This is a genomic window from Halorubrum sp. SD626R, from assembly GCF_001261915.1.
GTDB lineage: Archaea > Halobacteriota > Halobacteria > Halobacteriales > Haloferacaceae > Halorubrum.
This window is the reverse complement of the sequence record NZ_CVRT01000068.1, coordinates 1-52,379: the sequence shown is the minus strand read 5'-3', so window position 1 is coordinate 52,379 and position 52,379 is coordinate 1. Positions and strand designations below refer to the sequence as shown.

Below are 52,379 nucleotides of genomic sequence, written 5' to 3'. Positions count from 1 at the left end.
GTCGAGCCGATCCGGATCGTCGGCGCCAGGGAGCCGCTCCGTCGCGGTCTCGCAGGCGGCCTCGACGCCGAGGCGCTCGCAGACGCGATCGCTCGTCACCTCGGCCATCTCCCGGTAGGTCGTCAGCTTCCCGCCGACCACGGTGTGGAGGTTCGAGACGCCCTCGTCGGCGTGGTCGATCACGGTGAATCCCCGGGAGATACCTCGTCGGTTCGAACCGGTCTCGTCTGGCGCGTACAGGGGGCGGACGCCCCACCACGTCCGGACCGTCGGCGCGTCGGCGACGTCGGGGAGCATCGCCGCGCACTCCTCGACCGAACGCTCCACCTCCCAGTCGGCCTGCTCGTACTCGTCCGGGTCGTCGACCGGGACGCTCGTCGTCCCGAGCACCGCCTCCCCCTCGTGAGGGACGACGATGTCGCCGTCGTCGGGGTCGCGGCACCGGTTCAACACCGGGTCGAGCCCGTCGTACTCGACGGAGATCATCACGCCCCGGCTCGGCGCCATCCCCACTTCGACGCCGGCGAGGTCGGCGATCCGGTCGGCCCACGCGCCGGTCGCGTTGACGACGTGGTCCGGTTCGAGGGTGACGTCGACGTCGCCGCCGACACGCACGGCCGAGACCGCGCCGTCGGCCGTTTCGATGGCCTCCACGGGCGCGTCAGTGTGGACGGTGGCGCCGTGTCGCTCGGCGTCGGCGGCGTTGGCGGCGACCAGCCACGAGGGGTAGATCACTCCGTCGGGGACGCGGAACGCCTCGACGACGTCGTCCGAGAGCCCGGGGACGACCGCCTGCGCCTCGTCGGCGTCGAGCCGCTCGGTCTCGATGCCGATCTCCTCGCAGGCGGCGACCTTCTCCGCGAAGTAGTCCGGGTCGTCGCCGGAGAGGCGGACGAACAGCCCGCCGGTCTCGCGGACGCACGCGCCGGCGATCTCCCGAAGCGTGCGGTTCTCGCGGAGGCACTCCTCGGCGCCGGGCGCGTCGGCCTCGGCGTAGCGGGCGCCGCTGTGGAGCAGGCCGTGCGAGCGACCGGAGGTCCCGCCGGCGAGCCCGCCGCGGTCGACGAGCGTCACGTCGACGCCGCGGAGCGCCAGGTCGCGGGCGACGCCGGCCCCGGTCGCGCCGCCGCCGATCACGAGGACGGTCGGGTCGTCGCTCACGGTCGGTCACCTCGGTCGTCCGGGGTTCGGTCGGCGCGGCGTTCGTCGCGGACGCCCGTCGCGACTGGCGGTCTGTCTTGGGGTCTCATGTGAGACGTTACGACCAGCCACACTTGAGGCTGCCGTCGGCGGCGGTCTCAAGACCCGTCGAAAGGCCCAGTCGGTCCTTCTCGCGGCGAGATCCGAACCGGGAAGCGGACCTACCGGGACCCGCCCGCCGACGCGGGACACGTGTCGACGCCGAGCAGGGAGTAGAGCGCGCACGTTCCGGCCGCGGCGGTCCCGAGCATGAGCAGCGACGCGACGCCGAGGACGGGCGCGGCGAGCGCCGGCAGCGGAACCGCCCCGGCGAGGGTCGCGAGCGAGGCGACACCGAGCACCGCACCGAGGGCCGTTCTAACGCGCTTATCCGTCGCACCGACGTTCTGGTTCATACGTCACAATACGGCACACAAGCGTAAATACGTTCGCACGCGTCGTCGGGTCAGTCGTCCACGTCGAACGCGGACAGGTCGGTCTGACGGCCGCGGTGGTCACCAGAGGCCGTCGCTCCGTCGCCGGTCGCTCCGTCCCCTCGCTCCGAGGCCTCACTCCCGTGTTCCTCGGCGATGGCTCTGGCGGCGTCGAGGTCGCCCGATAGCGAGGCGCGCCGCGCGATCGATTCGTCGGCCAGTCGCCCCGCGGCCGCGGGATGCGCGTCGTAGTACCGCCGTTCGAACTCCTCGCGGGCCGCCTCGTAGTCGACGACCGGATAGGGATACTCCTCGCCGATCTCGACGCCGCACTCCGCTTGGACCGAAAGCGGGGCGTGGTCCGGCCGATCGAGGTGCTCGGCCGGGAGCCGCTCCAGCTCCGGGACCCACCGCGTGACGAACTCGCCGTCGGGGTCCTGGTCGCGGACCTGCTTTCGCGGGTTGTAGAGGCGGAGTCCGGGGCGCCCCACGAGCCCGCACTGCGACTGCCACTGCGTGTAGTTGATCGCGGCGTCGGCGTCGATCAGGTGCTCGTAGAAGTGGTCCGCGCCGATCCGCCACGGCTGCTGGAGGACGTGGAAGTAGACGCTCGCGCACAGCGCCCGCATCCGGAAGTTGAGCCATCCGGTCTCGCGGAGACAGCGCATGCTCGCGTCCACCATCGGGAACCCCGTCTCGCCCGCCTTCCACGCCGCGACGAGCTCCGGATCGTGGCGGTCGCGGTTGAAATTCTTATAAATGGGGTTGACGGCCTCGTCGAGCCACCCCGGCCAGTCGACCAGCTTCTGCCGGTAGTGGCGGTTCCAGAACAGGCGGGAGACGAACATCGACTTGCCGCGGCCGTCCGGCGCGCGCTCGTCGACGTACCGGTGGACCTCCCGGAGCGAGAGGCAGCCGAATCGGAGGTACGGCGAGAGGCCGCTCGTCCCTCCGCGAGCGTCGACCGGCGAGGAGATGCTTCCCGGGTACTCGCCGATCCGCGCGACGAACGACTCCAGCCGATCGCGGCCGGCCGCCCGGCCCCCCTCCGGCACCATCGACTTCTCCGGGGTCACGTCGTAGGCTGCCGCGACCGACTCGGGCGTCGGGGAGAACGGGTTGCCGTGATCCCGGTCGGCGCTCGCGGCCGACTCCGGATCGGCCGCGACCCGCTCGACGGCGACGCGTCGCGGATCCCAGTCGCACGGGTCCGCGGCCAGCCACGACTCGATCGCCGCCTTCCACTCTCGGCGCGGACGGTCGGCGCCTCGGACCAGTCCGTCGTCGTCGACGAACTCGACGCCGAGTTGGTCGCGAGCGCGCTCGTCGCGCCGGAGCCCGTACCGGCCGGTCACGCTCCGCGTCGCGACGACGTCCCACCCGGCGTCGACGAAGCGGCCGAGGACCTCGATCGGGTCGCCGTGGGCGTATGTCAGGCCGGGCGCGCCGACGTCGCGGTACTGTCGGTCGAGGTCGCGCAGGGAGTCGTGGAGGAACGCGATCCGGGCGTCGCAGGCCGTCCCGCGGTCGCCGTAGAAGGCCGGGTCGAAGACGAACAGGGGGAGGACGGTCGTGTCGGTTCCCTCCTTCGCGGCCGCCGAGTCGGCCGCCGCCGCGAGCGCGGGGTTGTCCGCGATCCGCAGGTCCTCCCGGTGCCAGACGACGGTCCCGGCCTCGGCCGGCGATCCGGCGAGCGACCGGATCGCGTCCCGGTCCGGGACCGTCGGAAGCGCCGTCGAGTCGTCGTCCGCGCCCGCGTGCATGCGTACACCGTCGCTTCGGTCTCTCGGGACATGGGCCTGTCGGCGACGGTTCCCCGGCGCGGCGGCAGTCCGACGGGTCGCCGTCGATCGGAGCAGTTCGAAAATAGCGATGAGGCGGTCAGCGGGCGAGCGTCGCCTACTCGCCGGTCTCGATCGGCGCGCCGACGAGGTTCCCCCACTCGGTCCAGGAGCCGTCGTAGTTGCGGACGTCGTCGTAGCCGAGCAGCTCGTGCAGGAGGAACCACTCGATCGACGAGCGCTCGCCGACGCGGCAGTAGGTGATCGTCGACTCGTCGCCGTCGACGCCGGCGTCCGAGTACAGCTCGCGGAGTTCGTCCGCGCTCTTGAACGTGCCATCCTCGTTCAGGGTCGTCCCGATCGGGACGTTGCTCGCGCCGGGGATGTGGCCGCCGCGCTGGGCGGTCTCGTTGAGTCCCTCGGGGGCGATGACCTCTCCCGAGAACTCCTCGGGGGAGCGGACGTCGACCATCGGGATCCCCTCCTCGATCGCCTTGTCGATGTCGTCCTTGTAGGCGCGGACGCTCTCGAAGGGACCGCGGGCCTCGTACTCGCGGGGCGTGAAGTCGGGCTCTTCGGTCGAGAGCGGGTAGTCGTTCTCGACCCAGTACCCCTTCCCGCCGTCGATCACGCGGACGTCGTCGTGACCGTAGTACTTGTAGATCCAGTAGCCGAACAGCGCGAACCAGTTCGGGACGCGCCCGCCGCCGTACACGACGACCGTCGTGTCGGCGTCGATGCCGCCCTCGCCGTTTCGCTTCGCGAAGTTCTCCTTCGAGACGATGTCGCGTTCGGTCTCGTCGGTGAAGACCTCGTCCCACTCGAAGTTCAGGGCGCCCGGAATGTGGCCCTCCTCGTAGGGCGTGTACTCCGACTCGTCGGTGACGGTCGGGTTGTTGACCTCGACGAGCCGGTGATCGGAGTCGTCGCCTTGGAACGTGTCGAGTCGCTCTTCGACCCAGTCCGCCGTGACGAGTACGTCTTCAGACATCGCCCGTACTACGGCCTAACGCCGTTTTGAACGTCCGATAATGGCGGTTCTTTCCGGCGCCTGTGACGGGCGGCAAACGAACGATACCGTCGAAAACGACCGCGTCGGAGGCTAAAAGTCGTTTATTTACGCTGACACCTACCGGATCACCGTCACCGGCACGTCGGCCTTGTCGACGACGCTCTTCGCGACGCTGCCGACGACCTGCTCGCGCTCCTCGCTCAGCCCGCGGTGGCCCACGTAGATCGCGTCGACATCGTTCCCGGCCGCGTAGTCGGCGATCGCGTCGGCCGGGCGTCCGGTGAGTAGCTGCGTCTCCAGGTCGATCGACTCGTCGCCGACGGCCTCTTCCGCGATCGTTCGGGCGTTGGCGAGGACGCTCTGGCCGGCGTCGACCGCGGCCTCCTCGCCCGGCAGGACGATCGTGCCGTCGACGAGCTCCGAGTCCGGCGTCAGCACGTGGGCGACCTCGAGCGTCTCGTAGAACGCGACCGCCTGTCGCGCCGCGTATCGAACGGCCTCGTCGCTCTCCGCCGATCCGTCGGTGGCCACGAGATAGCTCATACGCGGAGGTCGCGCCGGCTCGCATATAATTCCTGTCCGCCGTTCTCACGTCTTGCGGTTCCGGTTCGGTCTCAGTCGCGGTCGACCGGTCGCGCGACCAGCTCGCCCCACGACTCGAAGCCGTGACGGTCGTAGAAGGCCCGAGCGCGCTCGTTCGCGGGGTCGACGTCGAGCACGATCCGGTCGAGCGGAAGCGACTGGTCGCTCGCGAGGTCGACGGCGGCGGCCACGAGGTCGTCCGCGACGCCCGTGCCGCGGTGCGCCGGGGCGACGTAGAGCTCGTTGATCACGGCGGCGTCCCAGACCATCGCGAGCCGCTCGGGGAGGACGAAGACGTAGCCGACGACCTCGCCGCTCTCGTCCCCGGCGTTCTCGTCGTCCCCGCCACCGCCCTCGCTCTCGCCGCCCTCGTCGACCGCGACCGTCACGCACCGCTCGTCGTCCGCGACGCATCGGTCGACCCACGCGAGCCACCGTTCGCGGTAGCCGTCGGTGAGCTTCCCCTCGTAGGCGACGGCCTTCTCGTCGCCGCCGGTGTTCTCTCCGAGTCCGCGCTCGAAGGCGAGCTTGCGTGCGTAGAGCCCCTCGGCGTCGGTCGCGGGGTCGTACGGGCGAACGCGGACCGTCATCGCCCTCCTCCGCGCTCCGGGCGAGCCGCGTCGGCCATCCCGGCGGTCGGCGGACGACTCATACAGCTCAGATCAGCCCGAGCGCCGTGAGGATCTGGTTGCCGAATATCATCGCGATCAGCCCGGCGAGCATCACGAGCCCGGACGAGACGGTGATCGTCCGGACGGCAGCGTGCCGGTCCGAGAGCGGGACCCGGCTGATCACCGCCTCCGCGACCATCCGGAGGATCCGCCCGCCGTCGAGCGGGAACGCCGGCAGGCAGTTGAACAGCGCGAGCTGGATGTTGATCCAGCCGGTCCAGAAGAGGAGGTTCGCGAGCAGGAACACCCCGCCGCCGAGCGCGCCGAGCGCCCCGTCGACGACGAAGAAGTTGGTCACGTCGCCGGTGAACCCCGCGAAGTTGAACGGGAGCCCGAACAGGCTGCCGAGCGGGAGGACGAGCGAGACGAACACGAGCCCGAGCGGGGAGTCCGTCAGCCCGCCGATCGGGACCCCGTCGGCCCCGGTCTCGCCGCCGTCGCCGCCGAGCAGTTCGAGGTAGGCGCCGGCGGGGTACTCGGAGACGCCGAAGTCGTCGAGCGCGAGCCCGCTGGATCCGGGGAACACCGTGACCCCGACGAACCCGCCGTCGCGGTTCGGGTGCGGTGCCAGCTCGACGTCGTAGGCCCGGCGCTCGTCGCCGCCGTCGTACGCGATCACCTCGACGGTCTCGTCGGGGTCGCGCTCGCCGAGCACCGCCGAGAGGTCCTCGGCGTCACGGACCCGTTCCCCGTCGATGGAGACGATCGTCAGCGGCTCGCCCGGCTCCGCCCCCGCCTCGTCGAGCGGGCCGTCCGTCTGCACGCCGAGCGCGTACGCGCCGATCGGGATCTCCGCGGTCGTCGCGTTCGCCTCCCCGTCGCTCGCGCCGGCGGCGCTCCGCACCGACACCGTGGCGCGCTCCGCGTCGCCGACGGCGTCGTAGAAGCCGCGCTCGGTCGCCACCGCCTCGCCGTTCACCGACTCGACCGTCAGCGGCGCCTCCGCGACCGTCACGCCGAGCGGGTTGCCGCCGGCGGAGCCGACCGCCTGGAGCCGTCGGTCGACCTCCACGTCGCGCTCCCCGTCGCCGTCGTCGGCCGTGACGGTCACGGTGTCGCCCGCGTCCGCGATCGCGGCCTCGAACTCGCCGGCCGTGCCGACCGGCTGGCCGCCGACCTCGACGATCCGGTCGCCCGCCGCGAGGCCGGCCGCGTCGGCCGGCGAGTCCGGGTTCACCTCGCCGACGGCGTAGCCGGGCGCCGGCGAGATCGCGCCGACAACTGGGCCGAACAGCAGCGCGAACACGAGCACCGTGAGCAGCGCGTTGGCGGTGACGCCGGCCGCGAACATCCTCGCGCGGGCCCCCCGAGACGCCGCCTGCGTCGCCTCCTCGTCCGGCTCGACGAAGGCGCCGACGGGCAGAATCGCGAAGAAGACGAGTCCCATCGACTCGATGTCGATATCCTCGACGCGGCAGAGCAGGCCGTGTGCCCCCTCGTGGACGACCATCGCGACCGCGAGCCCGGCGACGATCTCGGGCGCGACCGACAGCGGGAGGAAGTCGTTGACGCCGGGGATGATGAGGAAGTTCTGCGGCTGCTGGATCGCGGAGGGCTGCGCGGTGTTCAGCGCCGAGGCCGCGGAGGAGAGGATCAGGAAGAACGACCCGACCATCGCGACGAGGGCCCCGCCGAGCCCGAGGTTCGCGAGCCCGCGCCAGAACCGCCGCGGGGCCGCGAGCCGGTTGAGGAACTCCCGACCGCGGAGCGTGCGGAGGGTGAGTATCGGGCCGGAGACGCGGACCGACTCCGGGAGTACCCCGCGGTTCCGGAGCCACAGCGCGGCCGCGGAGTAGGCGAGGACACCGGTGAGGACCCACAGGAGCGTGTTCTCGGCGAACAGGTCCATCAGCGCGTTCATCACGAACATATCCGTGTCCGCTCGGTGTAAGGCGTTCGGTTACCGGAACCGCCTCGCGGCGAGAGCGCGTCCGCCACCGCGTCGGGAGCGGTCCGACACGGCCGTTCCCGGAGGCGGGGAGCGACCGGGAACTCAACACACAAGTACCCCGCGAGACAAGCCGTGGCCATGTTCGCGCTCATCGACTTCGTCTCGCGGGTCGTCGGCGATATCGGCCGCTTCGTCGACATCTTCCTGAACGACCTCATCCTCGGCGCCGGCGACCCGCTCTCGGCGCTACTGATCGTCGTCGGACAGGTCCTGATCATCGCCTCCGTGTCCGTGCTCGGCTACGCCGCGGTCGGCGCGCTCCTGCAGGAGATCGGCGTGACGCTGCCCTCGCTGGGCGGTCGCGGTCGCTCCGAGTAGCTCGGTTTCGCTCTCCGTTCCGATTCGACCGTCTCGCCCGGAAGCGACGCGGCCGGATCAAGACGGGCGGGCGCGGCCGGATTAGAACAGACCGTCGGCGGCCTCGGCCGCGAGGTCGACGGCGTCCTCCAGGTCCGGACCGAGCGGCGACCCGACCACGAGCCCGTCGGCGTGCTCGGCGACGGCGGCCGCGCGCTCGCGGACGGTCTCCGGGGAGCCGGCCATGCAGAACGCGTCTATCATCGCCGGGGTCACGAGGTCGAAGGCCGCGGAGAACTCGCCGGCAGAGACGCGCTCGCCGATCTCGCTCGCCGCGTCCGGGTCGATCCCGTGGCGTTTCAGGACGGGGGGCGCCGCGCCCGCGGCGATGAACGCGACCGGGGGCCGAGCCGCCTCGCGCGCCGCGTCCTCGTCCTCGTCGACCGAGACCGCGGCGTACGCGATGAGGTCGAAGTCGCCCCGGTGCTCGGGGCGGTCGCCGAGGCCGTCGTCGACCTGCTCGCGAGCCCACGCGAGGTCCTTGGGATGCGAGCCGTTGTACAGCAGCCCGTCGGCGTGTTTCGCGGCCATCCGGCACATGTGCGGCCCCTCGCCGCCGACGTGGACCGGGATCGACGCGCCCTGGGGCGGCTCGTAGTTGAGCCCCGCCTCGCTGGCGTCGAAGGTCCCGTCGTGGTCGACGCGCTCGCCGGCCCACAGCTGCTGTGCGGTCTTGAACGCCTCCAAGACCGGGCGGAGCCCGCGCTCGTCGGCGAGCCCGAGGTTCGCGAGCGTGGAGGGGTCACCGGGGCCGAGCCCGAAGACGGCCCGGCCCTCCGAGAGCTCGTCGAGGGTGGCCACCCGCGAGGCGAGCGTCACCGGGTGGGTCTCGTAGGGGTTCGCGACGCCCGGACCGAGCCGGACGGACTCCGTGGCGGTCGCGAGCTGCGAGAGGAACGCCCACGGGTCGCGGTTGTTGTAGTGACACGTCGAGTAGACGGCGTCGTAGCCGGCGTCCTCGGCGCGGACGCCGAGGTCGACGAGGCGGTGCAGGTCGTGTTCGGGGGTGAGTTCGATTCCGAGCATGGTTATTCGTCGAATGTCCACTGGCGGAGGGCCTGACGAACGAAGTCGCCCTCGACCTCGCGGAAGTGGCTGTCCGATCCCTCGTGGTCGCCGAACGCCCAGTCGCGGACGACGACGACCGGGGTGCCGCCCGCGCCCTCGCCGGCGACGAGGTTCGCCGCCGACGCGAGCTCGTCAATCACGTTCTGGACGGTGACGCCCATCTCGCGGCCGTCGCGGTCGGGCTCGCCGCGCCAGTCGCGGGCCGCCGGCAGGCCGGCCCAGCCGATCGCGACCCCGCGCTGGCCGTGGCGGAACGGGCGCCCGCAGGTGTCGCTGACGACCACGCGATCGGCCGCGAGCCCGTCGCGGATCCGCGCCGCGCTGTCGGAGGGGCGCTCCGGGAGCAGCAGCAGGTCACCGTCGGGGACGTTCGACCGGTCGATCCCGGCGTTGACACCGATGTGACCGAACCGCGTCGCCGTCAGGAGGAACGGGGCCTCCATGATCAGCTCCGTCGACTCCTCGATGACGGCCTGCGCGAAGCGCGGGTCCCGCTCTTCGCCCGAGATCTCCGCGAGCCGATCGGCGACCTCGTTCGCGCGCGGACCGGCCGGGAAGTCGGAGAGGTCGAACGTCCGCCCCTCGGCCTTGGAGACGACCGTGCTGGCGACGACGACGACATCGTCCCCGCGGAGGTCGACGCGCTCGTCGATCATGGCCGCGAGGTCGTCTCCCTCCCGGATCTCCGGGAGGTCCGGGACGGCGAACAGCTCCATACATCCCCGTGGGTAGCGACGAGGAAAAACTCCGCCGGTACCGGGCCGGTTTGACGGTATCAGACGCGGAAAGCGGGCGGCGAACGCATCGGCGGCGGCAGCGACGCCCACTTATAAATGAATGCGGTGGCGCGTGCCTGCGAGGCCGCCTCGCGGCCGAGCAGCACGCGCGAGGGAGTCAGTCGCCTTTGGCGACTGACGAGGCTGGGGAGGCGTGAGGATGCCGTGCGGTGCGGGTGGGACTCAAAGGGGCAGCCGCGAGGCGGACGCAGGCGATGCAAGGACCACAGGGAACGAGCGTAGCGAGTGACTGAGGATCGGAGCGAGCGTGCGTCCGCCTCGCGGCTGGGGCTTTGGCGGTGGTCACCGCGGAGTAGTCGATCGCAGAGTACCGAGCGGCTGGGGCTTTGGCGGTGGTCACCGCCGATCTGCTGTCAGCTGCTTATAAATGAGCGGCGTGATAGTCTTGCGTGTCCCCTCCCGCTCCGCACATCTTATAAACGACTCAGACGACTTCGTACACGTGGACCTGCACGTCCGGTACGAGGGCGACGACGACCCAGACAAGTGCACGGCCCGGAAGCTCGCGCGGTTCGACCTCACAGAACTCCACCGCTCCGACCGCGCGACGCCCTACGGCGTCGTGCTCAACCCCCACGCCGAGCGCGCGCTCTCGCCCGCGGACGCGGACCTCGCGCGCGAGAACGCGCTCGTCGCGCTCGACTGCTCGTGGGAGTCTGCCGGCGAGAAGCAGTTTACCCTCCCGGGCGAGCACCGCGCGCTCCCGTACCTCGTCGCCGCCAACCCCGTGAACTTCGGGCGTCCGATGCGGCTCACCACCGTCGAGGCGTTCGCGGCCGCCCTTCACATCCTGGGCGAGCACGACCACGCGGAACGGATCATGGCGAAGTTCACGTGGGGCGAGACGTTCCTCGATCTCAACGAGGAGCCGCTCCGCCGGTACGCCGACTGCGAGGACTCCGCCGGGATCGTCGCGATCCAACAGGAGTACCTCGACCGGGAGTAGCCGCGGCGCGGACGCCCCTCCCGAGCGCGCCTCGCGGTCGAGGCGGATACCGGATCCGAACGGGGGTGCGGCAAGCCTTTTGCACGAATCCCTCCTACTGTGAGGCGATGGTTTCCACTGGTGACACCGCACCCGGCATCTCCGCGACGATTGGCACGAGCGACCACGAACCGTTCGAGCTCGGCGACCACCTCGGCGACGGTCCGGTAGTGCTCGCCTTCTTCCCCGGCGCGTTCACCCCGCCGTGCACGAACGAGATGATCGCGTTCCAGGAGCACGCCGACGCCTTCGAGGCGGCCGGCGCGACGATCTTCGGAATCAGCGCCGACTCCCCGTTCTCGCAGGGCGCGTTCCGCGAGGAGCACGGGATCGAGTTCGACCTCGTCAGCGACATGGCCGGCGACGCGATCCGGGCGTACGGCCTGGAGATGGACATCGCCGAGCTGGGGCTCCACGGGATCGCCAACCGCGCCGTCTTCGTGCTCGACGAGGAGGGCGAGGTCGTCTACGACTGGGTCGCCGACGACCCGACCAACGAGCCCGACTACGACGCCGTCCTCGACGCGGCTGAGAGCGCATAGGACGAAGCCGATCGGGGAGTAGGGATTGTGACTACTTCCTCGGCCGTTCGTTCATAAGCGGTTATCAGTCGATCGACGACGAACGCGTCCGAACCCCAAGTCGCTCGGTTATGCGTCGTTGCAGTCGCTGTAACGGAGAACACCTCCAAAGCCCCAGCCGCGAGGGCGACGTACGCTCGCTGCGTTCCTCAGTCGGTCGCTCACTTTGTTCGCTCCCTCCCTGCGGTACTTGCGTCGCCTACGTCGCCCTCGCGGCTGCCCCTTTGAGTCCCACCCGCCCGCAATCACCGCAGCCTCACGCCTCCCCAGCCTCGGCAGACGGCCCGGCGCGGGCGAGCCACGCCGGACCGCTGCCTCCCTCGCGCGCGCTCCTCGTGGGCCGATGGCCCACTCGAAGGCGCGCGCCGACGGCAAGACGCACTCATCGAGCACTCAATCTGTGGCTTCAGAGAGCGACCTCAGTCCCCGAGCACGCCGCCGATCGCACCCGCGAGCGCCGAGTCGATCGCGAACAGCAGTGTCACGAACAGCCCGACGACCAGCACCCCCGCACCGCCGAGCAGGCTCCCGACTGGACCGCCGGCGAGGCCGAGGAGCCCGCCGAACGCGGCCAGCAGGAGCGTGACGACGACCCCGCTCACCGACCCCGCGAGCAGGCCGTGCCACGTCCCGGAGAGGAGACCGCCGCCGGCGACGTAGCCGGCGACGAACCCCCCGATCAGCCCCGCGCCGACGTGTCCGACGACCGGAGCGAACGTCGCGAGCAGTCCGGCGATCAGCATCACGACGAACCCGTAGCCGACGGCGCGCCAGTCTGTCATACTCCCGGTAGTCGGTCGTGAGGGAAGTAGTCGCCGCCGCTTCTGTCGCATCGCCGACACCCGAACGCGAGCGGATCGGTTCCGCCGACGCCGCGTCGACGATCGGTGCGACGACCGGAATTTAAGCCTTCACCGGGCCAACGAGTGCCCGTGCCCTCCACGTCCGACACCTCGATCGACGGGATCCGGCCGTCAGCGGACGGAGACCGCGAGACGGATCCCGACGCCGACTCCGCCACCCGCCCCGGTACCGTCACCAACCCCGACACCGATATGAACCCTATCGAGTGGGGACCGGTCCGCTTCGAGCGCCTGCGGTCGCTGGCGCTCGGGGCGACACTCGTCGCGGTCGGCGCCGCCCTCCTCCTCGCGCTCGCCGTCGCCGTCGCGTTCGCACTCTCGCTCTCGGCGGGCGGGGAGATACCGACCGAAGCGTCGGCGCTCGCCGTGCTCCTGTTCGTCGGCGGCCCGGCGTCGCTGTTCTACCTGCTGATCGCGTACGATCGCATGTCCCCTGAACGCCGGCGGGAGCTCCTGTCACCGCTCGGCGGAGGCTCGTTCGATCCCTCTCACTTCCGGCTCGGATGGACGCTCCTCGGAGCGGGCGCCGCGCTCGCGGTCGGGGCGGCGGCGCTCGGACCGGGGGCGTGGGCCGCCCCGGGGCTGGCCCCGCTCGTCGTCTCCCTGTTCGTAGTGCTCCCCGCGCTCGCTCGGACGGAGGGGACCGACGCGCGACTCGACCCGACGGCCGAAACGATCGAGCGGACCTACCGGAGCCACGACCGGACGCGATCGGACGACCTCGGGTGCGTGATCCGGACGCGCCGGATCGACCTCCCGTGGACGACCGTCTTCCTGCTCGCGTACCGCGGGAACGCGTGGTACCGCTCGACGCCGTGGCTGTTCGTTCCGACCGAACTCGCGGACGAGGTGGAACGGGGGCTCGCCGCGGTGCTCGCGCGGAGCGACGGACCGGACCGGGCCAGCGTCCCGGAGCGCGTCATCCTCGCGATCGTGGGTTCCGCCTCGCTCGTCGTCGGCCTCGCGATGGCCGTCGCGGCCGGCGAGACGACGGCCGGAATACTGTTGGCGCTCCTGACGGCGCCGTTCAGCCTCCTCTTCCTCGCGCTCGCGGCACGGCTGTGAATCCCGACCGGCCTCACGGCCCGGCCGCGAGGCGGTCGCGAAGGGGACTTCGACCGTCGTCGACACCGGACGTGCCACCCCCTACCACGCGACTCATATACCCGGCGACCGTACGGCTCTCTATGGACAGAACTCGTCTGGAGAGCGCGCTGGCGGAGGCGTTCGGCGGCACCGAGGCCGAGCGGCGAGCGGTCGCCCGGGCGGCCTGCGACCTCGCGGACTCCGGCCGGCCCTCGGAGGACCGGGGGCACGCGCTCACCGTCTCCGGCGTGGTCGACCACCTGGACGACGCGCCGGACGGCTCCTCGCTCGTCGAGCGCTGGAACTGGTGGCTCGGTGCGCTCGAAGCCGCCTACGGCGGGTACGACTACTTCACGGTCCGGTTCGTCGAAGACGACGAGGAGGCGGGGCTCCGCCGGTAGGTTCGGAGCGCGGGACGAGGGTCGGGATCGAAGTCGAGAGCGAAATCAACGGTGTTCGCCGCCGACGCTTCCACTTTCAGTTTCACTCCGGGGATGGCTCGCTTATAGGTGCGTTCCGCCCGAACTTCGGTCCATGAGCGCGACTACCCACGACCGGCCGCAGTACGCGGCGCCGACCCGGAAGGACGTCACCGACTGTCGAACCGACCGGATCGCCGACCGCGTTCGCATGAATCGGGTACGCGGGAGCGAGGTCGCACTGGAGCGTCGCGGCGGGCGGACGTTCCTGGTGACGCTGCCGTCGGAGTAAGGGCGGGTACCGGATCTGCGGGGCCGTCAGTCGTCCGCGGCGAGCGGGCTCCGCGCGGCGCCGCCGTCGGAGAGCAGGCTGTCGAGACCGATCCCCAGCGACTCGTCGGTCCGCGCGACCGACTCCGCGCGGGACGCGTCGGTCGCCAGCGCCCGGACCGCGTCGACGTTCTCCGGGACGACGTCGGCCTCCTGATGGACGTTCTGGAACAGGTAGAGGTCCCGCCCCTGGACGCTTATCGACTCCTCCCAGACGCAGTTCTCCCAGAGGTCGCCGCGCGGGCGCCCGATGTCGGCGGCGTAGTCCTTCAGCGCGCCGGCGCCGTCGATGCCGGCGCTCTCGGGGATCAGGAACACCCGCCCCTCGCCGGCGAGGAGGTCCCTGACCGCCTCTGTACTCGGCTCCTCGTCGAGCGTGACGTTGACGCTGTGGGTGTGCATCGCCGTGACGGGGGCCTTCAGCGCGGTCGTGTCGACGTCGACGTCCGGGAGGATCGTGTTCACGTCTGGGCCGTGGTGTGAGGGGACCGTCGTCGGATCGGGCACGATGTCGTTGATGGGTCCCCGGTCGGTCTCGCTCGGGTCGCCGCCGCGGCGGACGAGGGTCACGCGCGCCTTCTCGACGCCGTAGGTCTCGTCGAGGGGCGCGAGGATCCGAGAGAGCCCGGTCGTGTTACAGGAGACGACGCGGAGCGAGTCGGCGCCGCGGGCGGCCTCGTAGCTCCCGCGAGCGTTGAACGAGGCGTCGGCGATGTCGGCGTCCTCGCCGCCCTGGTAGATCGCCGGTACGCCGTGAGCCTCGTACGTCGGCCGGTTGCGCTCGCCGACGCCGGAGGGACAGCAGTCGACGACGACGTCGACGGCGTCGAGCAGGTCGGTGAGCGTTCCCGTCACGCCGAGCCCGGCGGCCTCGAACTCGTCGACGCGGTCGTCGATCGCGGCGTAGAGGTCGTACCCCCGCCGGATCGCGGCCTCGGCGCCGTAGTTCGGGCTCGTCTTCGTCACGCCGACGAGTTCCATGTCGGACTGGGCCGCGACCGCGTCCGCGACCCGCTTGCCGATCGTCCCGTACCCGTTGACGCCCACGCGTATCATGGAATTCACTCGATTCCGTACCGGGATAATCTTTTCGAGGAGTTTAAAAAGAAATTAACTACGCCGTGAGTAATCGGTCCGTTAATTCGCTCGACGTGAGCATGTAACTGAGTTTCGAAAGGGAGTAAATATAAACAAATGGGAAGGACTTACGCCCGCGAGGCCCGAAAATCAGGTATGAGCGCAGACCTCTCCGAGGCGGCCGCGACCGCCGTAAATCAGTGTCTGAACGTCGGGCCCGACGAGTCGGTCGTCGTCGTCACGGACGACGAGCGCGAACCGATCGGCGAGGCGCTGTACGAGGCCGCGAGCGCCGTCACCGACGACGCGACGGTCCTCAGGTACCCGCCGGCCGAGCAGCACGGCACCGAGCCGCCCGCGCCCGTGGCGGCCGCGATGGCCGAGAGCGACGCCTTCCTCGCGCCGACGACGAAGAGCCTCAGCCACACCCGCGCTCGCGGGGCCGCATGCGACGCCAGCGCCCGCGGCGCGACGCTCCCTGGGATCACCGAGGACGTGTTCGCCACGGGGCTCGACGCCGACTACACCGCCATCGAGGCCGCGTGCGACGACGTGCTCGCGCAGGTCGCCGGCGCCGACGAGGTCCGGGTCACCTCGCCCGCGGGCACCGATATCGCGTTCGGGATCGGCGACCGCGAGTGGCTCTCGGACACCGGGATGGTGCGCGACCCCGGCGACTTCTCGAACCTCCCCGCCGGCGAGGTGTTCGTCGCTCCGGAGACCGCGACCGGGACGTTCGTCGTGGACGGGACGATGATGCCCCACGGGCTGCTCGGCGAGAACCGAGAGCTCACGTTCGAGGTCGAGGGCGGGCAGGTCACGAGCATCGACGATGACGCGATCCGCGCCGACGTCGAGGCGGCCGCGGAATCGGTCGGCGACGCCGCGTACAACCTCGCGGAGCTCGGCATCGGCACGAACGTCGGCGTCGACGAGCTGGTCGGCTCCGTCCTCCTCGACGAGAAAGCCGGCGGCACCGTCCACATCGCGATCGGCGACAACGCGGGCATCGGCGGGGAGACGGACGCCCCGATCCACCTCGACGGTATCCTCCGAGACCCGACCGTCTACGCCGACGGCGACGAGATCGAGCTGCCGACCGCGTAGGACCGGTCAGACCGAATCGAGTCGTTCATTTATAAATGAACGATGCGGTGGCGCGTACCTCTGAGCGCCCGAAGGGCGCGAAGAGCGCGCGCGAGGGACGCCGCGAGTGCAGCGAGCGGCGAGGCTGGGGAGGCGTGAGGACGCGGTTGCGGTGCGGTCGGGTGGGGCTTTGGAGGTGTTCACCGCGAGGTCAACCGTTTATCATCGATCGCCGATTCAGTCAATGACTGCGAGCGCGACGCCCGCCACGTCTCGCACGCCGACCACCTGGTGTCGCCAGCCGTCGCCGGCGTCGACGCAGAGCGTGCCGACCGCGGTGACGGCCACGGAGATCCCAGGCCTGTAGCCGAGCGCGACTGCAGCTTCGTCGACAGGGAGATCGGCGACCCGCCAGGTCTCGGCGTCCCACTCCGCGACCTCGGTTCCCGCCGCGTCGCCGGCGTGGACTCGGAGTTCGCCGTCGACGACCGCCATCGCGTGGCCGTCGCCGTCGGCCGCGACCGCCTCCGCCGCTCCCTCAAACGCCGTCATCCAGCCGTTGCCGAGCCAGTAGAGCCCCGATTCGGTCGCCGCGAGGGGCATCCCGGCCCCCGCCACGTCGCGGGCGTCGTCGAGGCCAACGGCGGTGAGGGCGAGCTCTTCACCCCCGATCCCGCCCGGGCTCCCGTTGACCCGATGGACCCCGTCTCCGGCGGCGACGAGGGGGCCGTCGATCGCGCGCGGATCCGACACGGTCCCGATCGAGGTCGCGGTCGGGTCGGAATCCGCGCCGTCGACTTCGACGCGGTCGATCCCGCCGTCTTCACCCGCGACGAGGAACGCGCCGTCGTGGACGCCGACCGCGACCGTCGGGTTCGGCTCGCCTGCGGTCCGGTCGAACTCCGGGTCGTCGCCGACGGGCGCGACGCGCAGCCCGTCCGCGGTCGCGACCCCGACGAGGTCCGGGGCGGTGTCGCGCGGGAGGACGGCGACGTCGCGGGCCGGCTCGCGGGCGACCATGTCGAACGCGCCGACCTTGTCGGCCGACAGCGCCACCCGGACGACGCCGCTCCCGGTGGCGACGTACGCGTCGGTGCGGCCCGCCGTCCCGGCGAACACGCGCTTCTCCTCGATCGAGATGTCGTCCTCGGCGGGTGCCATCGGCGAGGGGTTCGGGCGGGGGTCTCATAAGCCCCGCGAGCGGCGAACCGAGGTCGACCGGCGCCCACATGTTTCGACGCGCATTAGGTCGGCGGCCGCGTATCGCCGGTCGTGCAATCGGTCGCCGCCGAGGTCGTCGCGCTGCTCGCCGAGGTCGCCCCGCGGCTCGCGCGGATCGCGGCGTTCATCGCCGTCGGCGTCTTCGCCGCCAACGTCGCGGTCGCGTTCGGGCTGATCCGGTACGTCGCCGGGCTGGCCGGGTGGCTCACCCGACCGGCGAACCTCCCCGACGAAGTGGGGACCGCGATCCTCACGACCGCGGCGTCGACGACCGCGGGCTACGCCACGCTCGCCGAGTACCGGGAGTCCGGGCTGCTCGACGACCGGGCGACGCTCGTCGCCGTGACCATCAACACGTTCTTCGGCTTCGTTCAGCACGTGTTCACATTCTACATCCCCGTGTTGATCCCGATTTTGGGCGTCGAGACAGGGGTCACCTACGTCTCCGCGCGCGCCGGGATCGCCCTCGCGATCACGGTCACGGGGGTCCTCGCCGGCGGCGTCCTGCTCTCCGAGCGCAACGTGGACCGCGCCGCGCTCGCCGACGTCGACGCCAGCGGGCCCGACGCCGACGACCGCACGAGCCGCGAGCGCGTCCGCGAGGCCGCCGAGAAGTCGTGGTCCACGCTCCGCCGGATCGTTCCCCGGCTCGCGGTCGTCTACACGCTCGTGATCGCGTTCGTCACCTACTACGACGTCGAGGCGCTGACGAGCGTCGCCGAGCCGATCACCGGGGTCCTCGGACTGCCCGGCGCCGCCGTCCCCGTCATCGCCGTCTACACCCTCGACACGGCGGCCGGGGCGGTCACGCTCGCCGGGACCGAGGCCGGCGTGTTCACCACTCGGACCGCCGTCGCGAGCCTGCTCATCGGCGGGATCCTCTCCTTTGCAGTCTCCACTTTCCGACGCTCGATCCCCTTCCAGTACGGGATCTGGGGCGCCGAGTTCGGCACGAAGGTGATCGCCGTCAACACCGCCCTGAAACTCGTCTTCATCTCGGCGACGGTCGCGCTGCTGCTCGCGCCGGTGTGGTGAGGGGAGTCGAGTGGGATAATACGGATATCATTACACGGTTCGCTGCGGCTCTGGAACACATGGTATAAGATGAAATGCGGTCGGCGCGCGCCTCCGAGCGCCCACCGGGCGCGAGGAGCGCGTGCGAGGGAGTCGCTGGCGGCTTCTGCCGCCAGCGACGAGGTTGGGGAGGTGTGAGGTGCGGTTGCGGTGCGGGTGGGACTTAAACGGGCAGCCGCGAGGGCGAGTTAGGCGACGAAAGCGACCGACCGAGGAGCGCAGCAAGCGTAACTCGCCCTCGCGGCTGGGGCTTTGGAGGTGTCGCTGCAGAGCCGATGTCAACGACGTACAGCCGAGCGGCTGGGTATTTACCGGACTCTCCCGTACTACTGCCGAAAACGACGAATAACGGGGGGGCTGAGGCTTTGGAGGTGATCACCGCGGAAAGACGACCGATACCGGATTTAAAAACGTCATCCGCGACGAACGGAACGCTGCCGACCTATTCCAGGTCGAAGCGGTCGAGCCGCATCACCTTCGTCCACGCGTCGACGAAGTCGTCCACGAGCTTCTCCTCGGCGTCCTCGCTCCCGTAGACTTCCGCGATCGCGCGGAGCCGGGAGTTCGAGCCGAAGATCAGGTCGAGACGGGTGGCCTCCCACTCGACCGCGCCGGTCTCGCGGTCGATCCCCTCGTACAGGTCGGCGTCCGCCGCGCCCTCCGCGGCGGGCCGCCACTCGGTGCTCATGTCGAGCAGGTTCACGAAGAAGTCGTTCGTCAGCGCGCCTGGGCTGTCGGTGAGGACGCCGCGGTCCGTGTCCTCGTAGGTGGCGCCGAGCGCGCGCATGCCGCCGACGAGCGCCGTCATCTCGGTGGCGCTCAGGTCGAGGAGGTCCGCCTTGTCGACGAGCAGCTCCTCGGGCGGGTGGTCGACGCCGTCGCCGAGGTAGTTCCGGAACCCGTCGACGCGCGGCTTGAGCGCCTCGAACGAGTCGGCGTCGGTCTGCGCCTGCGTGGCGTCGGTCCGTCCCGGATCGAACGGGACCGTCACGTCGTAGCCGGCGTCCGCGGCCGCCGCCTCGACCGCGGCGTTGCCGCCGAGGACGATCAGGTCGGCGAGCGAGACGCGCACGTCGTCGTCGCGCGAGGCGTTGAACTCCTCTTGAATCCCTTCGAGCGTCTCCAGCGCCGCGTCGAGCCGCTCCGGCTCGTTGACCTCCCAGTTACGCTGGGGGTCGAGCCGGACGCGCGCGCCGTTCGCGCCGCCGCGCTTGTCGCTGTCGCGGTAGGTGGACGCGGAGGCCCACGCGGTCTTGACGAGCCGCCGGCGCGTCAGGTCGCTGTCGAGGAGCGCCGCTTTGAGCTCCTCGACCGCCTCGTCGCCGATCAGGTCGTGGTCGACCTCGGGGATCGGGTCCTGCCAGATCATCTCCTCGTCCGGGACCTCCGGGCCGAGGAACCGCGACGGCGGGCCCATGTCGCGGTGGGTCAGCTTGTACCAGGCCTTCGCGAAGTTCATGCCGAACGCCATCGGGTTCTCCTGGAACTCCTCGACGATCTCGCGGTAGGCGGGGTCGCGCTTCAGCGCGACGTCCGTCGTGAGCATCATCGGCGTGACGCTCTCGTCGGGGTCGTGCGCGTCCGGGGCGCTCCCGTGGAGGGACTCGTCGGTGGGCGTCCACTGCCACGCGCCGCCGGGGCCCTTCTCGGGCTCCCACTCGTACTCCAGGAGGTTGTCGATGTACCCCATGTCCCACTCGGTCGGGGAGCCGGTCCAAGGGCCCTCGATCCCGCTCGTGATCGTGTCGCCGCCCTTTCCGGTGCCGTGGTCGTTCTCCCAGCCGAGCCCCTGCGCCTCGATCGGCGCCGCCTCGGGCTCCGGACCGAGATTCTCGTCGGGGTCGTCCGCGCCGTGGACCTTCCCGAACGTGTGGCCGCCGGCGATGAGCGCGGCCGTCTCCTCGTCGTTCATCGCCATGCGGTCGAACGTCTGGCGGATGTTCTTCGCGGACGCCATCGGGTCGGGCTGTCCGTCCGGACCCTCCGGGTTCACGTAGATGAGTCCCATCACGGACGCGCCGAGTCCCGGCTCGATCTCGCCGGGCTCCTCGAAGCGCTCCTGCGTGTCCATCTCGGACTCCGGGCCCCAGTAGACGGAGTCGTCCGGCTCGAAGGCGTCCTCGCGGCCGCCGGCGAAGCCGAACGTCTTGAACCCCATCGACTCGATGGCGACGTTCCCGGCGAGGACCATCAGGTCGGCCCAGGAGAGCTTGCGGCCGTACTTCTGTTTGATCGGGAGCAGGAGTCGGCGCGCCTTGTCGAGGTTCGCGTTGTCCGGCCAGCTGTTGAGCGGGGCGAGGCGCTGTCGGCCGCCGTCGGCGCCGCCGCGGCCGTCCGCCGTCCGGTACGTCCCGGCGCTGTGCCACGCCATCCGGATGAACAGCGGCCCGTAGTGACCGTAGTCCGCCGGCCACCAGTCCTGCGACGTCGTCATGAGCTCTTCGAGGTCCGCCTTCACCTCGTCGAGGTCGAGCGACCGGAACGCCTCGGCGTAGTCGAAGTCGTCGTCGTAGGGTCCGACATCGCCGGCGTTCTGGTCGAGGATGTCCAGGTTCAACTGGTTGGGCCACCACTCCTGATTGGTCTTCTGAGACATTAGGTTCGTTCGAGGCTTCCGTCACCTCAGATAAAAAGGTGTTCAAGTTACAGAGATAATCCCGGCAAAGGTAACCTGTATTTCTTCATTATGAAGATATGTTTCAGCAATCCAAAATCCGTATGACTTCGTTACACATGGTCGGCGTATCCGGACGCGTGACGTCCGTCAGCCCGCGACGGTCACGCCGATCCGTCCCGCGGATCGAACTCACCGCGTCGGATCCCCTCGCGGACCGGACCGTGCTCCGCGTCGGTCGGCGGCGGCGCGGTGACGAGCACGGCTTCGAGACGCGCGTCGTCGTCGGCCCGCACGCCGCGCTCGCCCCCGGCCTCGACGACGACCACGTCGCCCGGAGCGACGGCGTGGTCGACCTCGCCCTCGCGGACCGTGCCCGTGCCGGACTGGACCGTGACGACCACGTCGCTGTCGGGGGCGTGGACGGGGATGAACTGCCCCGGCTCGAAGTACCCGCAGACGAATTTCGCCCGACCGCTCCGGAACACGCCGCTCGTCGAAAACCGCTCCTCGTCGTCCGTTCGCTCCGCGTCGAAGATCGTCGCCGGCACGTCACTCACCCCGGCGGATCGGGGCACGTCGCCCGGTCTGACTGGGGTACCCGTTCTCGCTCCGTTCCAGGGACGGCGTCGGTGGTGTTCTCACGTCCGGACCCTCGGGCCCGCGCGGTGAGTGGCTGTGCCCGAACGTATTCGTCTCAAGGGGGATGCGGGCGCGTCGCGAACGCTCGGACGCCATGCCGAAACTCGACGTTCGCGGCGTCCCGCCGGTGAACAGACACGACCGGATCCACGAGGCGTTCGACGGGATAGACCCCGGCGAGACGCTCACCATCGTCAACGACCACGAGCCGAAACCGCTGTACTACGAGATGGCCGCGGAGGTGCCCGCGTTCGACGAGGAGGGGTACGAGGTCCGGCGAGCGGCGCCGGACGAATTCGTCGCCGAGTTCCCGAAGGCCGAGGCGTAGACGGCTACTCGCTCCCCGGCGACCGCTCGTCCGACGCGGTCGTCGCCTCTCCCTCTGCGTCGAACAGTCGAGCGAGGGCGCGGACGGTCGCGCCGCCGCGACTCGCCCGCTCCAGCGCCGCGTCGGGACGCGACGTGATCCGACGACGGAGAGCGGCGCCGAGGCGACGGACCGTCCCCCGCTGCTCGTCGGTCAGGTCGCCGCGTGACTCGAGCTTCGAGACCGCCTCCTCGACCTCCCGGCGTTCGATCCGCTCGGCCCGGCGCCGGAGCCGTCGTCGGACGCGGTCCGGATCGGCCCGTGCGTCGGTCCGCGGCTCCGACCGCGCGTCTGAGCGTTCGAGTGCCACGTCGATCGACTCGGCTCCGACGCGGGTGAGGGTGCCCGCGAACGGGTTCGGCCCGCCGCCCGCGACGGCCACAGACTCAAGTCCTCGCCGAGAGAGGTCCGAGGTATGGATCCCGCCCGCTTCCTGTTCGTTTCGGCCGACGCCGCGCTGATCACCGACCTCGCCTGGCAGGTCGGCCGGGAGGGCCACGAGGTGAAGTACTACATCGAGTCCGAGAGCGACCGGGAGATCGGCGACGGGTTCGTCCCGAAGACCGACGACTGGGAGGCCGAGGTCGACTGGGCCGACGTCATCGTCTTCGACGACATCTGGGTCGGCTCGGAGGTCGGGACGGGGGCCCTCGCCGCGGAGCTCCGCGAGCGAGGCCACGCCGTCGTCGGCGGGACGCCGAACACGGACCGCCTGGAAGAAGACCGCGGCTACGCGATGGAGGTCCTCGAAGACCACGGCGTCGACACGATCGAACACCACGTCTTCGACAGTTTCGACGCGGGGATACGGCACGTTCGGGAGAACCCCGCACCCTACGTTATCAAGCCGCTCGGCGAGGTGCAGAACGTCAAGCGGCTGCTGTACGTCGGCAACGAGGACGACGGGAGCGACGTGGTCGACGTGCTGAAGGCGTACGAGAAGGCGTGGGGGAACCGAATGAAGGGCTTCCAGCTGCAGCGGAAGGTCGAGGGCGTCGAGATCGCCGTCTGCGGGTTCTTCAACGGGAGCGAGTTCATCGACGAGGTGAACTTCAACTTCGAGCACAAGAAGCTCTTCCCGGGGAACATCGGCCCCTCGACCGGCGAGATGGGGACGTCGATGTTCTGGGCGGGGCAGAACGAGCTGTTCGAACGGACCTTCGGGAAGCTCGAGGGGTGGCTCGCCGACGAGGGGTACGTCGGAAGCATCGATATCAACTGCATCGTCAACGAGCACGGGATCTACCCGCTGGAGTTCACGCCGCGGTTCGGCTACCCGACGATCGCGCTGCAGGAGGAGTCGATCGAGTCCTCGACCGGCGAGTTCTTCCACGATCTGGCGCACGGCAACGAGCCCGAGGTCGAGGTGCACAACGGGTACCAAATCGCCGTACGCGTCGTCCTCCCGCCGTTCCCGTTCGACGACGGGAGGACGTACGACGAGAACTCCCGGAACGCCGCGGTCGTCTTCGAGACGGAGAGCCGCGACGGAATCCACCTCGAAGACGCGAAGCGGATCGACGGCCAGTGGCGGGCCGCGGGCGACAACGGGATGCCGATCGTCGTCACCGGCAAGGGCGAGACGATGGGAGCCGCGCGCGAACAGGCGTACGACCGCATCGACGACATCGTGATGCCGAACATGTACTACCGCGACGACATCGGCGAGCGGTGGGTCGACGGCGACGGCGACCGGCTGCAGGCGTGGGGGTATCTGGGACCGGCGGGCGGGTGACCCCGTCGTCGCCTCGTCGCCCGGCGGAGCGGTCGCCCCTCCACGAGTTTTTAACCGTCCGGGTCCACCGTTCGCGGTATGGCGAAGTACTCGACGGGCGGTGGCGGCGGCGGCGACGACGGCGACGCCTGCGAGCTCTGCGGGCGCGAGACCACGAAGCTCCAGCGGGCGACGGTCGCCGGCGCGAAGCTACTCGTGTGCTCCGACTGCCGGCCGCACGACGACGCGGGCAACGCGCCCGAGAGCGGGGGCGGCTCGGGGTCGGGAGGGAGCCGTGGCGGAAGCTCCGGCGGCAGTCCCGGCGGCGCCAGCGCCGAGTCGAGCGGCCCGGAGAGCCGGAAGAAGGAGCTCGCCCGCAAGCAGGCGAAGATGTACGACTCCGCCACCGGCGACTCCAAGCACTGGGAGGAGGGCGGCACCAGCTACGAGTCCGACCGGCTCCCGTACCTCGTCTCGGGCTACGGCGACGACGTCGCAGCGGCCCGTCAGGAGGCCGGTCTCACCGTCGAGGAGCTGGCCGAGGAGCTCGATGTCGACGAGGACGACCTGTTCGCGGTGGAGGACGCCCGGGCCGCGACCGCGGGCGTCGGCGGGTCGGTCGTCCGCGCCCTCGAAGAGCGGCTCGGCGTCGACATCGTCGACGAGTGACGCGCGTTCGACGATGAAGGCGATCAAGGACAGCGTCCACGGCCACGTCCGGCTCGGCGACCTCGCGACCGAGCTGATCGACACGCCCGCCTTCCAGCGGCTGCGCCACATCAAACAGCTCTCGACCGTCCGGCTGGTGTACCCTTCCGCGAACCACACCCGCTTCGAGCACAGCCTCGGCGTCTACCACCTCGCGCGCGGCGCCGTCGAGGGGTTCGACCTCGACGCCGACACCGCCGCCCACGTCCGCGCGGCGGCGCTCCTCCACGATGCCGGCCACGGCCCCTACGGTCACCAGACCGAGGGGATCATCCGGCGCGCGACGGGGCGGGACCACGACGACGTCGCGTGGCTCCTGACCGACGCCGACCGGGAGGTGTGTCAGGTCCTCGTACGCAACGGGCTCGACCCCGAGCGCGTCGCCTCGCTGATCGCGGGCGAGGGCGGGCTCGGGGCCCTGATATCTGGCGAACTCGACGTCGACCGCATGGACTACCTCGTGCGCGACGCCCACCACACCGGCGTCCCGTACGGCACGGTCGACACCGGCCGCCTCGTCAACGAGCTCCGGCTCGCGGGCGACGGGGGATCGGCCGGGAGCGGCGGGGCGAGCGACGCCGGCTCGGTCGACGCCGACCCGATCGACCCCGAGAACGCGCGGCTCGTGCTCGCCGAGGGGAACGTCCCCACCGCCGAGAGCCTGCTGGTCGCGCGCTCGCTGATGAACGCGGTCGTCTACCGCCACCACGTCTCGCGCGTCGCCGGCGCGATGCTGGAGCGCGCCTGCGAGCGCTACCTCGACCGGACCGACACCGACGCGGAGACGTTCCGGCGGATGGCCGACCACGACCTGCTCGTGGCTCTCCGCGAGACCGTCCCCGAGCTCGGCCGGCGCATCGAGCGCCGCGACCTCTACAAGCGGGCCGTGTGGGTCGGGCTGGCCGACGTACCGGCGGGGACGGTCGACGCCGGCCACGGCGAGGAGCTCGCCGCCGAGCGCGAGATCGCCGACAGGGTCGGGCTGGACCGCGAGGCGGTCGTCGTCGACGTCCCGTCGCGGCCCGGGCTGAAGGAGTCCGGGTCCGCCGTCGTCGTCGACGGCGTCCCGCAGCGCTTAGAGGACGCCTCCGAGCTCGTCGGGGGGCTACGGAGCGCGGAGCGCCGCCGCTGGACGCTCGGCGTCTACTGTCCGGCCGAGCACGTCGACGCGGTCGGCGACGCCGCGCGCGACGTGCTCGGGCTCCGCGGCGTCGGCGCGCGGGCCTGACGGGTCAGTCGTCCCGCGGCGCCGGCACCGCGAGCACCGGGCGGTCGCTCCCGAGGACGACGTCCTGCGTCACGCTCCCGAAGACGGCCTTCCCGGTCGGGCTGCGCTTGCGGCCGGAGACGCAGATCGCGTTCGCGTCCACGTCGGCGGCGGCCGCGAGCAGCTCGTCGGCCGGGTCGCCGCTCGCCTCGTGGTGGACGCAGGTGATCCCGGCCGCTTCGAGCGTCTCTCGGGCGCGCCGCACGGCCGACAGCTGGTGGACAGAGGCGCCCTCCGGGTTCTCCTGAAACACGTGACACAGGTGCGCCGTCAGCTCGTCGGCCGCGTGCGGGAGGTCGGCCACGGCCTCCGCCTGCGCGACCGCGCGTCGGTCCGCCTCGTTGTCGATCCCCATGAGCACCTCGTACATGTGCGGACGTTCGCGGACGACGCATATAAACGGTGGCCGGCGTTCCCGCTCGCCGCCACCGGTCCTCCCACCGCTTTTATCCGACGCCGCCGAACCGGGTCGCATGATCACGGTCAAGGACACCGTCCACGACCACATCGAGATCGACGGTGTCGCCGCCGCGCTCATCGACACCCCCGCGGTCCAGCGCCTCCGCCACGTCAAACAGCTCGGCACGGTCCAGCTCGTCTACCCCTCCGCGAACCACACCCGCTTCGAGCACAGCCTCGGCGTCTACCACCTCGCCAGCCGCGCGCTCGATCACCTCGGCATCGGCGGGAAACGCGCCGAGCGGATCGAGGCGGCGGCGATGCTCCACGACGTCGGCCACGGGCCGTTCAGCCACAACCTGGAGTCGCTCACGCACCGCCGCACCGGGAAGTACCACGACGACGTCGGCGAGCTGCTCGCGACCGACGCGGTCGGCGAGGTCCTCCGCGACCGCGACCTCGACCCGGACCGGATCGCCGGGATCGTCGCCGGCGAGGGGCGATACGCGGGACTCGTCTCGGGCGAACTCGACGTCGACCGCATGGACTACCTCGTGCGCGACGCCTACCACACCGGCGTCCCGTACGGCACCGTCGACACCGAGCGGTTCGTCCGCGAGCTGACGTTCGTCGAGCGGGAGAGTGGGGCTGGAGAAAGCGGTTCGGACCCCGAGCTCGTCCTCGACGAGGGGAACGTCCAGACCGCCGAGAGCCTCCTGCTCGCCCGCGCGCTGATGAACCCAGTCGTCTACACCCACCACGTCGCGCGCATCTCGAAGGCGATGTTGCGGCGGGCCGCGAGCGAGCTGCTCGACGCGACGGCGACGACGGCCGCCGAGCTCCGGCGCATGGACGACCACGACCTCCTCGCCGCGATCCGCGACTGCCGCGAGACGGCCGAGCTCTCCCGCCGCTACGACGAGCGCGACCTCTACAAGCTCGCGGTGTGGGCCGAGTACGACGACGTGCCGGAGCGCGTCCACGAGGCGGACCACGCGACCGAGACCGCCTTCGAGCGCGAGATCGCCGAGGAGGCCGGCGTCGCTCGCGAGCACGTGATCCTGGACGTGCCGCCGGAGCCGTCGATGCGCGAGTCGACCGCCCGGGTGACGGTCAGCGGCGAGGTGCGTCGGCTGGAGCGACAGTCGCCGCTCGTCTCCGCGCTGCGAACCGCCCAGCGCAACCAGTGGCGCCTCGGCGTGTACGCTCCCGAGCCGGCCACCGACCGCGTCGGGCGCGCGGCGGCGGACGTGCTCGGACTCGACCCTGACGGCCTCGTGACCGAGGTGCGCGGGGCGATGCCGACGACGCTCGACGAGTTCGAGTGAGGGCGGAGCGACCGCCCGATCGACCCGTTCCCGTGACGTTTTAACCCCGGGCTGGCGACCGTGGGGTATGCATCTGGAGGGGACGATACTCGTCGGCGAGGCGTTCGAGCCCGTCGAGGGACGGGTCGTGGTCGCCGACGGCGAGGTCGTCCGGGTCGAGGAGGCGCCGGTCGAGAGCGACGACGTGATCCTCCCCGCGTTCGTCAACGCGCACACCCACATCGGGGACTCCATCGCGAAGGAGGCCGGCGAGGGGCTCTCGCTCGACGAGCTCGTCGCCCCGCCGGACGGGCTCAAACACCGGCTGCTCCGGTCGACGAGCCGCGAGGAGAAGGTGGCGGCCATGGCGCGGACGCTCCGGTACATGGAGTCGACCGGCACCGGAAGCTTCCTCGAGTTCCGCGAGGGCGGCGTCGAGGGCGTGGCCGCGCTGCGCGACGCGGTCGCCGGCGAGGGCGTCGACTTCGGCGAGCGCGCGATCGAGCCCGTCGTCCTCGGCCGCGACGATCCCGACGTGCTCTCGGTCGCCGACGGCTACGGCGCCTCGGGAGCCCGCGACGGCGACTTCGACGCCGTGCGCTCGGAGACCCGCAAGGCCGGGAAGCTGTTCGGGATCCACGCCGGCGAGCGCGACGCCGACGACGTCAACCCCGCAATGGATCTGGAGCCGGACTTCCTCGTCCACATGGTCCACGCCGAGGATATCCACCTCGAACGCCTCGACGACCGGGGGACGCCGGTCGTCGTCTGCCCGCGCTCGAACCTCGTGACGAAGGTCGGGGTGCCGCCGATCCGCGAGCTCGCGGAGCGGACGACCGTCGCGCTCGGCACCGACAACGTCATGCTCGACTCCCCATCGATGTTCCGCGAGATGGAGTTCGCCGCGAAGCTCGCGGACCTCCCCGCCCGCGACGTCCTCCGGATGGCGACCGTCAACGGCGCCGCGATCGCGGGGCTGGACAAGGGCGTCGTCGAACCCGGCGCCGACGCCGACCTGCTCGTCCTCGACGGCGACTCCGACAACCTCGCCGGGGCGCACGACCTCGTCCGCGCGATCGTCCGGCGGGCGGGCGCCGCCGACGTCTCGCGCGTCGTGATTGGCGGCGACGAGGTCGGCGGCGACGAGGTCGACGGCGGCGGGAGCGGTCCGGCGGGAGACTGAAGCCGGTCGCGGTCGTACCGATCCGCGATGGCCACGTTCTCGCTCCTCGCCGGCCTCGCGCTGGGGCCGGTCGTCGGACTGCTCGCGACGCTCGCGATGGACCGCGTGATGCCCCGGCTCCCGGAGGGGACGACCGCCCCGAGGGTCGCCGCGGGCGTGCTCACCGACACGCCGGTCGACGACGCCCCCGAGCGGCTGGCGTCGTGGGTCCACTACGTCGCCGGCGGCGGCTCGGGGCTCCTCTTCGTCGGGCTCGTCGCCGCGGCGCAGATCGGCCTCGGCGGCGGCGCCGTCGCCCTCGCGGTCGCTTCGGCGGTCATGCTCGCGCTGATGGTCGGCTTCTTCGCGCTCGTCCCGCTCCCGCGGGCGCAGGGGCTCCCCAGGCAGCGCCTCGCGACGATCCGCCGCGACTGGGCGCTCTCGGCCGCGACCTACGTCGTCGCCGCAGCGGTCCTCGTCGCGGTCGCGGGCGGCGTCTGACCGGGAGCCGCCCGCTCCGTGACCGCGACCGATAGACGGCGCCGCGACGGGACCGGAGAGAAACGGTTTAGTCGCTGGCACCGGCCCGATCGCTCATGCACGCCATCACTCGATCCGGCTGGATCGAGGTCATCTCCGGCTCGATGTTCTCCGGGAAGACCGAGGAGCTGTTGCGCCGGCTCCGCCGGTCCGAGATCGCCGGGCAGTCCGTCGCGGTGTACAAGCCCGCGGTCGACGACCGCTACGGCGAGGAGACGATCGGGAGCCACACCGGACGCCAGTGGGAGGCGACCGTCGTCGACAACGAGGGCGACGGGCCCCTCGACATCCTCGACGACGAGCCGTACCCGGAGGTCGTCGCGGTCGACGAGGCGAACTTCTTCTCGGACGCGCTCGTCGAGGTCTGCAACGCGCTCGCCGACGCCGGGACCCGCGTGATCGTCTCCGGCACCGACCAGACGTTCCGCGGCGAGCCGTTCGAGCCCCTCCCGCAGCTCATGGCGACCGCCGAGTACGTCGACAAGCTCCAGGCGATCTGCTCCGTCTGCGGCGAGCCCGCCTCCCGGAACCAGCGGCTCATCGAGGGCGAGCCCGCTCACGAGGACGATCCGACGATCCTCGTCGGCGCCGAGGAGTCGTACGAGGCCCGGTGTCGGGACTGCCACGTCCTGCGGACCGGCGAGCGCCCCGACGGCGGCCGGTCGTACCTGGCCGACGACGGGAGGGCGTCCGGGGAATCGACTGATACCACCGGGGAGCCGGCGGACGCGACCGACGACTGAAGAGGCGACCGCCGGCTATTCGCCCGACCGATCGTCGGTCGCCGGCGCCTCCTCGGTGTCGTCCGGCGCCGCCGCGAGGCGGTACAGCCCGACCAGCGAGGCGAGCGCGAGGACCGCTCCCTCGGCCCGCGCGGCGAGGTAGGCCCACTCGCGGGGCTCCGCGTCGCCGGCGTCGCGGTAGACGACGCGGGTCCACGCTCGCACGACCGGGCGCGGGGCGAGCGTCTGGACGACTCCGACGAGGCCGACGATCAGGAGCAGCGCTGCTCTCATGGCGGTCGCTTCGCTTGGGGCGGTGAAAAGCGGTGCGCCCGCCGTCGCCCTCACGCGGGCGGCGACGCGCCGCCGCCTCACACCGGGTCGGCGGCCGCGAGGAACCGGCGGAAGGTCGCGGCCGCCCACTCCCGGACGCGCGGCGCGTCCGACCACAGCACCGCGGCGAGCCCTCGGTCGTCGAACAGCCCGACCGCGGCGCGGTCGCCGACGAGGAGCACGCCGACCGGCGAGTCGCCCCCGTGGCGGTACGCCTCGACGCCGCGTCCGGAGAGCGCCGATCGGACGGCGGTCCCCGTCGGACCGGCGAGGCGGTCGCCCGCGCTCCCCGTGAACACCAGCCGGGCCTCCCCGTCGACCTCGTCCGCGACCCGCCGGGCGAGCGACGGGTCGATCCGGGGGACCACGCCGACGATCGAGTCGCCGGCGGCGATGTCGGCGAGTCGCGTCCCGGGACCGGGGTCGTCGCCGCGCTCGGCGACGGCGATCGGCGCCGACGACTCCGAGAGGTCCCCGTCGACGGCGGACGCCACGAGCGCGCGGAGCGACTCCCCGGGGCCGGGGTCACTCATCGCCGCCCTCGGTCGGTCGCCGCGGGTACGACTGCCGACCCCCGGTCGATCGCCGGGCGAGCAGGCGGGCGGTGGCGCGCCGCCGGTCGTCGGGACGCTCCTCGGTCACCTCGTCGTAGTACAGTACCGTCAGCCCGAGCCCCGCCCGGAGTAGCTCGTTGGCCGCGAACCGGTACCGGTCGTCGCTCGGGCCGGAGGGTGTCGGCGACGCGGACCGGAGGTGTCCCTCGACGAAGAGGTAGCCGCCCGGGGCGAGCGCCTCGGCGATGTCGGCGAAGCGGTCGAGGGAACGGAAGAAGCTCATCGTTACCAGCTCGTACGCCTCGGTCGGGAAGCCGTACGTGGTGACGTCGCCGCGGATCGGTTCGATCCGGTCCTCGATCCCGCGCTCCGCGGCGCGCTCGCCGATGATCCTCAGCCCCTCTCGCGAGGCGTCGAGGGCGTCGACCGCGTAGCCGGCCTCGGCCAGGAATACCGCGTTCCGGCCGGTGCCAGCGGCGACGTCGAGCGCGCGTCCGTCGGGGATCGAGGGCTCGTACGAGCGCAGCACGGGCGACGACTCCGGCTCTCGGGGGTACTCGCCGGACGCGAACCGCCCGTCCCAGTCGGTCACGGAGCGTCACCGTCCGTCATGGGTGCGCTTGCGCGCGGTCGAGCGTAAACCCCACGGGCGTGGGGGTCGCAGTGCGGGTATGGACGAGACGGACTCGGAGTCGACCGCGGCCGTCCTCGGCGAGCTGCTGACCGACAGAGAGGAGTCGCTCGCGGTCGCGGAGTCGCTCACCGGCGGGCTGGTCGGGTCGCGCGTGACCGAGATTCCGGGCGCGAGCGCCTACTTCGACCGGGGGTTCGTCACCTACGCCTACGACGCGAAACGGGAGCTGCTCGGCGTTTCCCGCGAGTCGCTCGACGGCGACGGGGCGGTGAGCGCGGCGGTCGCGGAGGAGATGGCCGCGGGCGCGCGGGACCGGGCGGACGCGACGTGGGCGGTCGCGACCACCGGGATCGCCGGCCCGGGCGGCGGCACCGCGGAGAAGCCCGTCGGCCTCGTCTACGTCGCCGTCGCGTACGCGGCGCCGTGGGGCACGGAGGCGTCGTTCGTCCGGGGCGAGCGCGTCGTCCTCGACGGCGACCGCGACGCGGTGAGACGCGGCGCGGTCGACGCCGCGCTCGACGCGCTGATTCGGGCGATCCGCGAGGTCGACGGCGAAGAGTCGAGCGAGTCGAACGGTCGTCACTCCGGGTAGACCGAGCGCGCGAGCGTTTATCCCTGTAGCGTGCGTACGAATACCATGGTCGAACGCGTACTCGTCGCGATGGACGACTCGGAGCTTTCGGAGCGGGCGCTGCGCTTCGCGCTCGACGCGCATCCCGACGCCGACGTGACGGTGTTACACGTCGTCGGCGAGCCGTCCTCGATGATGGGGGCGGCCACGGGCATCGCGCTGGCGGACGACAGCGAGGAGCGCGTCCGGGAACTCTCCGAGGACGTGTTCGAACGGGCGGGGGAGATCGCCACGGAGCACGGGGTCGCCGTCGCCGTCGAGTCCGAGGTCGGCTCCCCCGCGAGCCGGATCGTCGAGCGCGCCGAGGAGTTCGACGTGGTCGTGATCGGGACCCACAGCGGCTCGCTCACCGACCGACTCCTCGTCGGCAACGTCGCGAAGTCGGTGTTCCAGAACGCGCCGGTCCCCGTGACCGTCGTGCGCTGAGACCGGCCGCGTTCCGAGCCGCGCCGTCAGTCGTCGATGTACGCGTGACCGACGACCGCGACGATCAGCGCCGCGACGACGACCCACGCGAACGGCTCGACGGCGAGGAGCCGAATCGGCCTGAAGACCGACACCTCGGGACCGAACAGGACGCCCGCGGCGAAGGCCATCGCGAGGACGAGGGCGGCGACGACCCCGGCGACGCCGAGCAGGGCGGTGTCGGTCCGATCCATACCGCGGATCGGTGCGGGGTGTATATAAACGGATCCCGGTGGACTCGCGCGGAGCCTCGGTAAACGGATCCCGGCGAGCCAGTGCGGATCCGAAAAAAGGTGCGAAGCCAGGGCAGGGATTTGAACCCCGGAAGTCTCGATTACAAGTCGAGTGCATGAACCGCCCATGCTCCCCTGGCGCAGGCTGGCGTACTCGGGCCTCGTATGAGTGCGTGTCGCTTTCGGCGAGGCTGGCGCCCGCTCCGGGTCACTCGGTTCCGGTCCCGGCGTCGCCTTCCGTCGGGTCACCGTCTGCCGACTCCGACAGCGGCTTCGTCAGCTCGACGCGGTGGCGGTCGTACCCCCGGTCGGCGTAGAACGCGCGGGCCCGGTCGTTTTCCGCGAGCGCCTCCAGCGCGACGGCCTCGGCGCCGGCCGCCGCGAGAGCGCGTTCGGCCGCGTCGAGCAGGTCGGCGCCGACTCCCTCGCCGCGTCGCTCGGAGACGACGAACAGGTTGCTCACCGTTCCGCGGACGCGGTCGCGCTCGTACCCCTCCCGATCGAGCGAGAAGCCGACGAACCCGATCGGACCGTCGTCGTCGGCCTCGCCGTCGCGGGCGACGAGTATCTCTCCGGTGACGACCGAGCGCGCGACCCACTCGCGGACCGCGGTGCGATTCGGCTCGGCGAGCAGCGTCGAGCCGTGGCGCCGCTGGCCCTCCGCCAGCGCGATCCACAGGTCGGTGACGTCGTCGACGTCGTCGACCGTCGCCGGCGCGATCGTCGGCCCCTCGGCGTCGGACATTCGCTCTTCGGTTTGACGCGGCGGGGCATGAGGCTACCGGCGAGGAACGAGGGTCCCGGTCGGACCGCTGTTCACACTTCGCGACACTCCGGACAGACGGCCTGTCCGTTGGCGGTCACCAGGTCCGGGACCAAGGACCCGCAGCTCTCGCAGACGCCCTGCGTCGGCGACTCGGAGGCGTCCGTCGTGGCGGCCTCGCTCGCCGGGTCGACGCCGCCGTCCGATCCGAGCATCCCCTCGCCCCCGCGGCGGGTTCCGGGGACCGACTCGTCGCCGACGGCGGCGTCGAGGGCCCCGTCGCCGGTCCGGGGCGCCCCGGCGGCGAGCGCGTCGCCGGCGGTCACGACGCCGACCGCCTCGCCCTCCTCGACCGCGACGAGGCGGTCGACGCCCTCTGCGATCAGCCGCTCCTCGACGGTCGCCAGCGAGTCGTCCGGCGCCACCGTCGGGAGCGGCGGCCCCATCGCGTCGCCGACGGTGAGCCCGTCCGACCCGTTTGCCGACCCCTCTGCGTCGAGAAGGGCGCCGAGCGCGCCCCGACAGCCGAGCCGTCCGACGGACTCGCCGCCCCGGACGACGACGAGGCAGTCGGTCTCCTCCTCGACCATCAGCCCCGCCGCGTCGCTCAACCGGTCCGACTCGCTCACGCCGAGGAACTCGCGATGCATCACGTCGCGAACCGTGGTGTCTGTTCGCATGGGACGAGAATCTGCTGCGAGCGGCTAAAAGCTGCCCCCGGTATCGTTATACGGGTTCCGTACGTAGTGGGTCGATCGGTGCGGAAAACGACGGTTTTGAGCACCGCGAACGGGCGGTTCGGTGGATAGGCGACCCACAGAGCGGGCCCCTACCGCGGGACGAAGAGGAGGGTTCAAACCCTCCGACGTTCGAGCGGAGATATGGCCATTCCCTCGTTCGTGATCGGGATCGCGGGAGGGACCGGCGCGGGCAAGACGACCGTCTCCCGGCTCGTCACCCGCGACCTCGGCGACAGCGTCACCCGCATCCCGCTGGACAACTACTACGAGGACCTCTCGCATCTGGACTTCGAGGAGCGGCAGTCGGTCAACTACGACCACCCGTCGGCGTTCGAGTGGGAGCTCCTCCGCGAGCACCTCGAAGCGCTGTTGGAGGGTCAGTCCGTCCGGATGCCCCAGTACGACTTCGAGATCCACAACCGGAAGCAGGATCGGATCGAGGTCGAACCCACCGACGTCATCGTGTTGGAGGGGATCTTGGCGCTGTACGACGAGGACATAAACGACATGATGGACCTCCGGCTGTTCGTCGAAACCGACGCCGACGTGCGTATTCTGCGGCGGATCCGCCGAGACGTGATCGACCGCGGCCGCGACCTGGAGGGCGTCATCGACCAGTACCTCTCGACGGTGAAGCCGATGCACGAGCAGTTCATCGAGCCCTCGAAGAAGCACGCCGACGTGATCATCCCGGAGGGCGCCAACAGCGTCGCCGTGAACCTCCTCGAGGAGAAGCTTCGGGCGGAAGTCGAGGGCGACGCCGTCCGGAGTTGGGAGCGCGGGAGCTTAGAGGAGGAGCTCGGCGAGAAGCGCTCGCTCGACGTGGACGACGACTGAACGGGCCGCGCTCACCGCGAGCGAACCCGTCTAACGCCGACCGTCGAGCGACTCGTCGGACGGGTCGCTGTCGATCGCCACGATGTTCGGAGAGACGAGTTCGGCGTTTCCCTCGCCGAGGAACCGTTCGAGACAGTCGTTGCAGAGCTTCAACTCCAACCGCTGAGCGTCCCGGCCCTCCGGAGAGAAGCGGAGGACGTAGCTGTCGGGGTCCGCCGCGCCACAGTGAGTACACGTCACTTCAGACGGTTCAGCGCCGGAAAGTATAGCTGTATCGACATTTTCTCACGCCGTGAGAGACGGGGTATCCGCGGCCGTTCAAGTAATGACGGACGGCCCCTGTCGGGCCCCGGCCACGCGTTACCGCCGCCGGCTCGCCACGCGCTCCTCCGCGGTCTCCGCGCTGACGACCTCGTAGAGGATCGCCCGACCGCCGTCCTCCTTGGGGCGGAGCACCCGTCCGAGCCGCTGGGTGAACTCCCGCTCGCTGCCCGATCCCGAGAGCACGACGGCGACGTTGGCGTCGGGCACGTCGACGCCCTCGTCGAGGACGTTGGCGGCGACCACCCGGCCGTAGGTGCCCTCTCGGAAGCGCTCTAAGATCTCCCGTCGCTCCTTCGCGCCCGTCTCCGCGGTGATCGCGGGCAGCAGGAACCGCTCCGAGAGCCGGTAGACGAGGTCGGTGTGGGCGGTGAAGACGATGACGCGGTCGTCGCGGTGGCGGTCGAGGATCACCTCCAACCGCTCGACCTTCCGGTCCGCGTTCATCATGACCTCGCGGGCGTCCTGTTTCGCCAGGAGCGCCTCGCGGGCCGCCGGGTCGTTCCCGGAGCGTTTGACGAGCTCCTGATAGTCGCTCCCGCTCGTAAACGTGATTCCCGCATCGCGGACGTACTCGACGAACGCGCCCTGCTTCTCGTCGTAGCGCTCGCGCTCGTCCGGCGTCAGCTCGACCTCGATCCGGCGGATGTCGTAGGGCGCGAGGTGGTCGCCCGCGAGGTCGTCGACGTCGAGCGCGTAGACGCGTTCGCCGATCAGCTCCGCGACCGTCTCGTGGGCGCCGTCGGGGCGCTCGAACGTCGCGGTGAGGCCGAGCCGCGCGGGCGCCGCGAGCAGCCGCGCGACGTCCCGGTACCCCTCGCCGCCGAGGTGGTGGACCTCGTCGAAGACGACGAGCTCGAAGGCGTCGCCCACGTCCTCGGCCTTCAGGTACGCCGAGTCGTACGTAGACACCGTGATCGCCTCCCGCCGCTGCTCGCCGCCGCCGAACCGCCCGATCGGCGCGTCGAACTCCGTCTCCAGCTCGCGCTGCCACTGGTCGAGGAGGTCGACCGTGGGGACGACGACGAGCGTCGGAACCCCGAGCTCGACCATCGCGCGGATCGCGATCACGGTCTTGCCGGCCCCGGTCGGGAGTTCGAGCACCCCGCGGTCGCCCGCCTCGTGCCACGCGTCGAGCGCCTCGCTCTGATAGTCGCGGAGTTCGTAGTCGGTCGCGAGCGCGTCCGGCAGCCCGGTCTCGCGCGCGGCCCGGTCGCTCGCGTCCAGCACGCGGTCGTCGACGCTCGCGCCGGCGACCTCCAGCGCCCGACGGATCGCGGCGTAGCGGTACGCCGGCGCCCGCCCGGTCCCCGAGCGCGGGTCGGTCTCGACGCCCGGCAGCGGCGGGAGCGATTCGAGGGCGTCGCCGTCGGTCGATTCGCCGGCGGTCGCCTCGCCGTCAGTCACCTCGTCGTCGGCCGACCCGTCCGCGTCGCCGTCGGCCGAGCCGCCGGCCGCGACCCGGATCGTCCCGTCCTCGTAGGTCAGCCGGACGTTCATCGCCGGACGTTGCCGACCGACTTACAAAGGGGCACCGCCTCCGTCCGGCATGCGCGCGGACGAACTCGATCCCGAACTCGCGACCGTCGTCGACGAGATCGAGGCGCTGGGGCTCCCGGAGTGGCACGCGCTCTCCGTCGACGCGGCGAGACGCGTCGAAGACGAGGTGTTCGCCGGCGACCCCGAGCCCCCCGTCGCCGACGTCCGGGACCTCGCGTTCGACGGCCCCCACGGCGAGGTCCCGGTGCGGGTGTATCGGCCGGCGGAAGCGCTCGACCGGTCGACGCCGCCCGCCCGCACCCTCGTCCACTTCCACGGCGGCGGCTGGACGCTCGGCACGCTCGACTCCATCGACGGCCCGTGCCGGGAGCTAGCGACCCGCGCCGACGCGGTCGTCGTCTCCGTCGACTACCGGCTCGCGCCCGAACACCCGTTCCCCGTCGCCGTCGACGAGGCGGCCGCGGCCGCGGAGTGGGTCGCCGACAACGCGGCCGCGTTCGGCGGCGATCCCGAGCGACTGGGCGTCTCCGGTACCAGCGCGGGAGCGGCGCTCGCCCTCGCGACGTGTCTGTACGGCCGCGAGCTGGGCGACGATCCCGTCGAGCTCGCCGCCCAGTTCCTCTGCTATCCGATCGCGGGCCACGACTTCGAGACCGGATCCTACCGCGAGAACGCCGACGGTCCCCTGCTTACTCGGGAGGACATGCGGTGGTTCTACGACCGCTACCTCCGGAGCCCGGTGGACGCGCACAACCCGTTCGCGGTGCCGCTGCGGGCGGCCGACCTCGGCGACCTCCCGGCCGCGACGGTCGTCACCGCCGGGTTCGACCCCCTCCGCGACGACGGCGTCGCGCTCGCGGAGCGGTTCGAGCGCGAGGGGACGCCGGTCGAACACCGCCACTACCCGGCGATGGCCCACGGGTTCTGCAGCCTCGCCGACCGCGTCGAGACCGCGGACGAGGCGCTGTCGGCGGTCGCCGGCGACGTGCGAGAGCGGCTGTAGGCGGTCGACCGCAACGGGTCGCGGACCGCGGCGACGGCCCCAAGTACCTCCCCGAGAGAGGGGCGTCATGACGCTCATCGGATCCGCCGTCACGTTCGTCGTCGGACTGCTCGTCGGCGGACTGGGGATCTTCGTCGCCGCCGCGGTCGTCACCGGAACGCGCGACTACGGGCACGCCGTGTTCACGGCGCTGTTCGGCGCGATCGTCTGGGCGCTCGCGGCGCTGTTCCTCTCGTGGCTCCCGCTGGTCGGCGACTTCATGCCGCTGATCGCGTGGGTCTGGGTCATTCGGGCGCGCTACGGGTCCTCGTGGGTCCACGCGGGAATCATCGGGTTCGTCGCGTGGGCGTCGGCGGTGCTGGTGCTCTCGGTGCTGCCGTTCGCGGGCGTCGACGCCGTCGGCGTGCCCTTCGTCCGGTCGCTCGGCGCGATCTGAGTGAACGGGGAGCGGGAATCGATCTGGGCACACGCTGGCGGTGTCTCACTCGCCCATCCGGCTACCGATCTCCGCGGTGACGAGCGCCATCCCGAAGACGAAGAGGCCGTATCCCGCGACTCCCGCCGCGAACGACTGCTGGAACAGACCGGTCAGGCTTCCCGCGCCGATACCCCCGCCGACCATCCCGACCGTTCGCGACGACCCCTCGCCGTACATGGTTCGGATCAGCGCGACGTTGTCGAGTGCGAACGCCGTCGTGGTCCCGTATATGAGCGGAATCATCGCCACGAGACCGACGTTTCCGTCGTCGACGACGACCGTCAGCGCCATCGCTCCGAGACCGACGACCGCCGAGAGGGCGTACCGGATGGACCGTCGCATACCGGCGCGTCGTCCACGCTCCACTTGAGTGATCGGGGTCGTCTCTCGTCGGGAACGTCCGCTAATTTCGAGGCGTTCAACGAGACCGAAGGGAAGCGATTCCGCGAAGCGGGCGTGGCCCGCACCGACACGCACAGACCGAGGGGCGTCGACCGACGCCGGGGTCACCGAACCCGCCTCACTCCGCGACCGTCGTCTTCACGATACTGACTGGCGCGGTCGACCGGCGCGAGACGCGCTCGGTGACGGAGCCGAGCATCCGCCGGTAGTCGCCGGAGCGCGTCTTCGACCCTATCACCGTCAGGTCGATGTCCTCGTCGTCGACGTAGCCGAGGATCTCCTCGTGAGGGACGCCGAACACCAGGTCGGTGACGACGTCGACGCCGGCGTCGCGGGCGTGGGCCGCCACCGCGTCGAGCGCCTCGCGGCCGCGCTCCTCCAGCGTCTCCTCGGCACCCTCCGCGCCGTCGACGAACTCGTCGCCGGAGTAGGCGTTGATCACGTCGGTATCGACGACGTACAACACGTGGAGGGTCGCGTCGTAGCGCTCGGCGGCGTCGACGGCGTGATCGATCGCGCGGTCGACGCCCTCGCTACCGTCCGTGGGGAGCAGGATGCGGTCGTACATACGCGGGAGTTCACGGGGTCGCCGAATAAATCGATCGGCGGTTCCCGCGACGCCGGTCTCCGGCCGCCCGCGGTGGCCGTTTCCCGAACGGTTAACACGCTGGTACTCCGGGGTTCGGCCATGACAGCGGCCGCGGACAGACTGTTCGTGAACGGGGAGGTCCACACGCTCGCGGCGCCCGACGAGACGCACGAGGCGGTCGCGGTCCGGGACGGGGCGATCGTTCGGGTGGGGCGCACCCGCGAGGTCGAGTTTCTCGAAGGGGTCGACACCGACGTCGTCGACCTCGACGGGCGCGTCCTCCTCCCCGGCTTCGTCGACGCGCACACCCACCTGACGACGGTCGGGCGCTACCTCGTGCACGCCGACCTCTCGACCGCCGATTCCCCCGACGAGGCGGTCGATCTGCTGACGGAGCGGGCGGCGGACGTGGGGGCCGAGGAGACGGGCCGTTCGGGGGACGCCGACGGCGACTCAGACGACCCCGTCCTCGGCTACGGCTACGACGAGTCGACGTGGGACGAGGAGCGCTACCTGACGCGCGACGACCTCGACCGCGTCTCGACGGAGCGACCGGTCGCCGCCTTCCGCGAGGACATGCACGTCGCCGCGGTCAACGGGGTCGCGCTCGACCGGTTCGCGGGCGCGCTCGCCGCGGTCCCCGACGAGACGGTCCCGACCGACGCCGACGGCGAGCCCACCGGCGTCCTGCTGGAGAGCGCGATCGACCCGATCTACGAGGCGTTCGAGTCCGGGCCGACCGAGACGAAGGCCATCGTCGAGGCCGCGCTGGCCGACTGCGCCGCGAAGGGGATCACCGGATTCCACGACATGGTGCGGAACTCCCACGCGCCGCGGGCCTACCGCGAGCTCGACGCGGCCGGCGGCTTGACCGCGCGCGTCCGAATCAACTACTGGAGCGACCACCTCGACGCCCTCCGCGAGGTCGGCCTCGGCACGAACGACGGGAGCGGAATGGTCGAGACCGGCGCGATCAAGTCGTACACGGACGGGAGCTTCGGCGGCCGGACCGCCCGGCTCTCGGAGCCGTACGCGGACGCTCCCGAGGAGACCGGCCAGTGGGTCGTCGCCCCCGACGAGCTGGCCGAGACGGTCGCAGAGGCGACCGCGGCGGACTACCAGTTCACGGCCCACGCCATCGGGGACGAGGCGGTCGACGCCGTCCTCGACGCGTACGAGGAGGCGTCCGAGACCGACCCGGGCGAGGCGCGCCACCGGATCGAACACGTCGAGCTCGCGGACGACGACGCGATCGAGCGGCTCGCCGACGCCGGCGTCGTCGCCAGCGTCCAGCCGAACTTCCTCAAGTGGGCCGGCGAGGACGGCCTCTACGAGGCGCGGCTCGGTCCCGAGCGCACGGCCGCGACGAACCGCTACCGCGACATGCTCGACGCGGGCGTGCGCCTCGCGTTCGGCTCCGACGGGATGCCGATGGACCCCCTGCTCGGCGTCCACCACGCGGTCAACGCGCCGGCGGAGACACAGCGGCTGACGGTGACCGAGGCGCTGCGCGCGTACACCCGCGGCGCGGCGTACGCGGGCTTCGACGAGGACCGGCTCGGCACGGTCGCGGTCGGAAAGCGCGCCGACCTGGTCGCGCTCGACCCCTCCCCGTGGGCGGAGCCGGAGTCGATCCGCGACGTCGACGTCGCGCTGACGGTCGTCGACGGCGAGGTCGTCTACGACGGGCGCTGAGTCGCTCTCGGCGCCGCGTCGGCGTGACGGAGCTATCGGTCCGATAACGACGCAAACCCTGCCAGAAAACAATGGTTATTAATCATGTAGTTCTTAGCCGGCGATATGGCAGAGATAGCCATCGAGTACGCCGCCGGCAGCCGCCTCCAGCCGGAGGCGGAGACCGCCCGACGCCTGATCGACTCGTACCTCGGCGACAGACCCGACGTCGACGGGGTCACCCTCTCGCCCTCGACCGACTCCGTGTTCTGCGTCAGCGTCGAGGGCGACCGTATCTGGTGTACGGACCCGCGCGAGTGGATCGACGCGATGGAGGCCGTCACCGCGGCCCGGGGTCGGCTCACGGAGCTGTCGTAGGTAGTCGGTCCCGGAGCCGTCGTAAGCGGCCGGCTCTCGGGAGGATCAGTCGCCGTCGGCCGCGGCGTGGGCCCGCGCGAACTCCCGGAGGAGCTTGCCGGCCAGCGCCGCAGCCTGGCCGTCGTCGCGGTCGTTCACCTCGACGACGTCGAAGCCGTCGGCGCGCGGCGCGACGGCGCGCACGAGGTCGCGGGCCTCGCGCGGGGCGAGCCCGAACGGCTCCATCGTCCCCGTCCCGGGCGCGAATCCGGGGTCGAGCCCGTCGATATCGACCGAGCAGTAGACGGACTCGTTTTTAAACGTGTCCGCGTCGAGGTCGTCGAGCCAGTCGCGCGCCTCCTCGGGCGGCACGACTCGGACGTCGCCCTCGGCCGCGCGCTCCCACTCGGCCTCGGAGCCGGTGCGCGCGCCGACGATCACGGCCCGGTCGGCGCCGAGGTCGTCGAGACACCGACGGGTGACGCAGGCGTGGCTCCACGGGGTCCCGTCGTACGCGTCGCGCAGGTCGAGGTGGGCGTCGCAGACGACCAGGACATCGGGGTCGACCGCCTCGACGCCGGCGTAGGTGACGGTGTGCTCGCCGCCGACGAGGAGGGGGACGGCGTCGTCGAGGGCGACGCTCCGGATCTCGGCGGCGAGGTGGTCGAGGTACCCCTCGACATCGTCCCACGGGCGCACGTCGCCGGCGTCGTGGACGCCGAGCGCGGAGAAGTCGCTGGCCGTTCTGCGGTCGTAGTCGTCGTAAGTATCGGCGAATCGCCGGACCCGGTCCGGTCCGAACCGGGTGCCCGGCTGAAAGGTGGTCGTGGCGTCCAGGGGAGCGCCGACGACCACGTACGAAGCAGCTTCGCGGTCCGTCGTCGCTCCCGGAAACATGGCCCGAACTACCCGACGACCTTGCGCTGGCCCTCGTACTCGAGGTACTCGATGTTGTCGTCCGACGAGAAGTCCTCGCCCTCGGGGATGCGCATCGTGAACGTCTCGTAGGTGTCGAGGTCCATGACTTGCGCGTCGTCCCCGGAGACGGAGACGACCTGTCCCTGCTTCCGCTGGATGATCGGGACCCAGACCTTCGCGTCGACCGGCTGGGAGAGCGATCGCTTCTTCTCGTCGAAGACGCCCTTCCCCTCGACGCGCGCCTTGGCGCTCCCGTGTTTCCCCGGTTTCGCTGTGCTGTAGTGGTTGATCTTGCAGGGCGAACTGTCCATCATCACGTAGCTGCCCTCCTGGAGTTCGCGAACCTGCTTCTGCTCTCGCGGCATGCGCGCTACTTTCTCCGGCGCGTGTATAAACGGTTTGGAACGGCGTTGTGCGGGGCGGACCGGGACGGTTTCGACCGTTCCGACCGGGGACCGGCTACGGGTCCATCTCGTCGACGTACTCCTCCGGCTCGTCCTCGTCGTCCGCGTTCCCGTCCGGCGGGACGAACTTCCCGGTGATGAGGTAGCTCGCGACGAACAGCCCGATGAACCCGATCCCGACCGCCGCGGTCGTCCGCACGACGAACGGGAAGTCGATCCACCAGAGCGCGCGGTCGGCGATCGCCATGACCACGACGGCCGCGAACAGCGCCTTCTGCTCGTCGGTCGGGTCGCGGACGAAGCCGACCGCGTCCTCCTTGAGGTCGCTGAAAAAGCCCATCTCAGGCACCCCGCTCCGCGTCGACAGCGCCCGCGCTCTCGCCGTCGCCCTCGATCACGCGGCTCACCCGCCGGAGGCCCTCCTCCAGCTCCTCGGTCGGCAGCCCGAAGCCGATCCGGAACCGGCCCGGGAATCCGAACAGCCCGCCGGGCGCGAGCACGACGCTCTCCGTCTCGACGACGCTCCGGCAGAACGCCTCGGCGTCGTCGAAGCCGTCGGGGACCGTCACGAACCCGTTGACGCCGACCGGGTCGTACCAGTCGAGGCCGTGGCGGTCGAGCCAGTCGGCGACTATCGCGCGGTTCGTCGCCGCCAGCTCGCGGTTCTCCTCCAGGATGCGCGGCTCGCGTCGACCGAGCGCCTGCTTCGCCACGTGCTGGCCGAACAGGCTCGGCGAGATAGTGGTGTAATCCTTCCACCGCCACGCGCGCTCGACGACCGCCTCGGGGCCGGCGATCCAGCCGAACCGGAGCCCGGCGAGCCCGTACGCCTTCGTGAGGCTCGTGGTCGATATCCCGTGGCTCCCGAAGCTCGCGACCGGCGGGTGCGGGTCGTCGTCGAGCAATCGGTACACCTCGTCGCAGAGCAGGTAGGCGTCGCGGTCGACGGCGACGTCGTAGACCGCCCGCATCGCCGCCTCGTCGTGGTACCGGCCGGTGGGGTTGTTCGGGTTGTTGACGACGATCACGGCGGTGTCGTCGCGGGCCGCGTCGGCGATCGCGGCCGGGTCCAGCTCCCACTCGGGCGCCTCCAGCTCGACGCGAGTGACCTCGCCGAACGCGTCCGGCACGGCGTGGAGCGCCTGGTACGTCGGGGTGACGACGACCGCGTGGGTGCCGGAGCCGACGGGCGGGTCGGCGTCTGGGGCCTCGGCGTCCCCGAGCAGCGAGAGGAACGTCAGGAAGTTCGCCTCCTGGGTCCCGCAGGTGAACAGCACCTCGTCGGCGCTCCGGCCGTACCGGTCGCCGACCGACGCGCGGAACTCGGGGTCGCCGTTCGTCGGGATCACGTAGTCGAGCTTCCCGGGGTCGAGGTCGAACCGGCTCGCGTCGAGCGACCGGATCCCGCTCTCGGCCAGCATGATGTCGGCCTCGTGTTCGTACTCCGCGAACCAGCGTTCGAGGCCGAACGGGTCGATGCGCATGAGCCCACTCGGGCGGGCGCGAGGTTAGGTGCTGCGGTTGCTCGCGTCCGCGCCCGCGACCGGTGGGTCGATCGGGGCCGTCCACCGGCACCGCTTTCCGGCCCCCGCCCCTCCCCCGAAGTGTTCAATGCCCTCGACGGATCCGCCCACCGCGCTCGCGGACGCGCCGCACCTCTCGATTCGACGGCTCGACGACCTCGCCGAGCGCGTGCGTCGCGCGGCGCCCGACGAGAGCGACGCGTCAGGCGAGGGCGACGCGCCGGGCGCCGCCGTCGACGTGTTCGCGCCGGCGACGACCGAGCGCATCGGTTCGGTCCCGGACTGCGACGGCGACGACGTCGCCGCCGCGGTCGAGCGCGCGCGGGCGGCACAGGCCGAGTGGGCCGAGACCCCCGCGACCGAGCGCGCCGCCGTGATCGACCGGTTCGGCGACCTCGTCGCGGCGCACCGCGAGGAGCTCCTCGACCTCCACCAGCTGGAGACCGGGAAGTCGCGCCGGACGGCGGTCGAGGAGCTGTTCGACGTGCCGGCCGGCTGCACGTACCTCGCGGACGAGGCGCCCGGCGCGCTCGCCGACGAGCGCCGGCGCGGCGTCCTCCCGGGGCTCTCGACCGCGACGGTCACCTACGAGCCGGTCGGCGTCGTCGGCGTCATCTCGCCGTGGAACTACCCGCTGACGCTGTCGATGGCGGACGCGCTCCCGGCGCTCGCCGCGGGCAACGCGGTCGTCTGCAAGCCAGACGAGAAGACCCCGTACGGGGCGCTCGCGCTCTCCGAACTGCTGGAGGTCGCCGGGCTTCCCGACGACCTCTTCCAGGTCGTCACGGGCGATGGGGCGACCGTCGGTTCCGCGCTGATCGACGCCGTCGACTATGTGGCGTTCACCGGGAGCACGGAGACCGGCCGGACCGTCGCCGAACGGGCGGGTCGGAACCTCATCGGCTGCTCGCTGGAGCTCGGCGGCAACAACCCCCTCGTCGTCCTCGGCGACGCCGACGTCGACGAGGCGGCCCGCGGCGCGGTCGACGCCTGCTTCTCGAACGCCGGCCAGCTCTGCCTCTCGGCCGAGCGGATCTACGTCGAGGAGCCGGCCTACGAGCCGTTCCTCGACGCCTTCGTCCGAGAGACGGAGGCGCTCACGCTCGGCACCGGCTACGACTACGACGCCGACCTCGGCTCGCTGATCGACGCCGACCAGCTGGAGCGCGTCCGGAGCCACGTCGACGAGGCACGGGAGGCGGGCGCGACCGTCGAAACGGGCGGGAGCCACCGCCCGGACGTGGCGCCGTACTGCTACGAGCCGACCGTCCTGACCGGCGTCGAGCCCGACGCGACGGTCGCCTGCGAGGAGACGTTCGGACCGGTGGCCGTCGTGACGCCGGTCCCGGACGCCGACGCCGCGGTCGCCGCCGCCAACGACTCGCCGTACGGGCTCAACGCGAGCGTGTGGACCGCCGACCGCGAGCGGGGCGCCCGGATCGCCCGCGAGATCGACTGCGGCACGGTCAACGTCAACGACGGCTTCCTCGCGACCTGGGGCGCGGTCGACGCCCCGATGGGAGGGTTCGGCGACTCGGGGCTCGGCCGCCGCCACGGTCCGGAGGGGATCCGGCGATACGCGGAGTCGCGGACGGTGGGAGTGTCTCGCGTCGGGCCGCTCGGCTTCCCGGACCGGATCCCGACCGACTGGTTCGTCCGCGGCGCGTTCGCGGCGATCACGTTCGGTCGGAGAGCGAGCCGTGGGGTGCGGCGGCTCAAGGAGCGGATCGGGCTGCGGTAGGCCGGACGCCCGACGGTCGGCCCCGCACCGGCGACCTCCGGATTCAAGTCCGTCGCTCGCCACGTGAGACCATGGCAGGACCGGATCCCGCCGAACTGCGGCGGGTCGTCGACGCGTTCCCCGCGGCCGACGGCGACGGGGCGAACCGCTCGGACGCCGACGGCGACCGCGTCGACGACCTCCTCGACGGGACGTACGGCAGGCTGACGCGCGAGTGGTACCCGGAGCTCGGGGAGTTGACGGAGTCGTACGCCGCCGGCGACGTCCTCCGCGAGGACGTGCTCGAACACGTCGAGGCGGTGCCGTCGTTCCGGCTCTCGGACGGCGCCGCACCCCTCCCGGAGAAGCGTCGGGCACTCGCGGCGGCCGACGAGGCCGCCAACGAGGTGGCGGAGATCGCGGGCTGGTACGCGACGGTGCGCTCGATCCTCGACGACGACCCGGACGACCTGACGCGGTTCGAGCGGCTGCTTCACGACTTCGGCTACGTACTCGCGCACGGGCTCTTCCTCGGCGCGTCGTCACCGAAGCGGATCGTTCGACGGCTCAGGCTCGCGTACCGGTCGGTGGGCGTCGACATCGACGAGACCGGGAGCGAGGCCGGCGCGGAGCGGACGGAGTTCACCTGTCCCTACCGCGGCGTGGGGGCGGGTCTCTACGGCGAGAAGTGGGTGTGCCACGAGAAGCTCGACCGCGTCGACGACGGCTACGTGACCTACCTCGCGGAGCGCGGGATCGACTACCAGCGGCCGCGGGACTGCGACGGGAGCGAGCGGTGTTACTCCACCGTCGCGCGCGACGGCCCGGAGTTGTGGTGGCCGAAGACGCCCCCCGCCGCGGTGCGCGCCCGATCGTGACCCGAGACCGGCGGCGACCGCGATCGCGGTCGGCGGCGCGGACGGGCGCGACGGGCTCGGATCACGAACCCGCCGAGACGGCCGATGACGAGCCAGTAACACACCGGATCCAGCGCGGCTACGCCGCGTGGGCGCGGGTCTACGACTGGTTCGCGCGGGCGACCGCCTCGGTCGGGGGCGTGCGGGCGGCCTGCGTGGACGCGCTCGATCTCGACCCGGGCGACACGGTCGTCGAGTTCGGCTGCGGGCCCGGGGTCAACGTCCCGGCGCTCCGGGAGGCCGTAGGCCCGAACGGACGCGTCGTCGGTGTCGATATCACCGGCGCGATGCTCGGCCGGGCGCGAGGGCTGGCCGAGCGCCGCGGGTGGGAGAACGTCGAATTCGTGCGGGGAGATGCCACGGACCCGCCGATCCGGTCGGCCGACGCGGTGCTCGCGACGTTCGTCACGTCGCTGTTCCCGGACCCGTACGCGGTGGTGAGCGATTGGTGCGACCTGGCCGAGGCGGTCGTCGTCGCGGCGTTCGCACCGCGCGGGAGCCGCCCCGCGAACGCCGCCCTCGCCGGGTTCGCCCGACTGAACGGGCGGCTGTTCGACTTGGGGTCGGACGACCCGCTCGGTAGGCTCGACGCGCGGACGGCGGCCGCGCACCGAGCGCTCGCGGACCGGATGGAGACCGCGACCGAAGAGCGATACCTGTTCGGGACGATCACAACCTGCGCCGGACACCGATCCGCGGACGGCCGCCGCGAGTGACTGACGCGCGGCGACCGAGAGGCGTGAGTCGCGGGGCGGAACGCAACGTTTAGCGCGCCCCCGGACGCAGTGGCGGGCATGAGCTTCTTCGAGACGCTTGCGGCCCGGATCGAGTCGACGGACAGCGTCGTCTCCGTCGGGCTCGACCCGGATCCGAGCCGGCTCCCCGAGTTCGTCGGCGACGCCGACCTGCCTCGGTGGGCGTTCAACCGCCGGGTCATCGACGCGACTCACGAGCACGCCGCCTGCTACAAGCCGAACGCCGCGTTCTACGAGGACGCCGACGGCTGGCGCGCGCTCCGGGAGACGATCGCCTACGCTCACGGGAAGGACATCCCGGTCCTCTTGGACGCCAAGCGCGCCGACATCGGCAACACCACCCGGCGGTACGCCGCGGCGCTCGACGACGCCGACGCGATCACGGTGAACCCGTACCTCGGCCGCGATTCCCTGCAGCCGTTCCTCGACCGCGCGGAGAAGGGCGTCTTCGTCCTCTGTCGCACCTCGAACCCCGGCGGCAGCGACCTCCAGGACCTCGAACTCGCCTCCGGCGAGCCCCTCTACGAGCGCGTCGCGGCGCTCGCGGACGTGTGGAACGGGAACGACAACGTCGGGCTCGTCGTCGGCGCGACCGCGCCCGAGGAGCTGGCCGAGGTCCGCGAGGTCGTCCCCGAGATCCCCTTCCTCGTCCCCGGCGTGGGCGCGCAGGGCGGCGACGCGGAGGCCGCGGTCGAGCACGGGCTCGCCGCTCGCCCGAACGCCGCGGTCGACGTGGGGGTCGTCAACTCCTCGCGCGGGGTCATCTTCGCCGGCGAGGAGTCGAGCCGGCCGGGCGACGAGGCGACGTACTTCGGCGCCGCCGGCGACGCGGCGAAGCGACTGAAAAAGCGGCTGAACCGACACCGGTAGGCGGCCCGCCGAGGCCGGCGGGGCTTCGGGGCCCTACCGCTGGCGGCCGCCCAGACACGCCGCGCAGGCCCCCGCAGGCCCGTTCCAGTGGTCGTCGCAGACAGCGCGCCCGCACCGCGGGCAGCCGTGGCGGGCCTGCGCCGCCTCGCACACCTGACAGAGTCCGGCGACGCTCATGTCTCCCGCTCGGGTCGCGTTCCTTATCAGGGTCCGGGTCGAGCCGACCGTATGCGCCAGTTCGTCGTCGTCGGCCACGAGGCGCCGACCGACCCGGACGCGATCTCGCTGTCGGACCTGCCCGGCGCGGGGCGGCTCGATCTGCTCTGTCGGTGCGTCGCGACCGGCGTCTTCCTCTCGCACGGGATCCGCGAGGCCGTGCGCGTTCACCTCGTCGTCGCCGACGCGCTCACGGTCAGCTTCGATTCGGACAGCCTCCGGCACCTCCACCCGGACGAGCGCAACGTCGCCGCCCGGATCCGCGACGCGCTCGCCGCGAAGCCCGACGCGATCGGCCACATGCCCGCCGACGCGTCGCCGGGCGTCGAGCTCCGACGGATGGGGCTGGAGGCGACGCTCGACCGACTGCTCGACGCGGGCGGCGCCGGCGGTACGTCCGCCGACCCGACGCTCGTCCAGCTCCACGAGGACGGCGACCCCCTCGTCGACGCCGCACCGCCCGAGGACCCCGTGTTCGTGCTCTCGGACCACCGCGATTTCACCGACGATGAGGAGAGCGCTCTCGCCGAGCGCGCGGACCGCCGCGTGCGCGTCGGTCCCGAACTGCTCCACGCCGACCACACCGTTTCGGTCGTCCACAACTGGCTCGACACCGATGGGTACGACGCCTACTGACCGCCGGACCACGACCGCGCCCGCGACGGACGACCGGTTCGCGGTCCCCCTGCGCGGCGTCGCCGGCGACCCTGAGACGCGCTGCGCCCACTGGGACGACCCCGTCGACGTGGTCGCGCTCCGGTTCGGCTGTTGTGAGACGTACTACCCCTGCGACGCCTGTCACGACGCGACCGCCGACCACGAGGCCGAGCCGTGGCCGCGCGACCGCTTCGACGAGCCGGCGGTGCTCTGTGGCGCCTGCGGGGCGACGCTGACCGCCGGCGAGTACCTCGACGGCGACGAAGAGGGGCAACGCGCCCCTGAAAGCGAGGAACACGGTTCCTCGGGTGACGACGCCTGTCCGTGCTGTGGCGCCGATTTCAACCCCGGGTGCCGGAAGCATCGCGATCGGTACTTCGAGACATCGGCATCGGGCGAGAAAGGCGAGAGCGACGGTTCATAACTGACTGCGCGGTGCGGTGGCGCGCGCCTCCGAGTGGCCGGTAGGCCACGAGGAGCGCCGCGCGAGGGAGTCGCTGGCGGCTGCTGCCGCCAGCGACGAGGCTGGGGAGGCGTGAGGTGTCGTGCGGGGCGGTGCGGGGGCGGGACTCAAAGGGGCAGCCGCGAGGGCGGCGTAGACGACGTAAGCACCGCAGGGAGCGAACGAAGTGAGCGACCGAGGAGCAAAACGAGTGTACGCCGCCCTCGCGGCTGGGGCTTTGCCGACCTTTTCGGTACCACCGCCGAAAACGATACATAGCCGAGCTGCTGGGGCTTCGAAAGCGCTCGCCGTCTCCAGCGGTTCGCGGGCGATCTAGCCGGCCGTTACCCGGCCGAGGCCCTTCGATCGCCCCCCGTTTCGGAAAGGTTAAAAGAGCGAACGGCCTTCTGTCAGTTGCGGGCCGGTGGGGTAGCTTGGTATCCTTCGGCCTTCGGGTGGCCGTAACCACGATTCAAATTCGTGCCGGCCCACTTCTCCCGCATCCGTTCTCGCTCCGAGTAGCGATATCTGATCGCAGACCCGCGGTTCGCCCTGACACCGATCGAACGACGGACGGCCAGAGAATTGACCCGACCGTTCTTGTACCGATACGTATGAGACAGTGACTCACATTTTCGGTTCGGATCCCTATTTTAACAAGCTTCAAGTCCGCCGCTGGCCGGGTGTAACACGAATGAAGGTCTTCGCCTCCGCGTCGGACAGACGACGGGGGATTCTCGCCGCCGTCGCCGTCGCGGTCGGCTTCGTCGCCCTCTACCTCTTCGTCCGCGAATACGCCGCGTTCCTGGTGAACGCCGAGGCGCTCCGCCTCTGGCTCCGGCAGTTCGGCGTGCTCGCCCCGCTCGTGTTCATCGCCATCCAGGCGCTCCAGGTGATCGTCGCGCCGATCCCGGGACAGGTCGTCGCCCTCGTCGCGGGGTTCCTCTTCGGGCCGCTCTGGGGCACCGTCTACAGCGTCACGGGCGTGCTCATCGGGAGCGCGATCGCGTTCTCGCTGTCGAAGCGCTACGGTCGGTCGTTCGTCGAGGACGTGCTCCACGAGGACGTCGTCGAGCGGTTCGACGGCTTCGTCGACGCGGTCGGGCTTCCGGGGCTGTTCGCGTTCGTGATCATCCCCGGGCTTCCGGACGACGCCATCTGCTTCCTGAGCGGCCTCACGAAGTGGACGCTCCCCGCGTTCATGGGCGTCATCGCCGTCGGCCGGCTCCCCGCGTACGTGCTCACAGTGTACGCCGGCGGCGAGCTCGCGAGCGGGCGCTTCCTCTCCGGGATCGCGCTCATCCTCGTCGTCGTGCTCGCGTCGGTGATCGGCTACTACAAGCAGGAGGCGATCCGCGACGTCATCGCGCGCGTCGAGCCGCGGCTCCCGTTCTGAGGTCCGGCGGCGGGACGGTCCTCACCCCCACGTCCACTGCGAGTCGAGGGCGAACCGGTAGAGCCCGCTGACGAAGATCGCGACGACGTTCGCGACGAGGTACATGATCTCGCCCCACTCCACGAGCGCGTAGAGGACGCCGAGCTGAATCGGGATCGCGGTTCCCCGGACGAGGTTCGTCTTGAGCATGCCGCGGAGGTACTGGCCGGTGCCCGTGTGCTGAGTCGCCTCGAACGTCCAGGCGTTGTTGAACACGTACGACAGGAGGATCGTGATCTCGATGGCGACCGTCGCGCCGATCAGGTAGTTGATCTCGGCGGCGTCGACGAACGCCCACAGCAGGATCTGCTGTACCCCCGCGGTGAATGCGCCCACGATGACGAACCGACGCATCTGAACGGCGACCGGTCCGCTGACGAGGTTGCGGAGGATCGCCCGGACCATCACCGATAGCCGAGCGCTTCGAGCCGGGCTTCGAGGTCCTCGTCGACCTCGTCGTCCCCGGCGGCGTCGGCCTCCCGATCGCGGAGCTCGGCGACGTGGTCGGCGGCGACGGGCGCGAACCGCTCGACGACTGCCAGCTCCTCGTCGGTCGGGTCCGCGGAGCGGTCCTCCTGCTGGGTGGGGTCCGAGGGGCGGTGGTACAGCTCCGTCTCGCCCGTGTCGGCGTTCTCGATGTAGGTCCACTCCGCGTCGCGGACGCTCATGAGGAGGTCGCCGTCGGCCATCGACCGCGGGATCGGCTGCTCGGTCACCTCCTCGCCGCGGACGGTGACGGAGACGACGGGGTCCTGGTCGGGGTCGGCCTCGCCCCGGACCGCGGGCGCGACCGACTCCCCGCGCCACTCCGACGGCGACTCGACGCCGAGCAGGTCGGCCACGGTCGGCGGAATCGCGTCGAGCCCGACGTGTTCGGACACGCGCCCGCCGTCCTCGCCGGGGACGTTCACGATGAGCGGGACGCGGATCAGCTCGTCGTACAGCTTCGGGTAGTGCGCGAGGTGGCCGTGCTCCTGGAACTCCTCGCCGTGGTCGCCCGCGACGACGATCG

The 52,379-nt window shown here is 71.2% G+C and carries 63 protein-coding genes and 2 tRNA genes (1 of these 65 running past the window's edge); 31 read left to right on the top strand and 34 right to left on the bottom strand.

The genetic code is table 11. The annotated features are described in order from the left end of the window. The 7 genes from SD626R_RS07150 to SD626R_RS07120 all read right to left on the bottom strand — a co-directional run. On the bottom strand, positions 1-1,161 hold the 5' portion of the coding sequence (locus SD626R_RS07150; protein ID WP_092565150.1) for an FAD-dependent oxidoreductase. 72 nt of this gene lie to the left of the window's left edge; the window shows 1,161 of its 1,233 coding nt (coding positions 1-1,161); the start codon lies at positions 1,159-1,161; the stop codon falls past the left edge of the window. A 200-nt stretch (positions 1,162-1,361) separates the two neighbouring features. After that, positions 1,362-1,595, bottom strand: a complete 234-nt coding sequence (locus SD626R_RS07145; RefSeq protein ID WP_092565148.1) for a YgaP family membrane protein — start codon at positions 1,593-1,595, stop codon at positions 1,362-1,364. 50 nt (positions 1,596-1,645) lie between these two features. Next, on the bottom strand, positions 1,646-3,376 hold the full coding sequence (locus tag SD626R_RS07140) for an FAD-binding domain-containing protein (RefSeq protein ID WP_092565146.1): 1,731 nt from the start codon (positions 3,374-3,376) through the stop codon (positions 1,646-1,648). A gap of 136 nt (positions 3,377-3,512) precedes the next feature. Next, the gene (locus SD626R_RS07135) at positions 3,513-4,385 is read right to left on the bottom strand and encodes a sulfurtransferase (RefSeq protein ID WP_092565144.1); all 873 of its coding nucleotides are present in this window, start codon (positions 4,383-4,385) and stop codon (positions 3,513-3,515) included. A 138-nt stretch (positions 4,386-4,523) separates the two neighbouring features. Beyond that, the gene (locus SD626R_RS07130) at positions 4,524-4,949 is read right to left on the bottom strand and encodes a universal stress protein (RefSeq protein WP_092565142.1); all 426 of its coding nucleotides are present in this window, start codon (positions 4,947-4,949) and stop codon (positions 4,524-4,526) included. A gap of 71 nt (positions 4,950-5,020) precedes the next feature. Then, positions 5,021-5,578 carry a GNAT family N-acetyltransferase gene (locus SD626R_RS07125; RefSeq protein WP_092565140.1) on the bottom strand — a complete coding sequence of 186 codons (558 nt, stop codon included), beginning with the start codon at positions 5,576-5,578 and terminating at the stop codon, positions 5,021-5,023. A gap of 67 nt (positions 5,579-5,645) precedes the next feature. After that, complete coding sequence (locus tag SD626R_RS07120) at positions 5,646-7,520, bottom strand: site-2 protease family protein (protein WP_092565173.1); 1,875 nt, start codon at positions 7,518-7,520, stop codon at positions 5,646-5,648. Between the two features lie 168 nt (positions 7,521-7,688). Between SD626R_RS07120 and SD626R_RS07115 the strand changes: the two genes are divergently transcribed. Continuing rightward, positions 7,689-7,928: a DUF8024 family protein gene (locus SD626R_RS07115; protein ID WP_092565138.1), complete on the top strand. Its 240-nt coding sequence runs from the start codon at positions 7,689-7,691 to the stop codon at positions 7,926-7,928. Between the two features lie 81 nt (positions 7,929-8,009). On the opposite strand, the gene SD626R_RS07110 is transcribed toward SD626R_RS07115, so the two are convergent. Then, on the bottom strand, positions 8,010-8,993 hold the full coding sequence (locus tag SD626R_RS07110; RefSeq protein WP_092565136.1) for a 5,10-methylenetetrahydromethanopterin reductase: 984 nt from the start codon (positions 8,991-8,993) through the stop codon (positions 8,010-8,012). Between the two features lie 2 nt (positions 8,994-8,995). Continuing rightward, entirely contained in the window at positions 8,996-9,751 is a 756-nt protein-coding gene (locus SD626R_RS07105) for a coenzyme F420-0:L-glutamate ligase (protein WP_092565134.1), read from the bottom strand. A gap of 523 nt (positions 9,752-10,274) precedes the next feature. Here SD626R_RS07105 and SD626R_RS07100 point away from each other — a divergent pair. Together SD626R_RS07100 and SD626R_RS07095 are read left to right on the top strand one after the other, a co-directional pair. Beyond that, complete coding sequence (locus SD626R_RS07100) at positions 10,275-10,778, top strand: DUF367 family protein (protein ID WP_092565132.1); 504 nt, start codon at positions 10,275-10,277, stop codon at positions 10,776-10,778. Positions 10,779-10,885: 107 nt separating this feature from the next. Further along, on the top strand, positions 10,886-11,359 hold the full coding sequence (locus SD626R_RS07095; protein ID WP_092565130.1) for a redoxin domain-containing protein: 474 nt from the start codon (positions 10,886-10,888) through the stop codon (positions 11,357-11,359). Between the two features lie 458 nt (positions 11,360-11,817). On the opposite strand, the gene SD626R_RS07090 is transcribed toward SD626R_RS07095, so the two are convergent. Then, positions 11,818-12,180: a DUF5518 domain-containing protein gene (locus SD626R_RS07090; protein ID WP_092565128.1), complete on the bottom strand. Its 363-nt coding sequence runs from the start codon at positions 12,178-12,180 to the stop codon at positions 11,818-11,820. 150 nt (positions 12,181-12,330) lie between these two features. On the opposite strand from SD626R_RS07090, the gene SD626R_RS07085 reads away from it, so the two are divergent. The 3 genes from SD626R_RS07085 (at position 12,331) to SD626R_RS16770 (ending at position 14,058) form a co-directional block, all read left to right on the top strand. After that, positions 12,331-13,326: a hypothetical protein gene (locus SD626R_RS07085; RefSeq protein ID WP_092565126.1), complete on the top strand. Its 996-nt coding sequence runs from the start codon at positions 12,331-12,333 to the stop codon at positions 13,324-13,326. A gap of 122 nt (positions 13,327-13,448) precedes the next feature. Beyond that, complete coding sequence (locus SD626R_RS07080; protein ID WP_092565124.1) at positions 13,449-13,748, top strand: WNWW family protein; 300 nt, start codon at positions 13,449-13,451, stop codon at positions 13,746-13,748. 133 nt (positions 13,749-13,881) lie between these two features. Then, complete coding sequence (locus SD626R_RS16770; RefSeq protein WP_176697292.1) at positions 13,882-14,058, top strand: hypothetical protein; 177 nt, start codon at positions 13,882-13,884, stop codon at positions 14,056-14,058. A gap of 26 nt (positions 14,059-14,084) precedes the next feature. On the opposite strand, the gene SD626R_RS07075 is transcribed toward SD626R_RS16770, so the two are convergent. Next, the gene (locus SD626R_RS07075) at positions 14,085-15,152 is read right to left on the bottom strand and encodes a type II glyceraldehyde-3-phosphate dehydrogenase (RefSeq protein WP_092565122.1); all 1,068 of its coding nucleotides are present in this window, start codon (positions 15,150-15,152) and stop codon (positions 14,085-14,087) included. Positions 15,153-15,329: 177 nt separating this feature from the next. Between SD626R_RS07075 and SD626R_RS07070 the strand changes: the two genes are divergently transcribed. After that, positions 15,330-16,280 (top strand): aminopeptidase, encoded by a 951-nt coding sequence (locus SD626R_RS07070; protein ID WP_092565120.1) that lies wholly within the window; start codon positions 15,330-15,332, stop codon positions 16,278-16,280. A gap of 216 nt (positions 16,281-16,496) precedes the next feature. Here the strand turns inward: SD626R_RS07070 and SD626R_RS07065 are convergent, their stop codons facing one another. After that, positions 16,497-17,420, bottom strand: coding sequence for an HVO_0234 family beta-propeller protein (locus SD626R_RS07065; protein WP_092565118.1), 924 nt, complete (start codon positions 17,418-17,420; stop codon positions 16,497-16,499). A 111-nt stretch (positions 17,421-17,531) separates the two neighbouring features. Between SD626R_RS07065 and SD626R_RS07060 the strand changes: the two genes are divergently transcribed. Continuing rightward, positions 17,532-18,515 (top strand): nucleoside recognition protein, encoded by a 984-nt coding sequence (locus tag SD626R_RS07060; RefSeq protein WP_092565116.1) that lies wholly within the window; start codon positions 17,532-17,534, stop codon positions 18,513-18,515. 481 nt (positions 18,516-18,996) lie between these two features. On the opposite strand, the gene katG is transcribed toward SD626R_RS07060, so the two are convergent. Beyond that, a complete protein-coding gene (gene katG, locus SD626R_RS07055; protein ID WP_092565114.1) occupies positions 18,997-21,150 on the bottom strand; it encodes a catalase/peroxidase HPI in 2,154 nt (717 codons plus the stop codon). A 182-nt stretch (positions 21,151-21,332) separates the two neighbouring features. Then, entirely contained in the window at positions 21,333-21,719 is a 387-nt protein-coding gene (locus SD626R_RS07050; RefSeq protein ID WP_092565112.1) for a cupin domain-containing protein, read from the bottom strand. A gap of 185 nt (positions 21,720-21,904) precedes the next feature. Between SD626R_RS07050 and SD626R_RS07045 the strand changes: the two genes are divergently transcribed. Next, complete coding sequence (locus SD626R_RS07045; protein ID WP_092565171.1) at positions 21,905-22,138, top strand: DUF2249 domain-containing protein; 234 nt, start codon at positions 21,905-21,907, stop codon at positions 22,136-22,138. Between the two features lie 4 nt (positions 22,139-22,142). Here the strand turns inward: SD626R_RS07045 and SD626R_RS07040 are convergent, their stop codons facing one another. Beyond that, positions 22,143-22,559 carry a glutamyl-tRNA reductase gene (locus SD626R_RS07040; RefSeq protein ID WP_241996654.1) on the bottom strand — a complete coding sequence of 139 codons (417 nt, stop codon included), beginning with the start codon at positions 22,557-22,559 and terminating at the stop codon, positions 22,143-22,145. A gap of 33 nt (positions 22,560-22,592) precedes the next feature. Between SD626R_RS07040 and SD626R_RS07035 the strand changes: the two genes are divergently transcribed. The 3 genes from SD626R_RS07035 (at position 22,593) to SD626R_RS07025 (ending at position 25,827) form a co-directional block, all read left to right on the top strand. Beyond that, positions 22,593-23,912: a phosphoribosylamine--glycine ligase gene (locus SD626R_RS07035; RefSeq protein ID WP_092565110.1), complete on the top strand. Its 1,320-nt coding sequence runs from the start codon at positions 22,593-22,595 to the stop codon at positions 23,910-23,912. A 78-nt stretch (positions 23,913-23,990) separates the two neighbouring features. After that, positions 23,991-24,560, top strand: a complete 570-nt coding sequence (locus SD626R_RS07030; RefSeq protein ID WP_092565108.1) for a helix-turn-helix domain-containing protein — start codon at positions 23,991-23,993, stop codon at positions 24,558-24,560. A gap of 13 nt (positions 24,561-24,573) precedes the next feature. Then, positions 24,574-25,827 (top strand): HD domain-containing protein, encoded by a 1,254-nt coding sequence (locus SD626R_RS07025; protein WP_092565106.1) that lies wholly within the window; start codon positions 24,574-24,576, stop codon positions 25,825-25,827. A 4-nt stretch (positions 25,828-25,831) separates the two neighbouring features. Here the strand turns inward: SD626R_RS07025 and SD626R_RS07020 are convergent, their stop codons facing one another. Beyond that, on the bottom strand, positions 25,832-26,236 hold the full coding sequence (locus tag SD626R_RS07020) for a universal stress protein (protein ID WP_092565105.1): 405 nt from the start codon (positions 26,234-26,236) through the stop codon (positions 25,832-25,834). Positions 26,237-26,339: 103 nt separating this feature from the next. Here SD626R_RS07020 and SD626R_RS07015 point away from each other — a divergent pair, with 103 nt between their 5' ends. The 4 genes from SD626R_RS07015 to SD626R_RS07000 all read left to right on the top strand — a co-directional run bounded on the left by SD626R_RS07015 (position 26,340) and on the right by SD626R_RS07000 (position 30,017). Continuing rightward, on the top strand, positions 26,340-27,593 hold the full coding sequence (locus SD626R_RS07015) for an HD domain-containing protein (RefSeq protein ID WP_092565103.1): 1,254 nt from the start codon (positions 26,340-26,342) through the stop codon (positions 27,591-27,593). Positions 27,594-27,660: 67 nt separating this feature from the next. Beyond that, entirely contained in the window at positions 27,661-28,755 is a 1,095-nt protein-coding gene (locus tag SD626R_RS07010; RefSeq protein WP_092565101.1) for an amidohydrolase family protein, read from the top strand. 27 nt (positions 28,756-28,782) lie between these two features. Beyond that, positions 28,783-29,235: a hypothetical protein gene (locus SD626R_RS07005; RefSeq protein WP_092565099.1), complete on the top strand. Its 453-nt coding sequence runs from the start codon at positions 28,783-28,785 to the stop codon at positions 29,233-29,235. A 95-nt stretch (positions 29,236-29,330) separates the two neighbouring features. Beyond that, complete coding sequence (locus SD626R_RS07000; RefSeq protein ID WP_241996653.1) at positions 29,331-30,017, top strand: thymidine kinase; 687 nt, start codon at positions 29,331-29,333, stop codon at positions 30,015-30,017. 15 nt (positions 30,018-30,032) lie between these two features. Here the strand turns inward: SD626R_RS07000 and SD626R_RS06995 are convergent, their stop codons facing one another. The 3 genes from SD626R_RS06995 to SD626R_RS06985 all read right to left on the bottom strand — a co-directional run bounded on the left by SD626R_RS06995 (position 30,033) and on the right by SD626R_RS06985 (position 31,475). Further along, on the bottom strand, positions 30,033-30,290 hold the full coding sequence (locus SD626R_RS06995; RefSeq protein WP_092565097.1) for a DUF6199 family natural product biosynthesis protein: 258 nt from the start codon (positions 30,288-30,290) through the stop codon (positions 30,033-30,035). Between the two features lie 77 nt (positions 30,291-30,367). Next, positions 30,368-30,862: a transcriptional regulator FilR1 domain-containing protein gene (locus SD626R_RS06990; protein ID WP_092565095.1), complete on the bottom strand. Its 495-nt coding sequence runs from the start codon at positions 30,860-30,862 to the stop codon at positions 30,368-30,370. Then, complete coding sequence (locus SD626R_RS06985) at positions 30,855-31,475, bottom strand: class I SAM-dependent methyltransferase (protein ID WP_092565093.1); 621 nt, start codon at positions 31,473-31,475, stop codon at positions 30,855-30,857. Before SD626R_RS06985 ends, SD626R_RS06990 begins: the two co-directional genes overlap by 8 nt. A 79-nt stretch (positions 31,476-31,554) precedes the next feature. On the opposite strand from SD626R_RS06985, the gene SD626R_RS06980 reads away from it, so the two are divergent. Together SD626R_RS06980 and SD626R_RS06975 are read left to right on the top strand one after the other, a co-directional pair. After that, positions 31,555-32,109, top strand: coding sequence for a CinA family protein (locus SD626R_RS06980; RefSeq protein WP_092565091.1), 555 nt, complete (start codon positions 31,555-31,557; stop codon positions 32,107-32,109). Positions 32,110-32,154: 45 nt separating this feature from the next. Continuing rightward, entirely contained in the window at positions 32,155-32,574 is a 420-nt protein-coding gene (locus tag SD626R_RS06975) for a universal stress protein (RefSeq protein WP_092565089.1), read from the top strand. 26 nt (positions 32,575-32,600) lie between these two features. On the opposite strand, the gene SD626R_RS06970 is transcribed toward SD626R_RS06975, so the two are convergent. From SD626R_RS06970 to SD626R_RS06955, 4 genes are all read right to left on the bottom strand, one after another. After that, a complete protein-coding gene (locus SD626R_RS06970) occupies positions 32,601-32,807 on the bottom strand; it encodes a hypothetical protein (RefSeq protein ID WP_092565087.1) in 207 nt (68 codons plus the stop codon). A 105-nt stretch (positions 32,808-32,912) separates the two neighbouring features. Then, a tRNA-Thr gene (locus tag SD626R_RS06965) sits at positions 32,913-32,986 on the bottom strand. Between the two features lie 68 nt (positions 32,987-33,054). Next, positions 33,055-33,591, bottom strand: a complete 537-nt coding sequence (locus SD626R_RS06960; RefSeq protein ID WP_092565085.1) for a GNAT family N-acetyltransferase — start codon at positions 33,589-33,591, stop codon at positions 33,055-33,057. Positions 33,592-33,662: 71 nt separating this feature from the next. Then, on the bottom strand, positions 33,663-34,289 hold the full coding sequence (locus SD626R_RS06955) for a CBS domain-containing protein (protein ID WP_092565083.1): 627 nt from the start codon (positions 34,287-34,289) through the stop codon (positions 33,663-33,665). Positions 34,290-34,490: 201 nt separating this feature from the next. On the opposite strand from SD626R_RS06955, the gene udk reads away from it, so the two are divergent. Continuing rightward, positions 34,491-35,186, top strand: a complete 696-nt coding sequence (udk, locus tag SD626R_RS06950; RefSeq protein WP_092565082.1) for a uridine kinase — start codon at positions 34,491-34,493, stop codon at positions 35,184-35,186. A 30-nt stretch (positions 35,187-35,216) separates the two neighbouring features. Here udk and SD626R_RS06945 read toward each other — a convergent pair whose 3' ends face one another. Both SD626R_RS06945 and SD626R_RS06940 read right to left on the bottom strand, forming a co-directional pair. After that, positions 35,217-35,426: a hypothetical protein gene (locus SD626R_RS06945; protein ID WP_092565080.1), complete on the bottom strand. Its 210-nt coding sequence runs from the start codon at positions 35,424-35,426 to the stop codon at positions 35,217-35,219. 120 nt (positions 35,427-35,546) lie between these two features. Next, positions 35,547-37,007, bottom strand: a complete 1,461-nt coding sequence (locus tag SD626R_RS06940; RefSeq protein WP_092565078.1) for a DEAD/DEAH box helicase family protein — start codon at positions 37,005-37,007, stop codon at positions 35,547-35,549. 49 nt (positions 37,008-37,056) lie between these two features. On the opposite strand from SD626R_RS06940, the gene SD626R_RS06935 reads away from it, so the two are divergent. Beyond that, entirely contained in the window at positions 37,057-38,010 is a 954-nt protein-coding gene (locus SD626R_RS06935) for an alpha/beta hydrolase (RefSeq protein ID WP_092565076.1), read from the top strand. Positions 38,011-38,077: 67 nt separating this feature from the next. Beyond that, a complete protein-coding gene (locus tag SD626R_RS06930; protein WP_092565074.1) occupies positions 38,078-38,446 on the top strand; it encodes a hypothetical protein in 369 nt (122 codons plus the stop codon). Between the two features lie 45 nt (positions 38,447-38,491). Here the strand turns inward: SD626R_RS06930 and SD626R_RS06925 are convergent, their stop codons facing one another. Both SD626R_RS06925 and SD626R_RS06920 read right to left on the bottom strand, forming a co-directional pair. Continuing rightward, complete coding sequence (locus tag SD626R_RS06925) at positions 38,492-38,830, bottom strand: DUF8153 family protein (RefSeq protein WP_241996652.1); 339 nt, start codon at positions 38,828-38,830, stop codon at positions 38,492-38,494. 178 nt (positions 38,831-39,008) lie between these two features. Then, positions 39,009-39,458, bottom strand: coding sequence for a universal stress protein (locus tag SD626R_RS06920; protein WP_092565072.1), 450 nt, complete (start codon positions 39,456-39,458; stop codon positions 39,009-39,011). A gap of 120 nt (positions 39,459-39,578) precedes the next feature. Between SD626R_RS06920 and SD626R_RS06915 the strand changes: the two genes are divergently transcribed. Together SD626R_RS06915 and SD626R_RS06910 are read left to right on the top strand one after the other, a co-directional pair. Next, positions 39,579-41,174, top strand: coding sequence for an amidohydrolase (locus tag SD626R_RS06915; RefSeq protein ID WP_092565070.1), 1,596 nt, complete (start codon positions 39,579-39,581; stop codon positions 41,172-41,174). Positions 41,175-41,279: 105 nt separating this feature from the next. Further along, a complete protein-coding gene (locus SD626R_RS06910) occupies positions 41,280-41,531 on the top strand; it encodes a SelT/SelW/SelH family protein (RefSeq protein ID WP_092565068.1) in 252 nt (83 codons plus the stop codon). Positions 41,532-41,576: 45 nt separating this feature from the next. Here SD626R_RS06910 and speB read toward each other — a convergent pair whose 3' ends face one another. The 4 genes from speB to SD626R_RS06890 all read right to left on the bottom strand — a co-directional run bounded on the left by speB (position 41,577) and on the right by SD626R_RS06890 (position 44,316). Further along, on the bottom strand, positions 41,577-42,407 hold the full coding sequence (gene speB / locus SD626R_RS06905; protein ID WP_092565066.1) for an agmatinase: 831 nt from the start codon (positions 42,405-42,407) through the stop codon (positions 41,577-41,579). 8 nt (positions 42,408-42,415) lie between these two features. Then, a complete protein-coding gene (locus SD626R_RS06900) occupies positions 42,416-42,793 on the bottom strand; it encodes a translation initiation factor IF-5A (RefSeq protein ID WP_092565064.1) in 378 nt (125 codons plus the stop codon). Between the two features lie 94 nt (positions 42,794-42,887). Next, positions 42,888-43,172: a hypothetical protein gene (locus SD626R_RS06895; protein ID WP_092565062.1), complete on the bottom strand. Its 285-nt coding sequence runs from the start codon at positions 43,170-43,172 to the stop codon at positions 42,888-42,890. Between the two features lies 1 nt (position 43,173). Further along, entirely contained in the window at positions 43,174-44,316 is a 1,143-nt protein-coding gene (locus SD626R_RS06890; protein WP_092565060.1) for an aminotransferase class I/II-fold pyridoxal phosphate-dependent enzyme, read from the bottom strand. A gap of 127 nt (positions 44,317-44,443) precedes the next feature. Between SD626R_RS06890 and SD626R_RS06885 the strand changes: the two genes are divergently transcribed. The 4 genes from SD626R_RS06885 to pyrF all read left to right on the top strand — a co-directional run bounded on the left by SD626R_RS06885 (position 44,444) and on the right by pyrF (position 48,617). Further along, positions 44,444-46,096, top strand: coding sequence for a succinic semialdehyde dehydrogenase (locus SD626R_RS06885; protein WP_092565058.1), 1,653 nt, complete (start codon positions 44,444-44,446; stop codon positions 46,094-46,096). Between the two features lie 71 nt (positions 46,097-46,167). Then, positions 46,168-46,953: a hypothetical protein gene (locus SD626R_RS06880; RefSeq protein ID WP_092565056.1), complete on the top strand. Its 786-nt coding sequence runs from the start codon at positions 46,168-46,170 to the stop codon at positions 46,951-46,953. Next, complete coding sequence (locus tag SD626R_RS06875; RefSeq protein WP_176697291.1) at positions 46,911-47,708, top strand: class I SAM-dependent methyltransferase; 798 nt, start codon at positions 46,911-46,913, stop codon at positions 47,706-47,708. The genes SD626R_RS06880 and SD626R_RS06875 overlap by 43 nt, the downstream gene beginning before the upstream one ends. Before the next feature lie 78 nt (positions 47,709-47,786). Further along, positions 47,787-48,617, top strand: a complete 831-nt coding sequence (gene pyrF, locus SD626R_RS06870) for an orotidine-5'-phosphate decarboxylase (protein WP_092565054.1) — start codon at positions 47,787-47,789, stop codon at positions 48,615-48,617. A gap of 33 nt (positions 48,618-48,650) precedes the next feature. On the opposite strand, the gene SD626R_RS16765 is transcribed toward pyrF, so the two are convergent. Then, complete coding sequence (locus tag SD626R_RS16765) at positions 48,651-48,794, bottom strand: hypothetical protein (protein WP_176697290.1); 144 nt, start codon at positions 48,792-48,794, stop codon at positions 48,651-48,653. A gap of 51 nt (positions 48,795-48,845) precedes the next feature. On the opposite strand from SD626R_RS16765, the gene trmY reads away from it, so the two are divergent. From trmY to SD626R_RS06850, 4 genes are all read left to right on the top strand, one after another. Then, positions 48,846-49,469, top strand: coding sequence for a tRNA (pseudouridine(54)-N(1))-methyltransferase TrmY (gene trmY, locus SD626R_RS06865; protein WP_092565052.1), 624 nt, complete (start codon positions 48,846-48,848; stop codon positions 49,467-49,469). Beyond that, positions 49,450-49,914, top strand: a complete 465-nt coding sequence (locus SD626R_RS06860) for a CHY zinc finger protein (protein ID WP_092565050.1) — start codon at positions 49,450-49,452, stop codon at positions 49,912-49,914. The genes trmY and SD626R_RS06860 overlap by 20 nt, the downstream gene beginning before the upstream one ends. 436 nt (positions 49,915-50,350) lie before the next feature. Continuing rightward, positions 50,351-50,423 (top strand) — tRNA-Pro (locus SD626R_RS06855). Positions 50,424-50,626: 203 nt separating this feature from the next. Continuing rightward, complete coding sequence (locus SD626R_RS06850; RefSeq protein WP_092565048.1) at positions 50,627-51,328, top strand: TVP38/TMEM64 family protein; 702 nt, start codon at positions 50,627-50,629, stop codon at positions 51,326-51,328. Between the two features lie 21 nt (positions 51,329-51,349). Here the strand turns inward: SD626R_RS06850 and SD626R_RS06845 are convergent, their stop codons facing one another. Both SD626R_RS06845 and SD626R_RS06840 read right to left on the bottom strand, forming a co-directional pair. Next, on the bottom strand, positions 51,350-51,772 hold the full coding sequence (locus SD626R_RS06845) for a GtrA family protein (RefSeq protein ID WP_092565047.1): 423 nt from the start codon (positions 51,770-51,772) through the stop codon (positions 51,350-51,352). Beyond that, on the bottom strand, positions 51,772-52,379 hold a 608-nt coding region (locus SD626R_RS06840; RefSeq protein ID WP_176697289.1), incomplete at its 5' end, for a sulfatase-like hydrolase/transferase. The genes SD626R_RS06845 and SD626R_RS06840, both read right to left, overlap by 1 nt.

What these genes read in the sequence shown, in the direction of transcription:
- speB (WP_092565066.1), bottom strand. Translation starts at nt 42,407, where the DNA reads ATGTTTCCGGGAGCGACGACGGACCGCGAAGCTGCTTCGTACGTGGTC.
- SD626R_RS06930 (WP_092565074.1), top strand. Translation starts at nt 38,078, where the DNA reads ATGACGCTCATCGGATCCGCCGTCACGTTCGTCGTCGGACTGCTCGTC.
- SD626R_RS06850 (WP_092565048.1), top strand. Translation starts at nt 50,627, where the DNA reads ATGAAGGTCTTCGCCTCCGCGTCGGACAGACGACGGGGGATTCTCGCC.
- SD626R_RS07095 (WP_092565130.1), top strand. Translation starts at nt 10,886, where the DNA reads ATGGTTTCCACTGGTGACACCGCACCCGGCATCTCCGCGACGATTGGC.
- udk (WP_092565082.1), top strand. Translation starts at nt 34,491, where the DNA reads ATGGCCATTCCCTCGTTCGTGATCGGGATCGCGGGAGGGACCGGCGCG.
- SD626R_RS06880 (WP_092565056.1), top strand. Translation starts at nt 46,168, where the DNA reads ATGGCAGGACCGGATCCCGCCGAACTGCGGCGGGTCGTCGACGCGTTC.
- SD626R_RS06910 (WP_092565068.1), top strand. Translation starts at nt 41,280, where the DNA reads ATGGCAGAGATAGCCATCGAGTACGCCGCCGGCAGCCGCCTCCAGCCG.
- katG (WP_092565114.1), bottom strand. Translation starts at nt 21,150, where the DNA reads ATGTCTCAGAAGACCAATCAGGAGTGGTGGCCCAACCAGTTGAACCTG.
- SD626R_RS06860 (WP_092565050.1), top strand. Translation starts at nt 49,450, where the DNA reads ATGGGTACGACGCCTACTGACCGCCGGACCACGACCGCGCCCGCGACG.
- SD626R_RS07145 (WP_092565148.1), bottom strand. Translation starts at nt 1,595, where the DNA reads ATGAACCAGAACGTCGGTGCGACGGATAAGCGCGTTAGAACGGCCCTC.
- SD626R_RS07065 (WP_092565118.1), bottom strand. Translation starts at nt 17,420, where the DNA reads ATGGCACCCGCCGAGGACGACATCTCGATCGAGGAGAAGCGCGTGTTC.
- pyrF (WP_092565054.1), top strand. Translation starts at nt 47,787, where the DNA reads ATGAGCTTCTTCGAGACGCTTGCGGCCCGGATCGAGTCGACGGACAGC.
- SD626R_RS07015 (WP_092565103.1), top strand. Translation starts at nt 26,340, where the DNA reads ATGATCACGGTCAAGGACACCGTCCACGACCACATCGAGATCGACGGT.
- SD626R_RS06955 (WP_092565083.1), bottom strand. Translation starts at nt 34,289, where the DNA reads ATGCGAACAGACACCACGGTTCGCGACGTGATGCATCGCGAGTTCCTC.
- SD626R_RS06895 (WP_092565062.1), bottom strand. Translation starts at nt 43,172, where the DNA reads ATGGGCTTTTTCAGCGACCTCAAGGAGGACGCGGTCGGCTTCGTCCGC.
- SD626R_RS07090 (WP_092565128.1), bottom strand. Translation starts at nt 12,180, where the DNA reads ATGACAGACTGGCGCGCCGTCGGCTACGGGTTCGTCGTGATGCTGATC.
- SD626R_RS07115 (WP_092565138.1), top strand. Translation starts at nt 7,689, where the DNA reads ATGTTCGCGCTCATCGACTTCGTCTCGCGGGTCGTCGGCGATATCGGC.
- SD626R_RS06845 (WP_092565047.1), bottom strand. Translation starts at nt 51,772, where the DNA reads ATGGTCCGGGCGATCCTCCGCAACCTCGTCAGCGGACCGGTCGCCGTT.
- SD626R_RS07010 (WP_092565101.1), top strand. Translation starts at nt 27,661, where the DNA reads ATGCATCTGGAGGGGACGATACTCGTCGGCGAGGCGTTCGAGCCCGTC.
- SD626R_RS06975 (WP_092565089.1), top strand. Translation starts at nt 32,155, where the DNA reads ATGGTCGAACGCGTACTCGTCGCGATGGACGACTCGGAGCTTTCGGAG.
- SD626R_RS06980 (WP_092565091.1), top strand. Translation starts at nt 31,555, where the DNA reads ATGGACGAGACGGACTCGGAGTCGACCGCGGCCGTCCTCGGCGAGCTG.
- SD626R_RS16770 (WP_176697292.1), top strand. Translation starts at nt 13,882, where the DNA reads ATGAGCGCGACTACCCACGACCGGCCGCAGTACGCGGCGCCGACCCGG.
- SD626R_RS07030 (WP_092565108.1), top strand. Translation starts at nt 23,991, where the DNA reads ATGGCGAAGTACTCGACGGGCGGTGGCGGCGGCGGCGACGACGGCGAC.
- SD626R_RS06935 (WP_092565076.1), top strand. Translation starts at nt 37,057, where the DNA reads ATGCGCGCGGACGAACTCGATCCCGAACTCGCGACCGTCGTCGACGAG.
- SD626R_RS06890 (WP_092565060.1), bottom strand. Translation starts at nt 44,316, where the DNA reads ATGCGCATCGACCCGTTCGGCCTCGAACGCTGGTTCGCGGAGTACGAA.
- SD626R_RS06900 (WP_092565064.1), bottom strand. Translation starts at nt 42,793, where the DNA reads ATGCCGCGAGAGCAGAAGCAGGTTCGCGAACTCCAGGAGGGCAGCTAC.
- SD626R_RS06995 (WP_092565097.1), bottom strand. Translation starts at nt 30,290, where the DNA reads ATGAGAGCAGCGCTGCTCCTGATCGTCGGCCTCGTCGGAGTCGTCCAG.
- SD626R_RS07125 (WP_092565140.1), bottom strand. Translation starts at nt 5,578, where the DNA reads ATGACGGTCCGCGTTCGCCCGTACGACCCCGCGACCGACGCCGAGGGG.
- SD626R_RS07025 (WP_092565106.1), top strand. Translation starts at nt 24,574, where the DNA reads ATGAAGGCGATCAAGGACAGCGTCCACGGCCACGTCCGGCTCGGCGAC.
- SD626R_RS07135 (WP_092565144.1), bottom strand. Translation starts at nt 4,385, where the DNA reads ATGTCTGAAGACGTACTCGTCACGGCGGACTGGGTCGAAGAGCGACTC.
- SD626R_RS07070 (WP_092565120.1), top strand. Translation starts at nt 15,330, where the DNA reads ATGAGCGCAGACCTCTCCGAGGCGGCCGCGACCGCCGTAAATCAGTGT.
- SD626R_RS06925 (WP_241996652.1), bottom strand. Translation starts at nt 38,830, where the DNA reads ATGCGACGGTCCATCCGGTACGCCCTCTCGGCGGTCGTCGGTCTCGGA.
- SD626R_RS06990 (WP_092565095.1), bottom strand. Translation starts at nt 30,862, where the DNA reads ATGAGTGACCCCGGCCCCGGGGAGTCGCTCCGCGCGCTCGTGGCGTCC.
- SD626R_RS07000 (WP_241996653.1), top strand. Translation starts at nt 29,331, where the DNA reads ATGCACGCCATCACTCGATCCGGCTGGATCGAGGTCATCTCCGGCTCG.
- SD626R_RS07075 (WP_092565122.1), bottom strand. Translation starts at nt 15,152, where the DNA reads ATGATACGCGTGGGCGTCAACGGGTACGGGACGATCGGCAAGCGGGTC.
- SD626R_RS07005 (WP_092565099.1), top strand. Translation starts at nt 28,783, where the DNA reads ATGGCCACGTTCTCGCTCCTCGCCGGCCTCGCGCTGGGGCCGGTCGTC.
- SD626R_RS07140 (WP_092565146.1), bottom strand. Translation starts at nt 3,376, where the DNA reads ATGCACGCGGGCGCGGACGACGACTCGACGGCGCTTCCGACGGTCCCG.
- SD626R_RS06915 (WP_092565070.1), top strand. Translation starts at nt 39,579, where the DNA reads ATGACAGCGGCCGCGGACAGACTGTTCGTGAACGGGGAGGTCCACACG.
- SD626R_RS07035 (WP_092565110.1), top strand. Translation starts at nt 22,593, where the DNA reads ATGGATCCCGCCCGCTTCCTGTTCGTTTCGGCCGACGCCGCGCTGATC.
- SD626R_RS07110 (WP_092565136.1), bottom strand. Translation starts at nt 8,993, where the DNA reads ATGCTCGGAATCGAACTCACCCCCGAACACGACCTGCACCGCCTCGTC.
- SD626R_RS07080 (WP_092565124.1), top strand. Translation starts at nt 13,449, where the DNA reads ATGGACAGAACTCGTCTGGAGAGCGCGCTGGCGGAGGCGTTCGGCGGC.
- SD626R_RS06920 (WP_092565072.1), bottom strand. Translation starts at nt 39,458, where the DNA reads ATGTACGACCGCATCCTGCTCCCCACGGACGGTAGCGAGGGCGTCGAC.
- SD626R_RS06960 (WP_092565085.1), bottom strand. Translation starts at nt 33,591, where the DNA reads ATGTCCGACGCCGAGGGGCCGACGATCGCGCCGGCGACGGTCGACGAC.
- SD626R_RS07045 (WP_092565171.1), top strand. Translation starts at nt 21,905, where the DNA reads ATGCCGAAACTCGACGTTCGCGGCGTCCCGCCGGTGAACAGACACGAC.
- trmY (WP_092565052.1), top strand. Translation starts at nt 48,846, where the DNA reads ATGCGCCAGTTCGTCGTCGTCGGCCACGAGGCGCCGACCGACCCGGAC.
- SD626R_RS06970 (WP_092565087.1), bottom strand. Translation starts at nt 32,807, where the DNA reads ATGGATCGGACCGACACCGCCCTGCTCGGCGTCGCCGGGGTCGTCGCC.
- SD626R_RS06885 (WP_092565058.1), top strand. Translation starts at nt 44,444, where the DNA reads ATGCCCTCGACGGATCCGCCCACCGCGCTCGCGGACGCGCCGCACCTC.
- SD626R_RS07120 (WP_092565173.1), bottom strand. Translation starts at nt 7,520, where the DNA reads ATGAACGCGCTGATGGACCTGTTCGCCGAGAACACGCTCCTGTGGGTC.
- SD626R_RS06940 (WP_092565078.1), bottom strand. Translation starts at nt 37,007, where the DNA reads ATGAACGTCCGGCTGACCTACGAGGACGGGACGATCCGGGTCGCGGCC.
- SD626R_RS16765 (WP_176697290.1), bottom strand. Translation starts at nt 48,794, where the DNA reads ATGAGCGTCGCCGGACTCTGTCAGGTGTGCGAGGCGGCGCAGGCCCGC.
- SD626R_RS07105 (WP_092565134.1), bottom strand. Translation starts at nt 9,751, where the DNA reads ATGGAGCTGTTCGCCGTCCCGGACCTCCCGGAGATCCGGGAGGGAGAC.
- SD626R_RS07130 (WP_092565142.1), bottom strand. Translation starts at nt 4,949, where the DNA reads ATGAGCTATCTCGTGGCCACCGACGGATCGGCGGAGAGCGACGAGGCC.
- SD626R_RS07020 (WP_092565105.1), bottom strand. Translation starts at nt 26,236, where the DNA reads ATGTACGAGGTGCTCATGGGGATCGACAACGAGGCGGACCGACGCGCG.